At 58.1% G+C, this 56,395-nt stretch carries 58 protein-coding genes and 2 pseudogenes (1 of these 60 cut by a window edge); 14 read left to right on the forward strand and 46 right to left on the reverse strand.

Annotated elements, in window-relative coordinates:
- The 23 genes from cysE to GG681_RS03370 form a co-directional block, all read right to left on the reverse strand.
- A protein-coding gene (cysE, locus tag GG681_RS03260; RefSeq protein ID WP_153544997.1) for a serine O-acetyltransferase crosses the window boundary here: on the reverse strand, positions 1-685 show its 5' portion. Its footprint begins 125 nt before the window's first position; the window shows 685 of its 810 coding nt (coding positions 1-685); the start codon lies at positions 683-685; its stop codon lies beyond the left edge, outside the window.
- Between the two features lie 319 nt (positions 686-1,004).
- On the reverse strand, positions 1,005-1,367 hold the full coding sequence (locus tag GG681_RS03265; RefSeq protein ID WP_153544999.1) for a hypothetical protein: 363 nt from the start codon (positions 1,365-1,367) through the stop codon (positions 1,005-1,007).
- Between the two features lie 249 nt (positions 1,368-1,616).
- Positions 1,617-1,946 carry a DUF7742 family protein gene (locus GG681_RS03270; protein WP_194287128.1) on the reverse strand — a complete coding sequence of 110 codons (330 nt, stop codon included), beginning with the start codon at positions 1,944-1,946 and terminating at the stop codon, positions 1,617-1,619.
- Positions 1,947-1,956: 10 nt separating this feature from the next.
- On the reverse strand, positions 1,957-5,829 hold the full coding sequence (locus GG681_RS03275; RefSeq protein ID WP_153545001.1) for a baseplate multidomain protein megatron: 3,873 nt from the start codon (positions 5,827-5,829) through the stop codon (positions 1,957-1,959).
- Between the two features lie 5 nt (positions 5,830-5,834).
- Complete coding sequence (locus tag GG681_RS03280) at positions 5,835-6,278, reverse strand: NlpC/P60 family protein (RefSeq protein ID WP_153545003.1); 444 nt, start codon at positions 6,276-6,278, stop codon at positions 5,835-5,837.
- Positions 6,275-7,129 (reverse strand): DUF2163 domain-containing protein, encoded by an 855-nt coding sequence (locus GG681_RS03285; RefSeq protein ID WP_153545005.1) that lies wholly within the window; start codon positions 7,127-7,129, stop codon positions 6,275-6,277. Before GG681_RS03285 ends, GG681_RS03280 begins: the two co-directional genes overlap by 4 nt.
- On the reverse strand, positions 7,126-7,758 hold the full coding sequence (locus GG681_RS03290; protein ID WP_153545007.1) for a DUF2460 domain-containing protein: 633 nt from the start codon (positions 7,756-7,758) through the stop codon (positions 7,126-7,128). Before GG681_RS03290 ends, GG681_RS03285 begins: the two co-directional genes overlap by 4 nt.
- Positions 7,759-7,780: 22 nt before the next feature.
- Positions 7,781-8,431 (reverse strand): phage tail tape measure protein, encoded by a 651-nt coding sequence (locus GG681_RS03295; RefSeq protein ID WP_153545009.1) that lies wholly within the window; start codon positions 8,429-8,431, stop codon positions 7,781-7,783.
- Between the two features lie 9 nt (positions 8,432-8,440).
- Positions 8,441-8,623: a rcc01693 family protein gene (locus tag GG681_RS03300; RefSeq protein WP_153545011.1), complete on the reverse strand. Its 183-nt coding sequence runs from the start codon at positions 8,621-8,623 to the stop codon at positions 8,441-8,443.
- Positions 8,620-8,925 (reverse strand): gene transfer agent family protein, encoded by a 306-nt coding sequence (locus GG681_RS03305; protein ID WP_328593243.1) that lies wholly within the window; start codon positions 8,923-8,925, stop codon positions 8,620-8,622. Before GG681_RS03305 ends, GG681_RS03300 begins: the two co-directional genes overlap by 4 nt.
- Before the next feature lie 8 nt (positions 8,926-8,933).
- Positions 8,934-9,347 carry a phage major tail protein, TP901-1 family gene (locus GG681_RS03310; protein WP_153545016.1) on the reverse strand — a complete coding sequence of 138 codons (414 nt, stop codon included), beginning with the start codon at positions 9,345-9,347 and terminating at the stop codon, positions 8,934-8,936.
- Between the two features lie 40 nt (positions 9,348-9,387).
- Complete coding sequence (locus GG681_RS03315; RefSeq protein ID WP_153545018.1) at positions 9,388-9,810, reverse strand: DUF3168 domain-containing protein; 423 nt, start codon at positions 9,808-9,810, stop codon at positions 9,388-9,390.
- A complete protein-coding gene (locus GG681_RS03320; protein WP_153545020.1) occupies positions 9,807-10,145 on the reverse strand; it encodes a head-tail adaptor protein in 339 nt (112 codons plus the stop codon). The genes GG681_RS03315 and GG681_RS03320 overlap by 4 nt, the downstream gene beginning before the upstream one ends.
- The gene (locus tag GG681_RS03325; protein ID WP_153545022.1) at positions 10,142-10,723 is read right to left on the reverse strand and encodes a head-tail connector protein; all 582 of its coding nucleotides are present in this window, start codon (positions 10,721-10,723) and stop codon (positions 10,142-10,144) included. Before GG681_RS03325 ends, GG681_RS03320 begins: the two co-directional genes overlap by 4 nt.
- 133 nt (positions 10,724-10,856) lie before the next feature.
- Entirely contained in the window at positions 10,857-11,987 is a 1,131-nt protein-coding gene (locus GG681_RS03330) for a phage major capsid protein (RefSeq protein ID WP_153545024.1), read from the reverse strand.
- Positions 11,984-12,526 (reverse strand): HK97 family phage prohead protease, encoded by a 543-nt coding sequence (locus GG681_RS03335; protein ID WP_153545026.1) that lies wholly within the window; start codon positions 12,524-12,526, stop codon positions 11,984-11,986. Before GG681_RS03335 ends, GG681_RS03330 begins: the two co-directional genes overlap by 4 nt.
- 23 nt (positions 12,527-12,549) lie before the next feature.
- Entirely contained in the window at positions 12,550-12,756 is a 207-nt protein-coding gene (locus tag GG681_RS03340) for a GTA head formation protein, RCAP_rcc01685 family (protein WP_153545028.1), read from the reverse strand.
- Complete coding sequence (locus GG681_RS03345; RefSeq protein ID WP_153545030.1) at positions 12,749-13,933, reverse strand: phage portal protein; 1,185 nt, start codon at positions 13,931-13,933, stop codon at positions 12,749-12,751. Before GG681_RS03345 ends, GG681_RS03340 begins: the two co-directional genes overlap by 8 nt.
- Before the next feature lie 183 nt (positions 13,934-14,116).
- Positions 14,117-15,481, reverse strand: coding sequence for a DNA-packaging protein (locus GG681_RS03350; protein WP_194287129.1), 1,365 nt, complete (start codon positions 15,479-15,481; stop codon positions 14,117-14,119).
- Complete coding sequence (locus GG681_RS03355; protein WP_235899698.1) at positions 15,396-15,737, reverse strand: hypothetical protein; 342 nt, start codon at positions 15,735-15,737, stop codon at positions 15,396-15,398. The genes GG681_RS03350 and GG681_RS03355 overlap by 86 nt, the downstream gene beginning before the upstream one ends.
- A gap of 511 nt (positions 15,738-16,248) precedes the next feature.
- Complete coding sequence (locus tag GG681_RS03360) at positions 16,249-16,794, reverse strand: VPLPA-CTERM sorting domain-containing protein (RefSeq protein WP_153545033.1); 546 nt, start codon at positions 16,792-16,794, stop codon at positions 16,249-16,251.
- A 94-nt stretch (positions 16,795-16,888) separates the two neighbouring features.
- Positions 16,889-17,287, reverse strand: coding sequence for a rhodanese-like domain-containing protein (locus GG681_RS03365; RefSeq protein WP_153545035.1), 399 nt, complete (start codon positions 17,285-17,287; stop codon positions 16,889-16,891).
- An 83-nt stretch (positions 17,288-17,370) separates the two neighbouring features.
- On the reverse strand, positions 17,371-17,847 hold the full coding sequence (locus GG681_RS03370) for an Lrp/AsnC family transcriptional regulator (protein ID WP_153545037.1): 477 nt from the start codon (positions 17,845-17,847) through the stop codon (positions 17,371-17,373).
- 127 nt (positions 17,848-17,974) lie between these two features.
- Here GG681_RS03370 and GG681_RS03375 point away from each other — a divergent pair, with 127 nt between their 5' ends.
- Entirely contained in the window at positions 17,975-18,433 is a 459-nt protein-coding gene (locus tag GG681_RS03375) for a DUF2000 domain-containing protein (protein ID WP_214645129.1), read from the forward strand.
- Positions 18,434-18,435: 2 nt separating this feature from the next.
- Here the strand turns inward: GG681_RS03375 and GG681_RS03380 are convergent, their stop codons facing one another.
- Entirely contained in the window at positions 18,436-18,624 is a 189-nt protein-coding gene (locus tag GG681_RS03380; protein WP_153545039.1) for a hypothetical protein, read from the reverse strand.
- A gap of 209 nt (positions 18,625-18,833) precedes the next feature.
- Here GG681_RS03380 and GG681_RS03385 point away from each other — a divergent pair, with 209 nt between their 5' ends.
- Together GG681_RS03385 and GG681_RS03390 are read left to right on the forward strand one after the other, a co-directional pair.
- Entirely contained in the window at positions 18,834-19,685 is an 852-nt protein-coding gene (locus tag GG681_RS03385; RefSeq protein WP_194287130.1) for an ankyrin repeat domain-containing protein, read from the forward strand.
- Positions 19,686-19,787: 102 nt separating this feature from the next.
- Positions 19,788-20,516, forward strand: a complete 729-nt coding sequence (locus tag GG681_RS03390; RefSeq protein WP_153545043.1) for an ankyrin repeat domain-containing protein — start codon at positions 19,788-19,790, stop codon at positions 20,514-20,516.
- 76 nt (positions 20,517-20,592) lie between these two features.
- On the opposite strand, the gene rpiB is transcribed toward GG681_RS03390, so the two are convergent.
- On the reverse strand, positions 20,593-21,042 hold the full coding sequence (gene rpiB, locus GG681_RS03395) for a ribose 5-phosphate isomerase B (protein ID WP_153545045.1): 450 nt from the start codon (positions 21,040-21,042) through the stop codon (positions 20,593-20,595).
- A 180-nt stretch (positions 21,043-21,222) separates the two neighbouring features.
- Here rpiB and GG681_RS03400 point away from each other — a divergent pair, with 180 nt between their 5' ends.
- Positions 21,223-22,056, forward strand: a complete 834-nt coding sequence (locus tag GG681_RS03400) for a VPLPA-CTERM sorting domain-containing protein (protein ID WP_235899699.1) — start codon at positions 21,223-21,225, stop codon at positions 22,054-22,056.
- A 224-nt stretch (positions 22,057-22,280) separates the two neighbouring features.
- Here the strand turns inward: GG681_RS03400 and mltG are convergent, their stop codons facing one another.
- The 6 genes from mltG to fabD form a co-directional block, all read right to left on the reverse strand.
- Positions 22,281-23,435 (reverse strand): endolytic transglycosylase MltG, encoded by a 1,155-nt coding sequence (mltG, locus tag GG681_RS03405; protein ID WP_153545047.1) that lies wholly within the window; start codon positions 23,433-23,435, stop codon positions 22,281-22,283.
- Complete coding sequence (gene fabF, locus GG681_RS03410) at positions 23,436-24,701, reverse strand: beta-ketoacyl-ACP synthase II (RefSeq protein ID WP_153545049.1); 1,266 nt, start codon at positions 24,699-24,701, stop codon at positions 23,436-23,438.
- 667 nt (positions 24,702-25,368) lie between these two features.
- Positions 25,369-25,602 carry an acyl carrier protein gene (locus tag GG681_RS03415; protein ID WP_028091986.1) on the reverse strand — a complete coding sequence of 78 codons (234 nt, stop codon included), beginning with the start codon at positions 25,600-25,602 and terminating at the stop codon, positions 25,369-25,371.
- Positions 25,603-25,933: 331 nt separating this feature from the next.
- On the reverse strand, positions 25,934-26,671 hold the full coding sequence (gene fabG / locus GG681_RS03420; protein WP_153545051.1) for a 3-oxoacyl-ACP reductase FabG: 738 nt from the start codon (positions 26,669-26,671) through the stop codon (positions 25,934-25,936).
- 17 nt (positions 26,672-26,688) lie between these two features.
- Entirely contained in the window at positions 26,689-27,282 is a 594-nt protein-coding gene (locus GG681_RS03425) for a COG3904 family protein (protein WP_153545052.1), read from the reverse strand.
- A gap of 3 nt (positions 27,283-27,285) precedes the next feature.
- The gene (fabD, locus tag GG681_RS03430; RefSeq protein WP_153545054.1) at positions 27,286-28,218 is read right to left on the reverse strand and encodes an ACP S-malonyltransferase; all 933 of its coding nucleotides are present in this window, start codon (positions 28,216-28,218) and stop codon (positions 27,286-27,288) included.
- Positions 28,219-28,436: 218 nt separating this feature from the next.
- On the opposite strand from fabD, the gene GG681_RS03435 reads away from it, so the two are divergent.
- Entirely contained in the window at positions 28,437-29,783 is a 1,347-nt protein-coding gene (locus GG681_RS03435; protein WP_328593244.1) for a cytochrome b/b6 domain-containing protein, read from the forward strand.
- Here the strand turns inward: GG681_RS03435 and GG681_RS03440 are convergent.
- From GG681_RS03440 to GG681_RS03450, 3 genes are all read right to left on the reverse strand, one after another.
- Entirely contained in the window at positions 29,768-30,637 is an 870-nt protein-coding gene (locus GG681_RS03440) for a cation diffusion facilitator family transporter (RefSeq protein WP_153545058.1), read from the reverse strand. The two genes, GG681_RS03435 and GG681_RS03440, sit on opposite strands and share 16 nt — an antisense overlap.
- 173 nt (positions 30,638-30,810) lie before the next feature.
- Entirely contained in the window at positions 30,811-31,389 is a 579-nt protein-coding gene (locus GG681_RS03445) for a YceI family protein (RefSeq protein WP_153545060.1), read from the reverse strand.
- Positions 31,390-31,603: 214 nt separating this feature from the next.
- On the reverse strand, positions 31,604-32,089 hold the full coding sequence (locus GG681_RS03450) for a hypothetical protein (protein ID WP_153545062.1): 486 nt from the start codon (positions 32,087-32,089) through the stop codon (positions 31,604-31,606).
- A gap of 327 nt (positions 32,090-32,416) precedes the next feature.
- On the opposite strand from GG681_RS03450, the gene rpsF reads away from it, so the two are divergent.
- The 6 genes from rpsF (at position 32,417) to GG681_RS03480 (ending at position 36,641) form a co-directional block, all read left to right on the forward strand.
- Positions 32,417-32,773, forward strand: coding sequence for a 30S ribosomal protein S6 (gene rpsF / locus GG681_RS03455; protein WP_153545064.1), 357 nt, complete (start codon positions 32,417-32,419; stop codon positions 32,771-32,773).
- A 25-nt stretch (positions 32,774-32,798) separates the two neighbouring features.
- On the forward strand, positions 32,799-33,026 hold the full coding sequence (rpsR, locus tag GG681_RS03460; RefSeq protein ID WP_005608650.1) for a 30S ribosomal protein S18: 228 nt from the start codon (positions 32,799-32,801) through the stop codon (positions 33,024-33,026).
- Between the two features lie 11 nt (positions 33,027-33,037).
- A complete protein-coding gene (gene rplI / locus GG681_RS03465) occupies positions 33,038-33,655 on the forward strand; it encodes a 50S ribosomal protein L9 (RefSeq protein WP_153545066.1) in 618 nt (205 codons plus the stop codon).
- Between the two features lie 223 nt (positions 33,656-33,878).
- On the forward strand, positions 33,879-34,577 hold the full coding sequence (locus GG681_RS03470; RefSeq protein WP_235899700.1) for a VPLPA-CTERM sorting domain-containing protein: 699 nt from the start codon (positions 33,879-33,881) through the stop codon (positions 34,575-34,577).
- A 356-nt stretch (positions 34,578-34,933) separates the two neighbouring features.
- Positions 34,934-35,404, forward strand: coding sequence for a lytic transglycosylase domain-containing protein (locus GG681_RS03475; protein ID WP_153545069.1), 471 nt, complete (start codon positions 34,934-34,936; stop codon positions 35,402-35,404).
- Between the two features lie 151 nt (positions 35,405-35,555).
- Complete coding sequence (locus GG681_RS03480) at positions 35,556-36,641, forward strand: Hint domain-containing protein (protein WP_153545071.1); 1,086 nt, start codon at positions 35,556-35,558, stop codon at positions 36,639-36,641.
- A 103-nt stretch (positions 36,642-36,744) separates the two neighbouring features.
- On the opposite strand, the gene tig is transcribed toward GG681_RS03480, so the two are convergent.
- Positions 36,745-38,076: a trigger factor gene (gene tig, locus GG681_RS03485; RefSeq protein WP_153545073.1), complete on the reverse strand. Its 1,332-nt coding sequence runs from the start codon at positions 38,074-38,076 to the stop codon at positions 36,745-36,747.
- Positions 38,077-38,441: 365 nt separating this feature from the next.
- On the opposite strand from tig, the gene GG681_RS03490 reads away from it, so the two are divergent.
- Positions 38,442-38,648: a peptidyl-tRNA hydrolase gene (locus GG681_RS03490; protein ID WP_153545075.1), complete on the forward strand. Its 207-nt coding sequence runs from the start codon at positions 38,442-38,444 to the stop codon at positions 38,646-38,648.
- 70 nt (positions 38,649-38,718) lie between these two features.
- On the opposite strand, the gene GG681_RS03495 is transcribed toward GG681_RS03490, so the two are convergent.
- From GG681_RS03495 to glpD, 9 genes are all read right to left on the reverse strand, one after another.
- Positions 38,719-42,729, reverse strand: a complete 4,011-nt coding sequence (locus GG681_RS03495) for a non-ribosomal peptide synthetase (protein ID WP_153545077.1) — start codon at positions 42,727-42,729, stop codon at positions 38,719-38,721.
- 200 nt (positions 42,730-42,929) lie between these two features.
- Positions 42,930-44,423 carry a glycerol kinase GlpK gene (gene glpK / locus GG681_RS03500; protein ID WP_153545079.1) on the reverse strand — a complete coding sequence of 498 codons (1,494 nt, stop codon included), beginning with the start codon at positions 44,421-44,423 and terminating at the stop codon, positions 42,930-42,932.
- Between the two features lie 137 nt (positions 44,424-44,560).
- Positions 44,561-46,282, reverse strand: a complete 1,722-nt coding sequence (locus GG681_RS03505) for an ABC transporter substrate-binding protein (protein ID WP_153545081.1) — start codon at positions 46,280-46,282, stop codon at positions 44,561-44,563.
- 65 nt (positions 46,283-46,347) lie between these two features.
- The gene (locus tag GG681_RS03510) at positions 46,348-46,620 is read right to left on the reverse strand and encodes a DUF2160 domain-containing protein (protein WP_153545083.1); all 273 of its coding nucleotides are present in this window, start codon (positions 46,618-46,620) and stop codon (positions 46,348-46,350) included.
- Between the two features lie 11 nt (positions 46,621-46,631).
- Positions 46,632-47,480, reverse strand: coding sequence for a carbohydrate ABC transporter permease (locus GG681_RS03515; protein WP_153545085.1), 849 nt, complete (start codon positions 47,478-47,480; stop codon positions 46,632-46,634).
- A 3-nt stretch (positions 47,481-47,483) separates the two neighbouring features.
- Positions 47,484-48,353: a carbohydrate ABC transporter permease gene (locus GG681_RS03520; protein WP_153545087.1), complete on the reverse strand. Its 870-nt coding sequence runs from the start codon at positions 48,351-48,353 to the stop codon at positions 47,484-47,486.
- The gene (locus GG681_RS03525) at positions 48,353-49,429 is read right to left on the reverse strand and encodes an ABC transporter ATP-binding protein (RefSeq protein WP_153545089.1); all 1,077 of its coding nucleotides are present in this window, start codon (positions 49,427-49,429) and stop codon (positions 48,353-48,355) included. The genes GG681_RS03520 and GG681_RS03525 overlap by 1 nt, the downstream gene beginning before the upstream one ends.
- A gap of 12 nt (positions 49,430-49,441) precedes the next feature.
- On the reverse strand, positions 49,442-50,530 hold the full coding sequence (locus tag GG681_RS03530; protein ID WP_153545091.1) for an ABC transporter ATP-binding protein: 1,089 nt from the start codon (positions 50,528-50,530) through the stop codon (positions 49,442-49,444).
- Positions 50,531-50,550: 20 nt separating this feature from the next.
- On the reverse strand, positions 50,551-52,137 hold the full coding sequence (glpD, locus tag GG681_RS03535; RefSeq protein ID WP_153545094.1) for a glycerol-3-phosphate dehydrogenase: 1,587 nt from the start codon (positions 52,135-52,137) through the stop codon (positions 50,551-50,553).
- Between the two features lie 243 nt (positions 52,138-52,380).
- Between glpD and GG681_RS03540 the strand changes: the two genes are divergently transcribed.
- Positions 52,381-53,148, forward strand: a complete 768-nt coding sequence (locus GG681_RS03540) for a DeoR/GlpR family DNA-binding transcription regulator (protein WP_153545096.1) — start codon at positions 52,381-52,383, stop codon at positions 53,146-53,148.
- A 208-nt stretch (positions 53,149-53,356) separates the two neighbouring features.
- Here GG681_RS03540 and GG681_RS03545 read toward each other — a convergent pair whose 3' ends face one another.
- A complete protein-coding gene (locus GG681_RS03545) occupies positions 53,357-55,501 on the reverse strand; it encodes a methyl-accepting chemotaxis protein (RefSeq protein WP_153545098.1) in 2,145 nt (714 codons plus the stop codon).
- 496 nt (positions 55,502-55,997) lie between these two features.
- Between GG681_RS03545 and GG681_RS03550 the strand changes: the two are divergent.
- A pseudogene (locus GG681_RS03550) lies at positions 55,998-56,183 on the forward strand (integrase core domain-containing protein); the annotation flags it as partial.
- 38 nt (positions 56,184-56,221) lie between these two features.
- On the opposite strand, the pseudogene GG681_RS17665 reads toward GG681_RS03550, so the two are convergent.
- Positions 56,222-56,395: pseudogene (locus GG681_RS17665) on the reverse strand (IS3 family transposase); the annotation flags it as partial.

Raw genomic sequence — 56,395 nt, forward strand, 5'->3', positions numbered from 1 at the left:
AGCCCGCAGCAATGCGCGAACATTGCCCCACTTTGATATTGCCGAGCACTTTGGCCCCGGCCCCAATCAGTACCCCATCGCCAATTTTCGGGTGACGGTCTTCTTCTTCCTTGCCGGTCCCGCCCAGAGTCACCGAATGCAGCATCGACACATTGTCGCCCACCACAGCAGTTTCGCCAATCACGATGGAATGGGCATGGTCGATCATAATGCCACGCCCCAGACGCGCCGCCGGGTGAATATCAACGCCAAAGATTTCCGATATCCGCATCTGGAAGAAATAGGCCAGATCATAATCGCCCCGCGTATAGAGGTGATGCGCCACACGGTAAGCCTGCACCGCCTGATAGCCTTTGAAATAAAGGATCGGCTGCAGCAGACGATGGCAGGCCGGGTCGCGTTCAAACACGGCGCTAAGATCGGCGCGCGCCGCCTCAACCAGCTCTGGATTGTCCTGATAGGCCTGATCAACGATTTCGCGCAGGATCACCATCGACATTTCATTGGAGCAGAGCTTGGCCGACACCCGATAAGACAGCGCTTTGCCCAGGGAGGCATGGTGCAGGATACAGGCATGGATCAGCCCGCCCAGCAGCGGCTGGTTTTGCACGGCAGCTTCTGCTTCCGTGGTGATCTGCGCCCAAACGGGATCAACAGTGGTAAGAGCGGTGCGCGTTTGGGACATTTCGGGTCTCCTGCTTATACGCTGTTCCAGACCTGCGGCCATGTGGTTACTATCGTTTTGATGCCCTCAAGCGGTTGCAATCAGGCGGGTTTTATCTGTCCAACAGCGTCGCAGGCCACAAGAACCTGCTGGCGCCGGACAGAATAGATATCCTAACCATCTAAGCCACAGAGTACCAAACGCAATCCCGTGATGCGACCTATTTCAAAAAATGATCGATTTCGTGATCGGATATTCAACGGAAACATCCCATCGCGCCAACACGTTACAGAAGCGATGACCAGTTACAGCCCCGCTTCAACCAGCGCAAAACGCCAGATCAATCCACAAACGGGGTCGAGCCATCCCAGCCACCCGGCGCAGTCGAATGCGCAGGCGCTACAGATTGCACCGGGGCCACAGAACCGTAGCTGCTAACCGGAGCACCACCACCGCAGCGCCCGTGGAAATCCAGCCCCGAGGCACTGGGGGAGGTCACAAGCGTTGCAGCGCCATTGCCATGACAGGCCTGCGCGCGGATTTCGGCCTCGCTCCAGGCCGGGCCTGCGCTGCCGCTGAACGTGCCATCCGCATGTTGGTTAAACCGCAATTCATTCACCTGGGTCGCGCCGCCACCACAGGCCGACAGACCCGCTGCCAAACAGCCAACCAAAGGCAGCACCACTGCAAATCTCTTGCTCATAAATCTCTCCAATATCTTTTGGGGACGTCCTTTAGCCCCTGCGCATCTGTTCCCAGGCCTCACAATCACCAGCCCGTCGCGCAAATATCTACACACTCAAAACGATAGTCACCTTGCCGCCACACCGCCAGCCCCAATGCGCCACCGCTTTGTTTCAAAATGACAAACACCCGCAGTGCCATGCAACGATACCGCAGGCCCGGCGTTTCGGATCGCGTTTCGCTATGTCTATGAACGCGGCTGCTTCAGCTATTGCGACGCGCCAAGCAACTCTTTTGACTGCTGCATACCTTGGGTGGCGTGATCATCCCCCCGGCCCATGGCCTGCAACACCAGCTGCTGACAGATGATATAGCTTGGATCATCCAACTGAGGCTCCGGTGCCAATGGGTAGCGCCGCGCTGCCGCATTCAAACTGCCATCGCCCCATTGCGGATGCAGATGGTTAAACCGCGCCGCATAGGTTTCAGCCATACGCGCCGCCTGAAAGATCGCCGCGCAAAGTGGTTCTCGCTCTGACGGGGCCGCCAGCAACAAGGCCCGTGCCACCGCGTTCATGTCGCCCGGTAAGATCCTCATGGCAGCACCCTCATGCCAGCACCAGACGCGTCACAGCCCCCGCCCCCCAAAGCGCCGATATCTGTGCAACCTCAACGACATCACCGGCCATCGCACCATCCGCAACCTGCGCCGCCTGATCATACTGCCAGTTGGGCGTGCTGACCTCCTCTTCGCGCAGCAGGGTTTCACCGCGCAAAATCCGCAGCCGATAAGCTTCGCGTTCTTCACCCAATGGAACCTCAGGCAGATCCCAATCATCACCGCCAATCCGTGTGCGCCGGATCCAGCTCAGCGTCAGATCCGCACCTATGGCCGCATCCGCGCGCAGATGCACCACCGACAATGGCCTGAGCCCGCGGCCTTCAAACGCCTCAACCACATGCACATATGAGGGATCATCATAAGACCGGCGCGCAGCCCCGATGCGGTAGTGGCGCGCCACCCGGCGTTGATCAAGCGTCAGATCCAGCTGCTGCGGCACCCCATTGAGCAAGACCACCTGCGACCCCACGGGCCATTCCGGCAACATTTCCGCTTCACTGCCCGCCTGCCCGCGCAGACGGCGACGAATAAGATAGGTATTTGGCGCGATGAGTTCGGCGCTGGCAAATTGCAGCACCTCCCAGTTGCGGCCATCGCCAATCGCCAGCACATTGCCGCCATTCAGCACCGCCTGATCATTGATGCTTTCTAGGCTGCCGCCATAAAGCCGCACCTCAAGTGCCGCGCCCATATCCCAGCGACCGGGGCGCGCCGCGTGCAGAACGCTTTGGCTTTCGCCGACAATCGATGCCTCAGCGATGACCTCGTCGAGGCGATAATCGCTGTCCTGCGCTGCGCTGTAGATCGCCACCGAACCGGGCCAGGGCCGCGCCGAAAGCGCCACATGCGGCGCATGGGGCACCTCATCGCCGCGCAACAAGGGCAGATCCAGAAACAGCGGCAGCACCGGCACCGGCGGGGCAAAGCGGTTGATCCCCGGCAGTTCTTCGGCCACCTGCGCCGGGGTGTATATTTCGGGCGCGATGCGCACGGCTTCGACCTCTTGTGCGGTGCCGATCGACACCCGATCAATGCGGTAACGCGCGCCGTCCAGTTCAACCACATCACCCGCGCCCAGATGCAACATCGAGGGCGGCAAGGTCATCGTCACACTGTCGCGCGCCACCCGCGCCTCTGCCAGCCAGCGTTCAACCGTGGTGCGGGCCTCAGCGCGGGTTAAGGCAATCGGCAGCTCATTCTGGCTGACGGCATGGGTGACCTCATCGGGCAGTACGGCTTCTTCGGAAAGGACCGCATGATCACCGCCCCATTCGGCAAAACGCAGGCGCACGCGCCCGGTCATCTCGGCCTCGCTGTCGCGGCTTTCGGCCTTTACTGCGCCCTCACCCGCCACAAGACGCGCAGGATCAATCACTTCAGGCCGCAACCCATCGCGTTTTTTGAACCGCAAAACCCCGTCGCGTTCTATGGCATCAAAGCCGTGCTGCAACATCAGCGGCTGTAACGCCGCCCGCGCCGCGCCCACATCACGCACGCCGTAGCCGCGCACCAGCCCGTATAGATCGCTTGTGTCCAGATCGACCACATCAGCGCCTGCGCAGATCTCAGCCACCACCTCGGCCAGGGGGCGCTGGCCCACGCGCCCATTCAACCAATGGCCACGGGCGTAATTGTCGCCATCGCTCCAGACATCAACCGCATTGGGAAAGGTGGGAAACGGGCGCGCATCCCAGGCCCAGACAAAGGCGCGGCTCATGTCGAGCATCGGCGCCTCATAGATTGCGGACACCGGGTTATGATCGCGCCAATAGCCCACCAGCGCACGCAGGTATTGCAGCTGAATGAGATCATCACGTTGCCCGGTGGAATATTTCGGCAGGCGCGATTCCGAGCTTTTGGGATCAAGGAATTTATTGGGCTGATTGGTGCCTTTATCAATCGCAGCGCAGCCAAGTTCGGTAAACCAAATCGGTTTTGATTGCGCCACCCAAGGGGTAGCATTTTCCTGACGCACACCCCCGATGCGTTCGTGATGGGGGTTTTGCCACCAGGCGCGAATATCCTTGTAACGCCAGATCCACGGTTCATCATGGGCACCATCGGTAATCGGCGTGCGGATCTGCGCGGCCTCGGCCTCGGGCGAATGGTAGAACCAGTCGTAACCTTCACCGCCTTCTACGTTGCTGCGCAGATAGTCGAGATCATAAATCGCGCCCGCTTCCGCGTCGCGATGATCCTCACCTTCGCGCCAATCCGACAGCGGCATGTAGTTGTCGATGCCGATAAAATCCACCTCGGCCCACAAGGGATCCAGATGGAAATAGCGATCCCCTTCGGGGCTTTGATAGCCCCAATATTCGCTCCAATCGGCGGCGTAGCCCAGTTTGACGTCTTCGCCCAACAGGATACGCACCTGGCTGAGCAGCCCCCGCAACCCCTGCACAAACGGAAACCCATCCGCGCCGCGGATCTGGGTCAATGCGCGCAGTTCTGATCCGATACAAAAACTATCAACACCCCCCGCCGCCGCACATAGCGCCGCGTAATGCAGGATAAAGCGGCTAAAGCTCCACTCCTCCGGGCCGCTATAGCTGACCGTGCCATCCGCGACGCTGAAATCACTGGCCGTCACCGTGCCCAGAAACGCGGCAACCTCGCTGTCGGCCAGCGCGGTTTGATCCGGGCTGCCTGCACGCCCCGGTGCCTCTGATAGCGTAATGCGCCCGCGCCAGGGCAAGGCAGGCTGATGGTCCGCGCCGCTCCAGGGATCCGGCAAGCCATTCTCAGCCTGCTGATCCATCAGGATGAACGGGTAAAACATCACCGCCTTGCCCTGTGTGTTCAGATGCTGAATCGCCTGAATGACCGAGCGATCCGCGGGCGTGCCGCCATAAATCGGCCGACCCTCATCTTGCGCAATCACTGGTGCATCGGCGCGTGCAAGCCCCGACACTGCCCAGGGCATTGATCCATCCGCCTCACCCTGCTCCACCTTCGGTTCAACCCGGCAGTGGCCACAGCGCAGATCGCCGCCAAACCAGCTGACCACCAATGACACCGCGCCGCAATTTGGCAGCTCTTGGCCCAATGTGGCGATGGAGGTCACCAGATCGGTCTCACCGCTGTGGGAATGGCTGTTCACCGCGTCTTTTTCACCCTTGGACCGTTCCAGCCACACCGGATCTGTCGCCAACGCATATTCACCGGTGCCGGGCACCAGCGCGACGCCTTCAATCAACTGCGGCAGATCCAGATCATAGGTATCACTGCCGGGCTGCGCCGCGCGCACGACTTCAAATGAGAACTGCGGCACCCGGTTGCCAAAGCGTTCAAGCTGCAGATCTTCCAGCACCACATAGGCAGTGCCGCGATAGGCGGGCACCTCATCGGCGCCTTCCACCGCTTCGATCAGCGCATCCGGCAATTGATCCACGCTGCCCGGATACCAGCGCATATTCAGATCCTTGGGCGCAACCTCTTCGCCATCGGCCCAGACACGCGCCACGTCCAGCACTTCGCCTTCACACAGGGCAATCGCCAGCGACACGCTGTAACTGTACTGCGTGACTTTGGGCTGTTTGGGCCGCCCCTTGCCACCCCCGCCCGAGGTCGAGGCGGTTTCCAGAAAATCCGAGGCCCAGATCACCTGTCCACCCACCCGCATACGGCCGTAAACCTGCGCCACCGTGGCCCCTTCGCTGGCTTCGCTGATGCGAAAACGGTCGACGCGCCCGGTTTCGATTGCATCAGACCCGCGCCCCATAATGCGTTCGTCAATGGCGCGCCCCAGCGTGGCACCAATCGCGCGGCCAATCACCACCGATGACAGCCCCAAAGCGGTGCCACCCACCGCGCCACCAATCGCGGCCCCTGCCGCCGAAAGAAGGATCGTCGCCATCGTTGTTACTCCTGTTCTGGAAAGGCAAAGCGCGCCACAATCCGGCGCTGCCACGGCAGGCTCAGCGCGTTTTCAACAACGCCATGCCCCTGATAGGAATGAATAAACCGCGCGCTCGCGCCGCAGCGGATTTGCAGGCCCAGGTGTTTTGCCACCGCACCCTCGCGCATGCGAAACAAGATCACATCACCCGCGCGCGCCTGTTCAATGGGTTTCGCCGCCAGATGGCGCAGCGCCGCCTGCCACAGGCGTTCATCCCCCTGCGGTTCGCTCCAATCGCGGCTATAGGCGGGCGGCAGCTCAGGCTCATGCCCATAGAGCGCGCGATAAATGCCGCGAATAAGCCCCAGACAATCACAGCCCGCACCGCGCTGGGACGCCTGATGCACATAGGGCGTGCCAAGCCAGAGGCGAGCCTCGGACACAATCGAAGTTTGCGGGATACTCATCTGCGGCTGCCTCCGCTGTTTTGATTGTCACGACGCGGCACCGCCACCAGCCAATCTTCGCGGGGAATGTCAGGAAAGCCCTGATAATTCAGCAGGTTGTTGAACTTGAGCTTGCAGGTCTTGAACCGTTTGTCACAGCCCGCTTCAAGCCGGATCAGCGCCCCCGGTTCAATATCTGCGCCCAAAGGCTCCCATAGGGTGATTTCGCGCTGCATAGGCGTTGTGAGATCGCGTTTTATTGCCCCCCACAGACCATCAGATGTGCGCAGCACCCCGCGCGAAAACCATTCCGGTTCAAAGCCAGGTAATAGTGGCAGAATGAATGTCTGGCGCTCGCGCACCTCAACCAGCTGGGCCTCGGCCCAATAGCCCGGCGTGTTCACATCAAAGCCACAGCTGCGATCCCCCAGCACCGCGGTACAAGGCGTCTGATAAATCCGCCCCTGTGGCCGGTTTAGCCGATCCGTCAGCCCGCGTAATTCTGCGCGAAACTGGCCATCTTCGCGGCTGATTTCACCGATATAGCCGCGAAACTGCAGCTGGCGTTCATCGGGGTTTTGCCAGTTTACCAGCCAGCTCAGCACCTCGGCCTCATCGTAATAGCCGGCCGCAATATCACGCTCACGCACCGCAGCTGCACTGAGCGCGCCAAGCGCTTCGCTGTTGTCAACCGACAGCCCGGTGCCCTGCTCCAGCTGGCGCGCGCTGAGGCCGGTATCGGCGCAAAATTTCAGCCCGTCGAAATTCAGATCACAATCATGATCGGTGAACCCCAGCTGCACCCCATCGCGGCGCGTGATCGCCCAGGCACGGCACAGGGTGGTGGTGGCGGCTTCAAGATGCGCTCTCATACGCGTACCTCGACGACGGGCACATTGGGCGCTTCTCCGGCCTGAAATGAGGCCACGCTGGTCTGAATGCGGTCAGTGTCAAACCGCACCGGCACGTCAAATTCAAACCCTGCCACGATTTCAACCCCAACCTCGGGCGCAAGACTAAAGGTAATCTCGCCCGTGTTGATATTCAGCGTGTAATCAATGCTTTCCGCCTGCTCATCCTCATGGATGCCCACCCGCACCGTGCCCGGAACCGGTTTCACAATCGGGCGCGCATAGCTTTGCTCGCCAGAACGGTAGTGTTTCACCAGCTGAAACTGCCGCGTCACCCCATCACCGGTGCCAATCACCTGATCGCGGTAATGCACATCGCGATCCACGGGCGCGGATTTGAAATCAGACCAGTCTTTCCAGCGAAAGCCATAAACCTGGCCCTGGCGGGCTTCAAAAAACGCAATCAGCGATTCAATATCCGTCAGCGACCTTAGCCCCAGCCCCGCATCATAACGCCTGCGCGAATGGGCCCAGGGGGTGTTGCGCTCTTCAAACCCATTGGCAAGCGTGACCACATCGACCCGCCGCTCTGGCCCACCAACTGAACCAAAGCTGAGCGAGGCAGGAAAACGAATATCGTGGAAATTCATAGCATTACCCTCCTGTTTGAAATTATCTGTTGCGCGATCCGCGCGACAGCGCCCGGCTCAGCTGCGCGGCGATCTGGCCCTGGCTGCGCTGAAACCCCTGCACGTCGGGCGTCTGGATGTTCATCACAACCGTGGGCGCCGCGCCGCTCGCGCTGCGCACCCCCAGCGCACCATCGGCACCGCGCGCCAAGGGCAAGATCGCCTCGGGGCCTGCTTCGCCCATCAGACCTACACCGCCGCGCATGGGAAAATGCGTGGGGCCATTGACCACGCCGCCGCGGGCAAAGGGTGTCACCCGGCCCTGACTGAACGCCGCGCCATCGGCAAAAGGCAGGATGTTTCCAATCAGCCCCGTCAGCCCATCCGTGAGCAAGCTGCCCGCCCGGTTTGTCACCGGGCGCACGGCGGCGTTATAGGTGGTACGGATCACGGATTTCGCAACAGTTTCAAGCGCATCCGACAAAGACTTACCATCAAAAACCAGCCCTTCAAACGCACGTTTCAACCCCTTTGACAGCCCCCGTTCCAGGGTGCGCGCATCATCACCGGTGGCCGCAAGTGCTGCCCGCACGCGGGTGAGTTCGCTGTCAAATGTGGCGGCCATATCCGCCGCTCCGCCAAGGGATTTTTCCAAAGCCTCAGCGCTCAATTCTAATGCGGTGATCTCTTCCATATCGCTCTCCTATGTTTTGGGATCCGGGAAGGCTGTCATCAGCTCCATGAGCCGGGCGCGATCCATTGGCGCGGCGGGTGGCGGACCCAGCATCAGCTGCAATTCCGCAGGCGTCAGCGCCCAGAATTGATCTGGGGTCAGCCGCAATTGTGCCAATCCCAGATGCAGCAAAGCAGGCCAGTTGAAACTCATGACGTGAACGCCCGCGCCAGCAATTCAGCCGCGGCACGGGTTGCAGCCATTGGCCCGCCCTGAATGTCAGCACCCGCAAGGGTCGCGGCGCTGATATCAGCACCGCCGCCTTGCAGACCTGCGCGCAAAAGCGCCATCAGATCATGGGCGGAAAAAGCATTGTTTTCAAACCTCTGCACCAGGTTGATCAGACTGTCTTCGCCCAGATCATGTTCCAGCGCCGCCAAGGCCCCCAGCGTCAGCCGCATCACATGTTCGCGCCCATCGAGCACCAGCGACACCTCACCGCGATGGGGGTTCACCGGGCCGCTCATGACGCTACAAAGCTCAGCGCGCCGGCGCTTGCGAGGCTGAGTTCATAGGTGGCTTCGCCGTTGTGGCTGCCCGCATATTCCAGCGCGGTCACCTGAAACGGGCCTGCGACAGTGCCAAAGTCCGGGATCACCACCTGAAAATCGGGCACTTCGCCATCAAAAAACAACTGGCGCGCGCGCGCGTCGGTATCCGCATCGCGAAACACGCCTGACCCCGATATCGACGCCGAGCGCACGCCAGCCCCGGCCAGCAGCTCGCGCCAGCCGCCCTGGCTTTCGAGGCTGGTGATATCAACGCTTTCGGCGTTGAAACTGATCCGGGTGGCGCGCAGCCCCGCGATGGTTTCAAAACTGCCATCACCTGTCATATCCACCTTAAGCAAAAGATCCTTGCCGTTCTGGGCCGCCATTTTGCATCTCCTTATGGTTAATTTGCGTTAACTCTTACGACTAAACCGTTGTTATTGCGCGATCATCCACATGAAACCGGAAGCGCAGCGATACCTCGCGGCCGCCGGATTTCAGGCTGCGGGCATAGGCGCGATCAAACCAGCAGCCGCTGATTGCGCCGCGTGTCATCACCATGTTGCTGCCAAGAATGGCGTCGCAGATCGCGCCAGCCGCCTGTTTTGCACCCACAAATCCCGCGCTTTCGCTGATGACGCGGATGGTGACCAGATAGAGCGTGGCGCTGTGGGTTTTGTCAGACCTGTCGCGCGCCTCTTCAGTACCGATCAGCGCGTAAATCGCCGGTAGGCTGCCGCTGGGGAGCGCGTCATAGATATGGCCAGACAGCACTGAGGACACCGCGCTATCCGATTGTAATGCATCATAAATTGCCATTTGCAGCGCAGCTGATGTTGCATAGCTCATAGCGCGACCTCCTCAACCGCGAAACAGGTGAGATAGCGCCCGGCGCTGTCGGCATCGGCGACGGCCTGGATCAGAAACCGGCGCGTGCCCTCGATCAGATATTGATCGGCGCGCGGGCGTTCCGCGCTGCCCATGGGCGCGGCGCGCACGGTGATGCGGTAGCGCTGCAACGACAGTGCTGCGCCGTTTTGGGCAGCGTTGCGCCCGGTCAGCGCATGCAGGCTGCACCAAAGCTCACCCAGGGTGACTTCCTGTTCCACAAACCCGCCCGCCCCATCGGGGGTGCGATTGTTGCTGACCAGCTGCATCAGCCGGTTGAGATTGACCTGTTTCATGTCTGAGCCCCCAGTCGCAGCACCCGGTGACGGGCAATCAGCGCTTCAACGCCATAGGGAAAACGCGGGTGAAAACTAGCGTCGCGGTGTTCATAGAAATAGGCCGCAAGCTGCAGCACCGCCTGGCTAAGATCACCGGGGAGCGCGTCAAATTCTGCCGCCAGGCCAGCACTCAGATCGATGCGCACAAGCCCGTTGCGCGGCACCGATGGCAGGCAGGCACCATGGGCGATCAACATCGGTTTTTGCGCATCCTGTTGCAGATGGAACCGGGTCGCGGTGGTTTCGCGCCCTTCATCATCAATCAGCGTCAGCGCGGTGATTTCAGTGACCGGTGTCAGCGGCAAAGGTTCGCGCGCCCCATCGCGCCAGGCGCTGAGGGTAATGGAAAAATCACGTTGCAGCAGTACCTTGCTGATCTTGGCTTCAATCGCGGCGAGGCTTGCGCGCAGAAAACCAATCAGCAGCGCGTCCTGCAGGCTATTGGCAGCGAACCCACGCCCCAGCCGCAAATGGGCCTTAAAGGCATCAACAGGCAGGGCCGCATCGGGGATTTGGGTGCGTTCGGTCACGATCATGGCGTCTGGTCTCCGTTTCGGGGATAGGCGGCGCGCATCAACATTGGTCTGGACGGTTTGGGTGCAGCGGGACCAATGACAGCAATGCGCGCCGACCGACGGGAACGGGCTGCCGCCCCCGTCATTCAGCACCTTAGGAGGTGCCGAATTTCAGCAGTTTGATGGCGGCAAAATCGCTGACGTCGCCGCCGACGCGTTTGGTGGCATAAAACAGTACATGGGGTTTCGCGCTAAAGGGATCGCGCAGCACCCGCAGGTCTGGGCGTTCGGCGATGGTGTAGCCTTTGGTGAAATCGCCAAAAGCAATCGAATAGCTGTTGGTCTCCACGTCCTGCATGTCTTCGGCGATCAGCACGGGATAGCCCATCAGCCGCGCCGGTTCACCCGCCGCCAGCCCATCAGACCAGAGAAAGCGGCCATCGCCGTCTTTCAGTTTGCGCACCATGCCAGCGGTTTTGGAATTCATCACAAAGGTGCCATTGGCGCGGTATTCCGCCCCCAGCGCATAGACCAGATCAACAATTGGGTCGCCGCTGGGCAATGCGCCATCTGCGCCGGTCACCACATAGCCGATATTGCCCCAGCTCCAGCTGTCGTCTGCCACTACCGGGTGCTGCAGCAGGCCGGTGGGTTTGTCATCGCCATCACCGTTGATAAAGGCGGCAGCTTCGGCACGGGAAAACGTGTCGGCAATGCGACCTGCAAGCCAGCCATCAATGTCAAAGGCGCTGTCATCCAACAGGCGCTGCGACACCTTTGGCAGCGCGGAAAGTTCGTGAATGGGGATGGCGATGCGTTCGATATTGCCGGTTGAGGTCTCGGCAAAGCTGCCGGTTTCTGAGGCCCAGCCTGAACCCATTTCGGCGTGATCCACCAGCACATCATATGAGCTGGCTTCGACCTGAACCACCGCCGCAATAGAGCGCAGCGAAGCCGAGGAAGACAGCACCGCGTTGACGGTTTCCGAAGTCACCGGATCCACCAGATAGCCGCCATCGGTGTTGACGGCGGTCGACAGCGCCTTGCCTTCAAATTCAAGACCACGCAGCGGTGTGTCGTCGCCGGTGCGCAGATAGGTGTCAAAGGCCTTTTGATGCGGGGCCTCAGCAGTGATCGCAAGCTGTGGGCGGTTCAGGTGACGATTGGTTTGATCCAGCATGGTCATACGCTCATGTGTTTGTTGCAGTTGGGATTTCACGTCGCGCTGCAGGGTGTTGATTTGGTTCACAAATCCATCCAGCGCCTGGTCAAGGTCTTGGCTCATGCTGTGGTCTCCTCATGCTTGAGCTTTTGGGTGGCCCGACGCAGCGCCTGCGCCAGGGTTTGGCTGGTTTTGGTGGCACCCACCCGAGCTGTGGGCAGCATTGGGAAAGTGACCAGCGACACCTCCCAGAGGTCGAGTTCTTGAAGCTGGCGTGCGCCATCCGGGCCACGGGATGATTTCACCGTGCGATAACCGATCGAGAGGCCATCAAGGGCGCCCGCAGTGATCAGCGCCGCTGCCTCAGCGCCCTGTCGGGTTTCCGTGAGGATGCGGCCCGAGACGTATAATCCGGTGTCGTCTTCATGGATCTGATCCCAGACGCCGATGGGCTGGGCCGGGTCATGCTGCCAGAGCATTTTGACCTGCCGCCCCTCGGATTTCAGCCGGGCAAGTGCTGCGCTATATGCGCCTTTCATCACCTGATCGCCGCCCTGATCGACCTCATCAAAACGCGAGGCGTAGCCTGCAATGGTGCTGTCATCGGTGATGGCCAGGGGCGCTGAGGCGTATTTCAGCTCAAGCTGGGGTGAAAATTGCATGAGATACTCCGTGTAATGCGTTGTTAAGGTGTGATAATGAAGGATTGAAACGCCTGCGCGAGGATGACTGCGGCGACGCCGTAAACCGTGAGCCAGAGGCGTTTTTCCAGCCGCTCCATCATCTGTTCAATCCGGTCCAGACGGCGGCTCAGCATGTCGTGTTGCAGCTGGTAGATCCGTTCATGGGCAGCAAGGCGCAGGTCGGTTTCAAAGGGGGCAAAATCATCCATCACCCTGCTCCTCCATCATCTGTGCAGGCAGGCCCAAGAGGTGGCGTTTTTCTGCATCTGTCAGAAATTCCGCATCAGAAATGCGCCGCCACTGGGCCTCACGTTCGGCGGCCAATGCAGGCACCTGATCGAGATCGGGCATCAACTGCAGCGGGCTGCCCTGATGGCGCGACAGCCAGTCCGCAAGGGCGGCGGTGACGCGGGTGGCCAGTGGCAGCACCGTGAGGCGGTAAAAGGCGCGATTGGCCTCTTGGTAGTTGGCGTAGGTGGCATCGCCCTTGATCCCCATCAGCATCGGCGGCACCCCAAAGGCGAGCGCGATTTCGCGGGCGGCGGCGTCTTTGGTGGCCTGAAACTCCATGTCAGAGGGCGAAAACCCCATCGGTTTCCAATCCAGCCCACCCTCAAGCACCATGGGCCGGCCTGCGTTGCGCGCGCCCTGGAAGCTTTCGGAAATCTCATCCGAGAGGCGGCGGAATTGTTCGTCGCTGAGGCTGGCATCACCATCGCGCCACACCAATGCGCCAGAGGGGCGCGCCGCATTGTCCAACAGCGCCTTGGACCAGCGCGAGGCGGCATTGTGCACATCCACCGCCACTGCTGCCGATTGCAGCGGCGAAAACCCGTAGTGATCATCGAGCGGATGGAAATTGCGGATGTGGCAGATCGGACTGTGGGCGCCGGCGTCAAAGCGGTGTTTGCGGCCCGCAACGGTGTAGTCATAGCCCGTGGGCCAGCCATCGGCACCGGGCACCACCCGCAAGCGATCAGAGCGCAGCACATGTAGTTCAGCGGGGAGTTCTGGCGGCAATTCGGGGGGATTTCTGTCGCTGATCGCGGCCTCAACAAAGGCGTCACCTGACAGCAGGAGCTGGCCATAGAGCGTTTCCAGAAATTCCGCTCGCCCCTGCGCCGGGTTGGGCCGTGTGATCAGCATGAGCATCGGGTGGTTTTCATAGCGGCGCAGGCTGTCTTGCAGCACGAGCGGCAATGCGGCGGCGGCCTCGGCGATCAGTTTTACAGCGCGAAACCCCACCGGGTTGGCCACAAACCCGGAGCGCACCAAAGACGTGGTATCACGGGCGCTGAACCCCGGCGTGAGGCCCGCATTGATCAGCCGCGCCGTAGCGCTGGCCTTGGTTTCGCGAAGGGGGTCTGCGGGTCGTTTGAACAGCATGGGCCTTGTCTCCCGAGGCTTTGAATGAAGCGTGGGATCAGCCTGAGCCATGGGTTCTAACAAGATCCTGACGGGGCGTGCGCTGGGGTGGCAACACCTTGTTAACCACGACAGGTAATGCGTTGTTTTAAATGCGAAACGGCCCGCGAAAGCAGGCCATTTCAGGTGTTGCATTGGGGTGTTTTACAGGCTGCGCGCGCGGGGTCGCGAGATGTTTTGCGAGGGCTCTACCATCAGTTCCGTGAGCGCCCAGACCAGCGCATCCAGCCGGTCAGGCGATCCCTGCCCCTGATAGCCCTGTGGCGTCATCTGGCACATCTGATCCTCAAGGCTTTGCAACCCCGGCAGATGGCGCACCTTGCCCTGCTCATAAAGCATCGCCACCGGTTCGGCGCGGGCTGATTTGCCTTTGCTGGCGTGGCGCGCCTTGAACGGCGCAAGCGGCGCCACCTGGCGGATCACCGTTTCCACCAATGCGCCGCCCTGATTGACCTCGGCGATGATGCGATCGGCGTTGTGCTCTTCGGCGGCAGTCACCGCTGCCTGCGCCCATTCCAGCGGGCTGGCACCCGTGACAGTGTGATCGGCCAGCACATAGGCGCGCCAGTCTTTTACCAGCCCGCGCGTGTCGGCCCCCACCACCAGAATGCCACAGGCGTCAGAGCGCGCGTGATGCGACACCGCCGGATCCACCGCCACCACCACACGGCTGAGTTTGGGACGGCGTTTAACCTGCAGCGCCATCAGCTGTGCGGTGGACCAGAGCGCGCCTTCGACATCGCCCAAAAGCATCCCCTCCAGCTCTTGTTGGCCCAGACGGGTGCCGCCATACCGCGCCTGAACCTCAGTGAGGAACGAGGGCGCGAGATTGGCGGCGTTCACGTCGGTTGCGGCGCGGGTCTGAACCGTTGAGGGGCTTTCAAGCAGCGCGCGCAGCACAGAGACATTGCGCGGTGTGGTGGTGACGCAGACCTGCGGCTGATCGCCAAGCCTGAGGGCAAATTGCAGCATGTCCCAGCTGTCTAAGCCCTTTTTCCATTTGGCCAGCTCATCCGCCCAGGCGGCATCAAATTGGGGGCCGCGCAGCGCCTCGGGATCATGGGCGGAGAACGCCTGCGCCTCGGCCCCATTGGGCCAGATCAGGCGACGCTCGGACGCTTTCCACTGGGGGCGGCGATCTGGCGGCGAACAGGCGAGAATGCCGCTGTCGCCAAAGATCATCACATCGCGCACCTGATCATAGGTTTCCCCAATCAAGGCCACCCGACGCGCGCGCCCCGGTGCCAGCGCGGTGGATCCTTCGACCTGGGCACGCAGCCATTCGGCCCCGGCGCGGGTTTTACCGGCCCCGCGCCCGCCCAGAATGACCCAGGCGCGCCAATCGCCCGGTGGCGGCAATTGATGCGGCATCGCCCAGAAGGAAAATTCATAGGGCAGCGCGGCATAGGTTGCGCCTGTGAGTTCATTCAGGAAGCGCGCTGCCTGGATCCGTGGCGCGCAGGCGAGCCAGTCGGCTGTGGATCTCGGCGCGCACGGATTCAAAATCATAGGCGGCTGTTGGGGCATCTGTGCGGATGAGGTTGTTTTGGTCGACAAGGGTTTTCTCCACCTTCTGGCAATCACGGATCAGGGTTTCGAGCTTGTTGATCTGGGGTTTGACCCCGGCGGTTTCGGGGTTGATGTCATGCTGGGCTGCAAGTTCAGCGCGCAGGGTTTCGGCCTCATTGCGCAGCGCCAGAATACTGTCATGGAGCGAGCGCAACAGATCGGCGGTTTTGCCGACAAGGGTTTCGGGGGTTTTCATGAACAAGGGATCCAGTTGGAGCCGTAATTGGCCCGGATGTCCCGTCCCGGACCATGGGGTTCATGGTGCGGTCTGCCCGATGAGATTAGCACGAAGCAGTTGAAAAAGCGATATTTTCCGAGTTTCAGGCGCGCGGTGGGTTAAGGAAATTCACCCAAGGGTGCGCAGGGATGGCAACAGCGTGCCAAAAGCGGCGAAACCAGCGCGTCCTAATGGCGCGCGCACTGCAACGGGCGTGCCCACAAAGGTCATGATACGCGCGGCCCTGGCTTGGGCCGCAACTGTGGTGCTGGTCAGATCAACCGTGGGCTCAAATCGGATTTTCGCGAAATTCACCTTTGCGCGGGCGCGCGTGGACCGCCAGTCCACCCCGCCCGTTGAGACAGGCGATGGTGGCACGTCGCAAAACGCTTGGAGAGCGCGAACGAGGCAGTGTGGCCGTTTTACGCAAGACAAAACGGCCCCCGAAACACCGCTGCGGCGTTTCGAGGGCCGTTTCAAAGCGCAGCCGTTAGCTGCGCTGTTTGCGGCGGCGCAGTGCGCCAAGCCCAAAGACCCCCAGGCCCAGCAAACCCGCAGAGGCCGGCAGCGGCACAGCTGCTACAGAAGCCGTATCAAAAGTGATCGTGCCGGAGATATGGCTGATATAATCCACGGCGTCGTTAGGATTGAACAGCAGGTAGAGCTGGCCATCGCTGATCATGTTGGCAAAACTTGCATTTGCAATGGTTGCGCTGCCGGTCTGAGACTGCGAATTGTCCGAATGGGCGTGATCATTTGAAAAATTAAATGAGTCATTTGCCTCAATGCCATCAAAGATCCGACCAAGGCCGAGCCCATCAACCGTGATGTCGAGGTATTCGTGGAACCCGTTGAAATCACCCCTTACCGTCAGGGATAAAACAGCGTCACTGGTGGTTGTTGTGGGCGGGACTGAGATGTTAAAGTCGATACCGCGGCCCAGGACATCTGTGCTTCCTGGGCCAAAATTGAGGGTGGCAGCCTGCGCCGCGCTTGCAGCTGCAAACAAGAACGCTGCGGTTGCGATCGTTTTCATGAAAAATCCTTACACTTAAAATGGTAACAAGATCGTGAAGATCAATCTTAAGTTAACATTAGGTGGCAGGCATATCAATTTTTAAGGATCGTGCTTAGGCTACTTTTTCGACCGGGCCACCGGCTTTTTCCCAGGCGGTGAAGCCGCCTTCGATATGGGCGACGGGGCCAAGGCCCATGTCTTGGGCGGCCTTCGTCGCCAGTGCCGAACGCCAGGCGCTGGCGCAGTAAAACAGATAGGTCTTGTCCTGATTAAAGACCTCTTTGTGGTATGGGCTGTCGGGATCGATCCAGAATTCAAGCATGCCGCGCGGGCAGGAAAATGCGCCGGGGATCTTGCCGGAACGTTTCAGTTCACGCGGATCGCGCAGATCCACCAGCACGTGATCGGCGCTGTCGACAAGTTTCAACGCCTCAGCAAGCGGCATGGTGGTGATCTGGGCATTGGCCTCGGCAACAAGGGTTTTGATGCCTTTGGTGATGGTCTGGGACATGGGGGCTCCTGTGTGTGTGTTGCAATAGATCAGAACCCGGGGGCAAAGGTTCAAATCACAAGATGCTGATCGAAGGGAATTGTCTACAGCATGGGCCAGCCTTCAAAGGGTTTGATTTCTTTTAGGGAGAAATTGCTGGTCATCGCCTTGATACCGGGCATGCGGCGCAGGTGGGTCATGGAGAAATCCGCGTAGTCATCCAGGTCACGACACACCACATGCAACAGGAAATCAGCCCCACCGCCAATGGAATGGCACATGACGATTTGCGGATACTGCGCCACCGCCTGTTCAAAGGCTGTGGCCTCTTCGTCGGAGTGGGTGTCGATCTGGATCGACACAAACACCAGCACCCCTAGCCCCAGCCGTTTGCGATCCAGAACCGCGCGGTAGCCCTGCACATAGCCCTCCTCTTCGAGGCGGCGGGTGCGGCGCCAGCAGGGAGATGTGGACATGCCGGTGGCCTCGGCGAGATCTGCATTGCTGAGCCGCCCATCGGCCTGCAACGTTGTAAGGATGCGCCGATCCGCATCATCAAGCCTGTCGCGATCCTGTGTCATCCGGAGACGTTCTACCTGTTTTAACCTTATGTGCGGTAGGTTCTGCCGGATTTTGGCAAATCGCAAGGAAATTCGATAAAGAATGTGCGCACTGCCTGTGTTTGTCTCACGCCAAAAGGAGTGCGTGATGACGATTACACAAGAGATTGCAATGGCTGCACCGCTGCGCGGCACCGGGGATCTGAGACTGGCGATTGTGCTGTGGCCGGGGCTGTCGACGGGGTTTTTGGCCAATACTGCCGCCACCATTGGTGCAGGGCTTGGCGCGGCACATCCGGGGGTTGGTTCGGTCAGGCTGCGCGACAAAGTGGGGGTAGAGACGATGAATTCTGCCGATCGCCCGATCCCGATCCTGCAGGCGGACCCGGATCAGCTGCGCAAGCTTCTGGCAAAGGTACAGCAGGACCCTGAAGGGCTGAGCGTGGTGGTGTTTCCGGAATTTGCCCGCAGGCTGCATACATTTGCCGAATATGAGGCAGAGCTGCAAAACCGCGCCCTCGATGAGGTCATGCTGGATGGGATCGGCCTGTGCGGCCCGGCAAAGCGGGTGAAATCGCTGACCGGCGCGCTAAAGCTGTTGCGGTAAATCTACTGCGCCTTGAGACACGTGCGCAGATCCGCGTTGTAGCGTTTGAGCGCGTTCCATTTGTAGCCTTTGGCGGGGAAATACACCTCTTTGAGCGCCAGCGCCGGATCAATCGTTGTGATGAAGTTTTGCAGTTTCACAAACTCTGCCTCAGCAACGCTGAGCAATGCGGTTTTATCTGTTGCTGGCATCGGCTGCCCTCCTGCAATCAGCATAGTTATGCCTGCAGGTTTGGGGATTGTGCCAGATCAAATGACCTATGAACATCAACCCAGCACTTTTTCCGAGCACATCACAAGGATCAACACATCGGCTTGGAGCCTTACTTTTGTCAGGTTTAGAAGAAAGTATCCAACACACCACCATCAGTGAGGCACAAGCCCTCCGAAGGTTGAAACGGATGCGCATTGAAACCGAAATTATTAAAACACTGCTGAGGTTTTCAGACCTTAATGGCCAGAGTTCCGCGCTTCAACAGCAGCTGACGCAGCTCTTGCGGCGTTATTCAGATGGAATGAGCCGCGATCAGTATCAACGCTATTCCCACCTTGCAGGTCTTTATGTGGAGCTGCATCACACACGATGCCAATTGGCAGTGACTTCAGACATAGATGACCCAAACCAGCGTAACGCACTGCTGTCGAAGATCGCTCAGTTACAAAAGCAGCTTGATGAGGCCATCGAGTTTCGAAACACCTGTTTGGCGGCTCAAGAACTCTGTCAGGCAAACTCATTTGAAGATTTTTGCAGGCTGCTGCCCCAGGTGCGTCTTGATCGGCTCCAGGGGCGAGCCCCGGGAAAACACTCCTGCTTCCCATTGATTTGGGCAATCTCTGCGCGTGAAAAACCACTGGAGCGGGTTCAGATGATGGTTGCTGCTGGTGCGCGCCTTGATTTGACAGATCGCCTTGGGGCAACTGTGCTGCATGAGATGGCCGCAATGAAGCGCAAAGCCGCGGTGCGATTGCCAATCCTGCGGTTTCTGAGGTTACAGGGCGCTGACCTTGAAGCGCGTGACCTAAAAGGGCGCACTCCGCTGCACATCGCGCTGGACCGCGGCAGCATAGAGGATGTGTCCTTTTTTCTGGATGCGGGGGCCCGTGTACATGAGGGGGACCTTAATACAGCCGTCCGTGAACCGGCCAAATTGCAACTGCTGCTGCGCCATATCGACCATGATGACGCCATGGTGAGCACAGCCCATGGGCTGACTGGCTGGCTGGAGGGGGAACTCTATGAGGCGCGCCAATAAGCGCAGGAGGCTATCAGAAAAGGCTACAAGGGCGCGTTTCATCAACACATTGTACGCAACCTCGAAGAAAGCCACCGGTTAATCACGGCCCTGCCGGGGCCGGTGTCACAGGAAACAAAACTGACCTGGGGGCAAGCGCCGGCAGCGTTTCACGCACTCAAAGCCGCTGATACGCTGCAGGCGTTTCGCGCCGCGCTCAAGCGTGTTGACATCACCAGCTATGATCCCGCGGGGGACCACCCGCTTCATTGGGCCATAAGGGCTGATAGTGACCGGCTGCAGCGCCTGTGGCTGATGCTATTGGCGGGGGCCTCTGCACGGGAGTGCGGAGCACAGGACGCGCCACTGCATGTGTTTGCAACAACGAAACGGCGCGATGAAAACGAACAATTCTCACTGGCACAAATGTTGGTGCAGGCGGGCGCGGACCTTGAGGGGCTGCAGCATGACGGCCTGACGCCCCTGGCCTGTGCGATACGGCAACGGGGCGTGTTTGAGGCACGGGCGTTATTGCGGCTTGGAGCAGACCCGAATGCGACATCACCCTGCTGGATCGCTGCAAGCGATCAACAGGTCAGCGCCCCGCTGTTATTTGGCGCATCCGAAGATGTAAGGATCTTCAAAGATATGCTTGATCATGGGGCGGATCCAACCCTGTGCAGTCATCAAGGACAGTCTTTGGCTGACTATCTAGATGCGGAAATCCATCACCTGCAAGATGAGTTGAATGATATGGGCATCTCCCAAAACCTGCGTCGTCGCCTCAAACGCAGTGCATCAGCCCTGACCAAATCGCGTGATCTGCTGCAGACAAGGTTGGGTGGTGATTGATTGAAACGAATGTGATTTTGCGGCTGGTGGCGAGGCGTCACACAATAAGGTACGCCCCGCAGGTAAGGTGAAGGGTTTAGCCTTCGATCTCGGTGATCATGTCAACGCGCTGGCCGTGGCGGCCGCCTTCGAATTCGGCGTCGAGGAAGGCGTCGACGATTTCAACCGCGAGGCTTTCGCCCACAACACGCGCGCCGATGGACAGCATATTGGCGTTGTTGTGTTCGCGGGTCATTCGGGCGGAGAACGGTTCAGAGCAGACACCGCAACGGATGCCTTTGACCTTATTGGCGGCCATCATGATGCCTTGGCCGGTGCCACACAGAATAATGCCAAGATCCGCCTCACCGGCTGCAACCGCACGTGCCGCTGCTTCGCCGTGTTTGGGGTAATGGGTGCTTTCGGGCGTTTGGGGGCCGATGTCGGACACCTCATAGCCTTTGTCAGCGATATGTTTGGCAAGGGTCTGGCGCAGATCAATGGCGGCGTGATCGCTGGAGAGAACGATACGTTTGGCGGTGCTCATAAGGGACTGTCCCGTGTTTGAGTGAAGATCTCTGCGCCTTAATACATCAACGCGCATGCGTCCAGTGTTTCGCGCCCGCGGCCCTCACAGCTTCGTTAATATCCAGAATTTCAAAACCTGCTATGAGACACATATTCACAATATCCTATTTGATTGAAATCTCTAAGGTTAGGGAAGCTTATGACTCCTTCTTTGAAATGGGCGGTTGCGCTTTGGCTTGGGGCGGCATCAATGTCGCAGGCGGCAACCGTTGTCGCGGGCAACAGCACCGCAATCGCGCCAAATTCATCCAGCTGGGCATGGGACGGCACTGAACACGCAGAACTGCGCGCCGCGCTGGAAGACGGTGCAAATTTTGGTCCAGCCGGACGCGACACCAGTGATACCATCACAACCGTTGATCTTGTCAGCGCGGATGCTGCCAGCCTCGCGGGTGTTGATATCTTTGTCAGCTCCTGGTGGCGTGATGTTCAATCTGCTCCGTTTGAGGCAGATATTGTTGAGTGGTTCCTGGCGGGTGGTGATCTTTTGTTGTTGCAGGACGGCACAGACCGGGATGGGATTTCAACCCGGTTGGGGTTTGAAACCATCGGCGGGGGCGCGGGGCAAAATACCGTATCGGGCGTATTGGCCAACGGCCCACATGGCGTGGTGACCGAGGTGAGCCAGGCCGGTTCATTCGGCCGTTTTGACAATGATGTAATCACCGGGCTTGGCGGTGAGATCTTTGCCCAGAATTCAAATGGGCAAGCCACAATTGTCGGATTTGCGGAAGGTGCGTTTGGTGCCACCTCGGGTCGCCTTTTGGCCTTTGCGGATGTGGATCTGATTTCGGGCAACTTTGGTGGTGCGGATTTTGACCCATTGAATGCAAAAGGCACTTTGGCGCTCAACGCGTTTTCCTTCTTGCAAGCGGATGCGGCCATTGCGCCGGTGCCCCTGCCCGCGGGTCTGCCGCTGATGGTCGCGGGGCTTGGTGGGCTCGCGTTCATTCGGCGTCGTCGCCGGCGCTAAAGACAGATACGGCCCCGATTGTCTCGGGGCCGCCATTTATTATTGCACGCTATGCCATCAGGCCCGTCAGGCGGGCGTGATCCAGTAGATCAGCGCAATCACAATCGGCAGCAGTAAAACAACAAAAGCCGCCACCAAGAGGATGAGAAACTTTCGGTTCATGGATCGTTTCTCTCCCTGCTGGTGGCGGCTTTTTTAGTCATGGCCAGATCTGTTGTTCTGGCTCAGTTGTTTTGACGCTGCGCCTCGATTGCGCGCCATTTGGCGACATTGGCGTTATGTTCAGCCAAGGTCTCCGCAAAAGCATGCCCACCGGTGCCATCGGCCACAAAGAAGATGTAGGGCGTTGTGTCCGGGTTTACCGCCGCTTCCAGCGAAGCCAGACCGGGGTTGGCGATGGGCGTTGGGGGCAGCGCGTCGATCACATAGGTGTTCCAGGGCGTCGCCCGGCGCAGCTCGCTTTGACGCAGGCCACGGCCCAACACGCCTTCGCCCTTGGTGATGCCATAGATCACCGTGGGGTCGGTTTGCAGACGCATGCCGCGGTTCAGACGGTTGGTAAAGACAGACGCCACCTGACGGCGTTCAGCCGCGACACCGGTTTCTTTTTCGATGATGGACGCAAGGATCAGCATTTCCTCGGGCGTGGTCACGGCCGCATCCGGCGCACGGGCGGACCATGCCGCAATGATGCGTTCCTGTTGGCGCTGCACCATGTCATTCAGCACGCTGGCGCGTGTGGTGCCTGGACGCACCTCATAGCTGTCGGGCGCAAGCGTGCCTTCGGCCGGGCGTTCGCCGGTTTCGCCATCCAGCACCTCAAGCGATTTCAGCGCTTCGACCACCTGCCAGCTGGTCACACCCTCAGCAAGGGCAATGCGGTAGCGAGTGTCAGATTGGGCGCGCACACGGGTGTATTCCGCAGGCGTGTCTTCAACACCGGGCTGGAACTCGGCCTTTTCCACAAAACGGTTGGTGGCCGGATCCAGTTCGCGCACTTCAGCGATCACGCGGGTGACACCCACGCGGTAAACCACCTCGGTGCCGCAGGTTGAGGCACCGCCACGGGTGATCTGATCGGTGATGCCCGCCATGGTGGCACCGGGTTCAACCAGATAGCTGCCCGCCTTCAGCAGGTGGGTTTTCTCGTTGTATTTGGCCCCGATGCGAAAGATGGGCGCAGAGCTGACCGCGCCCTCGTCTGCGAGTTTTTCGCTGACGCGGGTCAGGTTGGTGCCCCGTTCCACCCGCAGGCAGATGGCAGCCTCCAGCGGGCCGTCAGAGGTGTATTGCGACTTACCCCAAAGAATGACGCCGCCCACAAGGAACAGCGCCACAACCAGTAAGGTAACCATATTGGAGGCCAGGCTACGCCACATTTATTTGGTCTTCCCAAAGATCACAGAGGCATTGGTGCCACCAAAACCAAAGGAGTTGGACAGCGCCACCTCAATCTTGCGTTCGCGTTTCGCGTTGGGGGCAAGATCAACCGGGGTTTCCACCGCCGGGTTGTCGAGGTTGATGGTGGGCGGGGCCACCTGATCACGGATCGCCAGGATCGAGAAGATCGCCTCAATCGCGCCCGCTGCACCCAGAAGGTGACCGGTTGCGGATTTGGTCGACGACATGGTGACGTTTGGCGCGTGATCGCCCAGCAGCCGTTCCACCGCACCCAGTTCAATGGTGTCAGCCATTGTGGAGGTGCCGTGCGCGTTGATGTAATCAATCGCTGTCGCGTCAAGGCCAGCACTGCGCAGGGCTGCGGTCATCGAACGCTCTGCGCCATCGCCATCCTCAGATGGGGCGGTGATGTGGTAGGCGTCGCCAGACATGCCGTAACCCAGCACCTCGGCGTAGATCTTGGCACCACGGGCAACCGCGTGGTCATAGTCTTCGAGCACAACAACACCTGCGCCCTCACCCATGACAAAACCATCACGATCCGCATCATAGGGGCGCGAGGCTTTCTTGGGATCATCGGCGTATTTGGTCGACAGCGCCTTACAGGCGTTAAAGCCCGCAATGCCGATTTCGCAGATCGCCGCCTCAGCGCCACCTGCAACCATAACCTCGGCTTCGCCTGCACGGATGATACGGGCCGCATCACCAATGGCGTGGGCACCGGTGGAACAGGCGGTCACAACCGAGTGGTTCGGGCCTTTGAAACCATGACGGATCGACACCTGACCAGAGATCAGGTTGATCAGCGCGCCGGGGATAAAGAACGGCGACACACGGCGCGGGCCTTTTTCCTGGATCATCACCGCAGTGTCGGCAATCGAGCTGAGGCCACCAATGCCAGAGCCGATCATCACACCGGTGCGCAGACGGCTTTCTTCGTCTTCTGGGGTCCAATCCGCATCCTTGACGGCCATTTCCGCTGCGGCGATGCCATAGAGGATGAAATCATCGATCTTCTTCTGATCTTTCTTGATCACCCAGTCATCGGGGTTGAAGGTGGCATCCGATCCATCACCACGGGTCACTTCGCAGGCGTAGGTGGTGGTAACGCCGCTTTTTTCCGTATCAAACAATGTAATCGGGCCAGCACCGGACTGCCCGTCCAACAGGCGGGACCATGTCTCTTCGACGCCGCTTGCAAGCGGTGTCACCAAGCCCAATCCGGTCACAACTACTCGACGCATTCTTTGCTCTCCTTCGCCTCGGCAAATACCGAACTCAAATAGCTTGGAACAGGGCGCGAACGCAAGTGGGGGGCTTAACCAATTGGCAAAACCTGCCACCTTTGAAATTTTATCGATAGTTTTCTGTTTTAATTCATATTTTGAGAGACATTCCCGCAAGGGTTGTGCATAGTAACGATATAACTACCTCACATACTGCCCATATTGGTTCCACGGGCAGAATTCGCAGGTTGGTGTTCCCCTACTCCAACCTGCACTCTCCCGGAAATTATAGATTAGCCTATTGATTCCCTTCGCAGTTATGGGCTGTGCAGATCTGCGTTTCCCCCTTGGGTGATGGTCTAGCGTGCGCTGTGCCAGCATGTCGGCTGGTACGGTGGCTGATACATTGTCTGGCACGGTGGCTGGGCGACGGGCCTATCTTCGGGCGGTCGAACGGGGCGATCATACAGGCCACGGCTGGCAGTGATATCCGGACAAGGTCAGGTCGCAGCAACCTGAGCCTGCGAATTGGCAGAGGCTGATCTGACAGGCTGCACCGAACAAAACTCTACAAGGGTCTGCGATTCTTCCGGCTCTGGTGCAATCGCTGGTTGGCGCGCGCATAAAAAAAGGCGCTGCCCTATGAGGACAGCGCCAATGACGTGGATCTGATGATCCGCGAAACTTAGGAAGCTTCGGTGATGAACTTCACTGCGTCGCCAAAGGTCTGAATGGTTTCAGCCGCGTCGTCAGGGATTTCGATGCCGAACTCTTCTTCGAACGCCATAACCAGCTCAACGGTGTCCAGGCTGTCTGCGCCCAGATCATCGATAAAGGACGCGTTTTCGGTCACTTTATCTTCTTCAACACCCAGGTGCTCTACAACGATCTTTTTTACGCGGTCTGCGACGTCGCTCATGTCTATTCCTCGTTTGTCAGGGCTATTGCCCGGTTTTTGCCGTCGCCCGATCGGGATGGCTTAGGTTTGCCCGATCCGGGCAGGTGGCCCCCCGGTTGGGGGATGTCCCATATGCCATTTTCATGGATATGGTCACGAATATGCGCCGCCCTATAACATAGTCTTTGGCAGACGCAAATGTTTTCACTCGGTTAATCACTCTATTCCGCTACGGTGCGAAACATCGCCTGCTGGGCAAGATGGCTATGGCACCTGGTAAACACAAGCCCCGATCTGCGTTTTGACAGCTGTCAAACATCGGGACCCGTGCAAATTCAGACGCCTGCAGCCATCACAGCATCGCCATGCCACCGTTTACGTGCAGCGTGGTGCCGGTGATATAGCCTGCTTCCTGTGAGGCCAGATAAAGCACAGCCGAGGCGATTTCTTCAGAACCACCCATGCGACCTGCGGGGATCTGGGTGAGGATGGCCTCTTTTTGCTTATCATTGAGCTTCTCGGTCATTGCGGTGGCAATGAAACCCGGCGCAACGGCGTTGACGGTAATGCCACGGTTTGCCACCTCATAGGCGAGCGATTTGGACATGCCCACCATGCCAGCCTTGGCCGCCGCATAGTTGGCCTGCCCCGGATTGCCGGTTGCACCCACAACAGATGAGATATTCACGATGCGGCCCCAGCGCGCTTTCATCATGCCGCGCAATACGCCACGGCACAGGCGCATGGTTGAGGTCAGGTTCACGTCCAGAACGCTTTGCCATTCCTCATCTTTCATCCGCATGAACAGGTTGTCGCGGGTGATGCCTGCGTTGTTCACCAGAATATCAACCGAGCCCATCGCCTCAGCTGCCTGTTTTGGCAGCGCCTCAACCGCATCAGAATCGGACAGGTTGCAGGTCACAACATGGGCCCGCTCGCCAAGCTCAGCTGCCAGTGCCTGCAGCGGGGCTTCGCGGGTGCCTGAGAGCGCAACGGTCGCCCCCGCTGCGTGGAGCGCGCGTGCGATGTCACCACCGATGCCGCCGGACGCGCCGGTCACCAGCGCATTTTTCCCAGTAAGATCAAACATGTTTCTGCCCTTTTGGCTTAGTTCTCTAGGATGGGCTGTGTCAGAAGCCCAAAACGTTTTATTTCGCGTTCACTCAGCTCGTGGCTGTCATCGATTGAAGCAGCCTCAAGGGTGAACCAGTAAAAATCTGCCGCGCCGAGCATACGGCTTGTGTAGTCGACATAGCTGTCATGCACCGGGTCTTCGCGGGGGAAATCCACCCCTTCGTGCCGGCCTGCCGCCCAGGTGTGCACCCCGATGATGGCGCCGCGCTCCATCGTGCGTTCAACGCCTGCCAGAAACAGATCGGTGCCGCCTGAGTGCACTTCGCTGTCGGCTGTCAGATAGGTCGCAAGCCCAAGATCACGCACGAGATGGCCAAACTGCAGATTGGTCTCATCATCAACAGAGCCCGGCACATCAAGCAGCACCAGGCGCTCAGTCTCGGGGTGGTCGGCCATGAACTCCTGAAACTGTTCAAGCGTATGCGCATTCAGCGTGCCCTCGACCAGCACATCACTGCCGTCGGCGGTGAACTGGGTGGTGGGAAACGCATTGTCGATAAACGAACAGGCCGTAAGCCCCGCAATAAGCAGGGCTCCGGCTGTTGATATCAGGAAGCGGCGACGCATGAATTAGCCTTCGGCGACCGCTTTTGCGCCTTCGGGCGTGCCTACCTGTTTGGAAGCCAGGCTGCGGTCGATCTTACGGATCATCCCCGAGAGCGCCTTGCCCGCGCCGATTTCCCAGAATTCGGTCACACCTTTGGCGGCCATCGCCTGCACGCTTTCGCGCCAGCGCACCGAACCTGTCACCTGCTCCACCAGGAGTGCGCGGATTTCTGCCGGGTCGGTCACAACATCTGCGCGCACATTGGCGATGAGCGGCACGGCGGGGGTTTTGATTTCCACCGCAGACAGCGCTTCGGCCATCACATCAGCGGCGGGCTGCATCAGCGCGCAGTGAAATGGTGCGGATACGGGCAGCATCACCGCGCGTTTTGCACCTTTTTCCTTGGCGATTTCTGCGGCGCGTTCGACGGCAGCCTTATGGCCAGAGACCACGATCTGGGTCGGGTCATTGTCGTTTGCAGCCTGGCAGACTTCGCCCTGGGCTGCTTCTTCGGCCACGGCGCGCACGGCCTCGAGATCGAGACCGAGGATTGCCGCCATTGCGCCCTCACCCACGGGCACGGCGCTTTGCATTGCCTGGCCACGGGTGCGCAGCAGGCGTGCGGTATCCGCGACCGAGATTGCCCCAGCCGCCGCCAGCGCGGAATATTCACCCAGCGAGTGACCGGCCACAAAGGATGCCTTGTCGATTGTGATGCCTTCGGCCTCAAGCGCGCGCAGTGCGGCGAGCGAGGTTGCCATCAGCGCGGGCTGCGCGTTCTGGGTCAGCGTCAGGGTTTCAATGTCGCCGTCCCAGATCAGCGCGCTCAGGCTTTCGCCAAGTGCTGCATCCACTTCATCAAAGACCGCCTGGGCCGCCGGGTAGGCCTCGGCCAGTGCTTTGCCCATGCCGATGGTCTGGGCACCCTGTCCCGGAAACACAAATGCGATTGTCATCGTGACCTCGTCTTTATTTTGCCATTTTGCTTGATTTACCCGTGCTTTTGCCCCGGCACAAGCAAAGCCCGCCTTTGCGCAGAGGATATGTGCATATTTAGGTAATACACTTCACTGTCGGACTGTGGATTGATGGATTATGGATAACTCTCAATCGTTGCAGATTGCGTCGTATACTTCCCCGCAGCCAGGACTGCAGACAGCCAAGGATCCGTCACGTGTCACTCAGCAATACCCCTTCTCGCTATGGAAGCCTCGCCAAGAGTTTTCACTGGGCCACTGTAGTGCTTATCTTTACCGCTTTTCCGGTGGGTTATTTTGCCAATGAACTGGCGCATCAGATCAACAGCGCTGGCTTTGATGGTGATGCAGGGATAATCCGGCGGGCCACGTTTTTGTTTTCGCTGCATAAGACCCTTGGGGTGACAGCACTGTTTACGGCTATTTTGCGCATTCTCTGGGCAATAACGCAGCAAAAGCCGGGGCTTTTGCACCCTGACAACAAACCAGAGGCGCTGGCCGCAGAAGTGGTGCATTGGCTTTTGTATGCGCTGATGGTGCTGGTGCCGCTGTCGGGCTGGGTGATGCATGCAGCAGAGGTGGGCTATGCGCCGATCTGGTGGCCCTTTGGCCAGGGGCTGCCGTTTGTGCCGAAATCTAACACCCTGGCCGGTTTGGCGGGGGGCTTTCACTGGTTGATGGTGTGGTCGCTGTTCACCGTGGTGGGGCTGCATGTGGCGGGCGCGCTGAAACACCATGTGGTCGATCGCGATATGACATTGCGCCGGATGCTGCCCTTTGGTGGCACCGCACCGCAGCCGCCAGAGCAAAAACATATGAAACTGCCCGCGCCGGTGGCGGCGCTGGTTTTGGGCGCGGTGGTTCTGGGTGCAGCGCAGCTTGGTGTGTTGCAGGGCCATGATCACAGCAGTCACGATCACACGGGCCATGACCACGCCAAACAGGCTGAGCAGGAAAACGCCGCGCACGACCATAGCGCGCATGACCACGGTGCACATGATCACGGCAGCCATGACCATGGCGCTGAAGAGGCGGCCGAAACATCCGCGACCGTAGCCAACGCCTGGGTTGTTGATACCGGCAGCCTTGGCATTGAGGCGGTGCAGATGGGCAGTGCTGTTCAGGGCAGCTTTGCCAATTGGGATGCGGCGATTTCCTTCACCAATCCAGACGCCCCCGGCCCGGCCGGATCGGTTGTGGTCGATGTGGAAATTGCATCGCTTAGCCTTGGGTCAGTGACCACACAGGCGCTGGGCACGGATTTTTTCAACGTCTCTCAATTCCCCTCTGCCCGGTTCGAAGCGGATCTGATCAAGCTGGAGGATGGCTATGAAGCACGTGGCACATTGACCATTCGCGATCAAACCCAGCCCTTTACCCTGCCCTTCGCACTAGAGATCGACGGCAACACCGCCAAGATGGTTGGCACCAGCAGTGTGCAGCGGCTCGATTATAACGTTGGGCTGTCGCAGCCCGATGAAAGCACCGTGGGTTTTGGCGTGGGCATCACCGTAGAGCTGACCGCCCATCAGCTGGGATCGTGAAGCTCGGTATCGGGTTCAAGATGGATGGTAAACGAGGAACCGGGGAAGCGCGCTTTTAGCGCTTCTTCGATCCGGTCGCAGATATCATGGGCCGCCCCCACCGCCATGGTGCGATCGACCACCAGGTGAAATTCACAAAACAGCACCGCGCCTGAGCTGCGTGCGCGTAGATCATGGTATTGCAGCGCGCCCTGCATTTCGCGTTTGAGAATTGTTTCAATCGTTGCGCGGGTCTCGGCATCCACCGCGCCATCCATCAAACCATCAACGCTGCTGGAAACCACGCGCCAGCCTTCGCGCAGGATGTGCAGCGCCACCAGAATGGCGAGGATCGGATCAAGAATGTGCCAGCCGGTGGCCAGCGCCAGCGCAATGCCAACAACCACCCCGAATGAGGTCATCACATCCGACAGGATATGGCGCGCACTGGCCGAAAGCGCAGGCGAACGGGTTTTGCGCCCAACCCGCAACAGCACTGTCGCCCAGACCCCGTTCAGCGCGGCAGCAACCAGGCTGATGGCGATCCCCAGCATCGGCGTGTCATTGAGCTGTGGATGGGGCAAAACGGCGATGGCTTCGCGGATGACAAACAGGGCCGCGATCACGATCATTGTGCCTTCGGCCACGGCAGAAAGATATTCAGCCTTATTGTGACCAAAGGGGTGGCCTGCATCGGCGGGTTTATCGGCCACGCGCACCGCGTAATAGGCCAGCGCCGCCGCAATCACATTAACCGTGGTTTCCAGCGCGTCCGACAGAAAGGCAACCGATCCGGTCAACCGCCAAGCCAGGAGTTTCAGCCCAAAGACCACCAGCGCCACCAGGATCGACCAGAAAGCAAAACGACGCGACATGAACACCCCTCAGCAAGACGCCTTTGTGCTAACGCCAAATAGAGCGGGCAGCAATTTCAATATGTTTAAAGCCAGCCCAAAGCGCGGGGTGGAAGATAAAGAACATAAAAAAACCGCCGGCCTCCTTAGGGAGAAGCCGGCGGCCCTGTCTCAGCTCGACGCGGGATGTGCGTTTATTCGGCCTTACCGGCCTCAATCGAGATAATGACAGGGATCTCGTCGCTGACAAAAGGTGCAAAATTGCCAACGTTATAATCCGAGCGCACCAGAGTGGTGGTGGCGTCAAAACCGGCCCATTGTTTCTTGTTCAGCGGGTGTTCTTCAACGGCACTGTTGAGTTTTGCGTCGAGAACAACGGATTTGGTTACCCCGTTCAGGGTCAAATCGCCGGTAATCAGGGCGGTGGTATCGCCGGTCACTTCGATGCTTGTTGACACAAAGGTTACCATTTCTTCGTCGGTCGCGTCAAAGAAATCAGCAGACATGAAGTGCTCAAAGCGTTTTTCCCAGCCGGTCAGCATGGTTTTGATCGGGAATTCAACCTTGACCGAAGAATTGGCGGGGTTTTCCTGATCGAACATGATTTCACCGTCAAAGCCGGAGAACATGCCGTAGATATTGGAAAAACCCAGGTGATTGAAGGAGAACAGCACATTGCTGTGACCCGGATCCAGGTTATATTTTTCAGGCGCTGCAAAAGCAGAGGTAGCAACGGCTGTTGCAAGGGCGGCTGCAATCAAAGTGCGTTTCATTTGGAGAGCTCCAATCCAAGTGACATTTGTTGATGGAGCCAAACTGCCCGATCTTCGCGAGAAATAAAGCCTATTTTTCCCAACAGCTTCTGTGTCCTAGCACACACAACTGTGGGATTTTCGTGTCTTGACGTTAAAAGTCCGACAATTTTGCACGGTCATGCAGCTAATTCGCTAGATTTTTTGCGCATTTTTGCAAAGCGCTGGCGCTCAATCACGCCAGCATCGGCAGATGTCCGGCCAAGGCATCACGCAATTGTGAGCGCATCATCGGATCCCTCAGTGCAAGCTGCAGCAAGACCGAGCCATCGTAATCTAAAATATACACGTCTTTTGCCGAGAGGCGTACTCCGCCAAGGCTGTCAAAAGAGCGCCGCAACACCACCCTTGAGGGGCCGTGATAGCGGCGTTCGCTTACCCGCAGCTCCTGGCGTTTGCGATCAAAGCAGAACTCTGGCTGCTGCTGACGCACAGTGAACAGGATAAAAAACGCACCAAGACCGCCAAACCCGATGGCTGCAAAACTGTGCATCAATCCCGCGCTGCCTGCCGGAGAGACCAGAACCAGTGAAAGCGCCAGTGCAAGGCAGCACAGCCCTATCAATCGCAGACCCCAGTTCACATATGCTGCCTGCAGGCGCAGACCTGCGGGCGTTGCCAGCGGTTTGTGTTTGCCTGGACCGGTTGCAAACCTATTCATCTGCGTCCCTTCCGCTTCTGAGAGGGTGGTTGGATATTTGCATTTTCTTAACTATGGCTCCACAAAAATTGGGGCTGAAATGCGGCAGATTGATGGTGCGGATTTGAAATCATATGATCCGCTTCTGTTTGGCCCCATCCTACTGGCAGCCGTATCGGCATCTATTTCAGCCCACAGCCACAGCAGGCTTGCGATTTTTGCCCCAGCCTGTATATGGGGCCAGCCTTCCGCATCTTTTATCGATCCGCGCAGACTCTCGTGGTGGGGCCGCGGAAGGTTTAAACAGCCCTGCCTTTGAAATGCGCCTTGAAAGAAACAGGAGTTCGCATGCCCCTTTATGAGCATGTAATGATTGCGCGTCAGGACCTGTCCAACTCGCAAGCTGAAGGCCTCATTGAACACTTCGGTGCTGTTCTGTCCGACAACGGTGGTTCCATCGTGGACAGCGAGTACTGGGGCGTTAAAACAATGGCCTATAAAATTAACAAAAACCGCAAGGGCCACTACGCCTTTCTGAAAACCGACGCACCTTCTGTCGCGATTCAGGAAATGGAACGCCTGATGCGCCTGCACGACGACGTTATGCGCGTTCTGACCATCAAGGTCGACGAGCACGCCGAAGGTCCGTCGGTTCAGATGCAAAAACGTGACGAGCGTGGCGATCGCCGCGAGCGCCGCGGTTAATTGCTTGAGAAAAGGACGCTAAACCATGGCAGCTAAACCATTTTTCCGCCGTCGCAAAGTGTGCCCATTCTCTGGCGAGAACGCACCTAAAATCGACTATAAAGACACCCGTCTGCTTCAGCGCTACATCTCTGAGCGTGGCAAGATCGTGCCGTCCCGCATCACCGCCGTTTCTGCAAAGAAACAACGTGAGCTGGCCCGTGCTATCAAACGTGCCCGCTTCCTGGCGCTGCTGCCCTACGCCGTTAAGTAAGGAGTACTGATATGCAAGTTATCCTTCTAGAACGTGTGGCCAAGCTTGGCCAAATGGGTGAAGTCGTCGACGTCAAGCCTGGCTTCGCCCGTAACTTCCTGCTGCCGCAAGGCAAGGCCAAAACTGCTTCTGAAGCAAACCTGGCTGCATTCGAGGACCAGAAAGCGCAGCTGGAAGCGCGCAACCTGGAAACCAAGAAAGAAGCAGAAGCACTGGGTGAAAAGCTGGACGGTCAGCAGTTCATCGTGATTCGCTCCGCTTCCGACGCTGGCGCGCTGTATGGCTCCGTTACCCCGCGTGACGCAGCCGAAGCCGCAACCGCAGCTGGTTTCACTGTCGACAAAAAGCAGATCGCTCTGATCCACCCGATCAAAGAGCTGGGCCTGCACGCTGTTGCTGTGAACCTGCACCCGGAAGTTCAGGTTGAAATCCAAATGAACGTTGCGCGTTCTGAGGAAGAAGCCGAACTGCAAGCTTCTGGTAAGTCGATCCAAGAGCTGGCCGCCGAAGAGGAAGCCGCTGCGGAATTCGAGATCCAGGAACTGTTCGACGACATCGGCGCGGCCGCATCTGATGATGATGACGCACCGGTTGCCGAAGCGGCACCTGCAGAAGAAACCGAAAACTAAGGCACCGCCTTTTGTTTCGAAACTGGCAAAGGCCGTCCCTTGTGGGTGGCCTTTGTTTTTGCTTGGGATACAGTTCAAACACTTGAATTACCTTCATTTTTCAGCTCAACTTGACGCAATCTAACAGGCGTTCACGTCTTGTTGTCATCCACATTCAAACTCTTGCAGCTGTAATGAACAGGCGGCAGACCCAAATCACTGAACCTGAATTTGGAGTCACCAAATGTCTTTTCGAAACATGATTATTGCGGGCGTGTTTGCCGCCCTTAGCGCCACAGCGGCCCAGGCTGTGACCATTGTCAGCTATGATATTCGCAATGCAGATCCGTCTAGCACCGGCGGCTGGACTAACACCTATAGCGGCACCATTACCCCCTCAGCCGACGGCGTTCCTGGCCTGGTTGACCTGACTGGTGGCAGCGGCACGCTGAACGATGGGGTTTTGCCCAACAGCACCGTAAACAACCAGTTGTTCTTCACGCCTTTAGCAATTCAAAACGCCTCGATCACGCTGCGTTTCGACCGTGCTATTCGTCTTGGCACGATCGAATTCCTGAACAGCCCCGACTATTTAGGGAACAGCATCGTGGGTGGTGTCCGTGAAGTCGTGGCCATCGGCGGCGGTGGCGATTTCTTTGCCACTGCCGAGAGTGCGGGCTTTGGCCCTGTTGGCGCGTCCGGTTTCCCAGTGAGCGACCGGTTTGATTTTTCTAATACAAGCTTTGCCGAATTTGAGCTCGACTCGATTACCCTGAGCAACTTCTTTGTGGATGGGCCGAATTTCATTAACCCGTTTAGCATCGGTGAAATCGTTGTGACCGAGGCACAGGTTGCCCCAGTACCGCTGCCCGCCTCTGGTGTGCTGATGGTGGCCGGGATTGGTGGCCTGATCGCGGCGCGCCGTCGTAAAAAAGCCAGTTAAACTGGCTGCTGCAGCCTTGTCTGGGTCGCAGTAACGGTAAGGCACGCAAAGGGGGCCGGAGAACTGAGGGAAACAGATCCGGCCCCCGATGCCACGTTCTGGTCGATCAAAGAGGCGATCAGATCGACCGGGCCTTGGGGGGAAGTGCCTCTGACTTCTCCCACAAAATGCCCGAGTTAAACTGTGTTAACAAATCCTGAGTGTCTAAAATTTATTGCGTTTTGAACCGAGCTGTGGAGGCTGGGCTTGAGCGTCGATCTGAGCCGCTGATTTGTGGTGCCGCGCTCGGTGGAAATACCCTCCGCTTTGGGGCTGGGAAACCCGCCTACGGGTGGGGAATTTGAAAGGATTTGACCATGTTTCGTCGTGATGTGATTACTGGGGTGTTCTGGCTGGCGCTTGTGGCCGGGTGTGGCGCGGCGGAAACCGAGGCCCCTGCCCGCCCAGCTGAGCCACCGCTTTACCCCAATGAAACCCCTGAGCTGCGCCAGAAGATCAATTTCTGGGCCGATCACTATGAGGTGCCGCGCAGCCTGGTGCATCGCCTGGCCATCCGCGAAAGCACCCATCGCCCCTGGGCGGTGAACCGACCTTACTACGGGCTGCTACAGATTCTGCCTGCCACCGCGCGCTCTATGGGGTTTAAGGGCCAGCCACAGGATCTGCTGGATGCGGACACCAATCTGGAATTTGCAGTGAAGTACCTGCGTGGTGCCTGGCTGATTTCAGACGGCAGTCAGGATATGGCAGTGAAGCATTATTCGCGCGGCTACTACCATGAGGCCAAGCGCCGGGGCATGTTGAAAGAGACCGGGTTGCGCCCGTAAAATCGGCACTTTCTGCAACTGCGACATTACGCCCATCAAACTTCGCGTTTGACGGTTACTTATCGTATTTTGTTCAGATTTAACTTACTTTTTCCGATACATACATGGTGGCATCAAGAACTTTGCAGCTGCAGAAACGGCAGCAAGAGATATGCCAACAACATTTCAAGTTTTGTATCTGGGAAACCTGGCTGACATCGACAGCCAGGAGGGTAATCGGGGCGCGGAAAACGCCGAAGATCTGGTGGGGTTAGAGTTTGGCGATGCCAATCAGCCACTGATCGACAGCGCCGCAACCTGGAGCCAGTTGGGCGGGCCGGACAACGGCTTTGACATGAACAATACGCTCGACACTGATCAGTTCTCGATCAATGGCGGCGCAGCGCAAACCTTTGATGGGCTGTCAGTATATAACGCAACGCTGACCTATGGTGATGGCAGCACTGCCCAGATCACTGCAGTGATCGCGCAGGATGTGAACGGTGAAACCTATCTGGTGCCCGAAAATTCCGACAACGCGGACCACGCTGCATTCGAGGCCGGGGTCATCGAATCGGTATCATTGGATCGGCTTGCCACAAATGTGGTAGATCAGCTGGTGGCTGACCGGCAGGATATGGAGCTGGTCGCCTGCTTTACTGAAGGCACTCGTATTCGGGCTGAGCACGGCGAAATACCGATCGAGGCGCTTGCAGCAGGGGATCGCGTCGCAACACTTGATCACGGGCTGCAACCCATCCGCTGGATCGGCTCTGGCGAGGTGGCTGCCGCTGGCTCCCTGGCCCCAATCCGATTTGCGCCGGGGGTGCTGGGCAATCGCCGCGCGCTCATGGTGTCACCGCAGCATCGGATCTATGTGCGCAACGCCGCGCTGGAGCTCATTTCCGACAGCGCTGATGCGCTGGTGCCCGCCTGCCATATGGTCAATGGCGCAACGATCTGCGCGCAGCCCGGCGGGCGGGTGCGCTATTACCACCTGATGTTTGACCATCATGAACTGATCTGGGGCGAAGGGGTGCTGAGCGAGAGCTTTTATCCCGGCAACACCGGGCTGCGTGCACTAACACCAGAGGCGCGCGCCGAGATCGAAGCGCTGTTCCCCCAGCGGCTGCCAGCGCGTCGCTATGGCCCAACCGCGCGCGCAACGCTCAGCGCGGCGGAGTGGCGCGTCGCTCGCCTTTATACGCCGCCTGCAGCGCAGCTGCGCGGCCCAACCGGACCAGATCATCTCCGATGATCGCAGCGCCGGGCGGGAGCCCCCGCCTGCTGTAGATACACGCCCGCCTCAAAGAAAAAGGCCGCCCCAAGGGACGGCCTTTTGAAAGTCTTGCGGGGGAAGATTACTCTTCTTCCAGCGCTTCAACCGCTTTTTGCAGATCGTCTTTGGACACTTCTTTTTCAGTGACCTCAGCCTGCTCCAGCACGTGATCAACCACTTTGTCTTCAATCAGCGGCGCGCGCAGCTGTTGCTGCATCTGCGGGTTTTGCTGGATGAATTCAAAGAACTGGCGCTCTTGACCCGGATACTGACGCGCCTGCGCCATGATCGCTTGGGTCATTTCTGCTTCAGACACTTCTACCTCGGCGCGCTGACCCATTTCGGCAAGCAACAGACCCAGGCGAACGCGACGCTCGGCCAGAGTGTTGTGCTCATCGGTGGTCTCGATTTCCGGGTGGTCGTGGCCCTGAACGTCAGGGTTTTCTTCGTGCCACAGCTGATGTGCGATCTGCTTGGCTTCTGCCTCAACCAGCGACGGCGGCAGGTCAAAGGAGACCAGCTCGTCCAGTTGATCCAGCAGGCCACGCTTGACAACAGCGCGCGATGCGCCAACGTATTCTGCTTCCAGACGCTCAGCGATCTGTGCTTTCAGCGCTGCGAGATCTTCGGCGCCGAATTTCTTCGCCAGCTCGTCGTTGATTTCAGCAGCCTTAGGCGCTTTTACTTCTTTCACGGTGCAGGTGAAGACAGCGTCTTTGCCTGCGAGGTGCTCGGCGCCATACTCGGCTGGGAAGGTGACGTTTACGTCTTTTTCTTCACCAGCTTTGGTGCCAACCAGCTGCTCTTCGAAACCCGGAATAAAGGAGTTCGAACCCAGAACCAGCGGGTAGTCGTCGCCTGCGCCGCCGTCAAAGGCTTCGCCGTCTACTTTACCCAGGAAGTCGATCACAACCTGATCTTGATCTTCCGCTGCAGCACCCTCTTCGCGCGCTTCATAATCGGTCGCGGTCTCGGCCAGGTTGCCCAGTGCTTCTTCGATTGCTGCGTCATCTGCTTTGACAACCAGCTTTTCGAGCTTCACGCCAGACAGATCCACATCAGGGATGACCGGCAGTGCTTCGTAAGACATTTCAACCTGAACGTCGTCGCCCGGTTTCCAGTCTTCGTTCGTCATTTTTACATCAGGCTGCATCGCCGGGCGGTCACCGCTGTCTTCGAAGTGCTTGTTCATCGCACCATCAACGGATTCCTGCATGGCTTCGCCCATCAGACGATCGCCAAACTGCTTTTTCAGCAGCGCCATCGGCACTTTGCCTTTACGGAAGCCTTTCATTTCGACTTCGGGCTGTGCCTCAACCAGCTTTTCGTTCACCTTTGCTTCCAGATCAGCTGCTGGAATGGTGATCGCATAGCCGCGTTTCAAACCTTCGTTCAGAGTCTCGGTTACCTGCATCATGCTCCCCATAAGAGATTCGGGGCATGCGCGCAGACGCAGCCCACAGACAATTTGAGGCCTTCTATGTGCCCACGTCGCCCGGTGCAAGAGCGATTGCCACTTTCCGCGCCTCCATCGGGAGAAAACCGGCCAAAATCGACAATTTCCCGGTTCAAATTAAATTGCCTCCCCTGCGGACAGGGCTGTGCAGGCAGGTTTCAGCCACCGCGCCGAACCCACAGGCAGCTGCGGCGACGGCCTGGGCAGCTGTTGATTTTGTTAAAATCCGGCTCTCGGGCCAAATCAGCGCCCTGCAATGTGCCAGATTTTGCCCAGATCTGATCTTAGGCTGGTTGCTGGGATCGCAGAGAGGGGTACAGAACATGCAATTGGGAATGAGCCGCGCGCGTCATGGGATGACACAGACCACGCTTGAAGCGGCGCTGGATATTCAAGAGCTGACCCTGCGGCGTAGGATGCTGTTTCGCCTGCTGCGCGGCTATGATTTTGACGCGCCAGTTGCGCGCAATGAGGCGATTTCCGAGACGGTTCCAGCCTGGATGATGACGCCGGAATTTGCCCCGGTTTGAACAGGCAACACAACCACCACCAAAAAATGCGCGCCACCCAACCGGGAGCGCGCTTTTTTGTTGAACGCCATTAGCCGCCCTGCTGCGCCATCGCAATTGCGGGTTCGCGCACCAGATCATCGCGGCTGCGTTCAAGCAGGTTGCGCTGTTGCTGCTCAAGCAGTTCAGAAAACCGCAGCGCCAGCGTCGCGGCATGGGGATCTTCCAGCATGGTAAGATGGCCGCCGGGGACGTCGATCACTTTATGCCCTGCGGCAGCAACCGGTTCCCAGCCAAGCCCTGCTGCAATGCCTGCGTCTGTGTCAAAGAAATGACTTTCGGCGCGGAAAATGGTGATCGGCACCTCAATCGGGCTGGCGGTATAGGCCTGCACCGCCAATTCATTGGAGGCGATGAATTCAAACACCGTCATTGGGGCCTGAGTGGCGGTCTGCCCCTCAGCTTCGGTTTCGGCCTTTTGGATCTGGGCGCGCGCAATTGTGTTGCGCAGATTGTGGACACGGTTGCGAATGATCTGCGCGGGATAGGCCCAGCCCAGATACCGCGCCCGGCGCAGATGACACCAGAGACGGCGCAGGCCCTGATGTTCCTGCCGCCCACCCGGCCCGGCCGCGTCAAACAGCGCCAAAAGCGCCACCTCACGCCCGGCGGCGCGCAGCTGGCGCGCCAGTTCAAACGCCATATAGGCCCCAAGCGACACCGCCATCAGATTGATCGGCCCCTCCGGGTAGTATTCCATAATATCAAGACAGTAACGGCGCGCGGTGAATTCGATCCCCGTTGGGGTGTTTTCATCCAGTGAACCGACCGAGACCCCCATAATGGGCTGATCCGGGCCAAGATAGCGCGCCATGGGTTCAAAATAGCTTTCGCGTGCGCCAAGGATATGGATGGCAAACAGCGGCGGGCGGCTGCCATTGGGCTGGATCGGAATGATATGTTTCGGCGCATTGCTGCCGGTTTCCAGAATACGCGCCAGTTCACGGCAGGTGGGATGGTTTTTCAGATCCATGATGCCCAGCTGGCCACCGGTTGCGCTTTCGAGTTTGCCGATCAGTTCCACCGCCAATAGGGAATGGCCGCCCAGATCATAAAAGCTGTCGTTCACCCCCACCGATTTGCGCCCCAGCACTTTGGCCATGATGTCCTGCACCTGCTGCTCGATACGGGTTTCACCGCCGCTGAGCCCGGCAGATGTAGTTTCCTCAACCGGATCTGGCAGGGATTTCATATCGATCTTGCCACCTGCGGTGGTGGGGAAATCCTCGACCATCACCAAGGTCGGGCGCATATGCGCGGGCAACAGCGCCTCGGTGCGGGATTTGATCTGGCTCAGCTCCAGCCCGTTTTGGGCTTTGACCCAGGATACCAGCTGCGCTGCGGGAGAGCCCGCGTTGCGAATGGCGGTCACGACTTCGGCGCCCAGCGTGGCCTCTTCGACGGCGCGTTCGACCTGGCGCAGATCGATGCGGAAGCCGCGCAGTTTTACCTGACGGTCACGTCGGCCAAGGAAACGCAGCTGACCATCGCTGCCCCATTGGGCCCGGTCGCCGCTGCGGTAGATACGGCCCAGTTTTGTGCACTGGATAAAGACATCATCGCTTTTGTCCGGCAGGCCCAGATAGCCCTGCGTCACGGCGGCACCGCCGATGCTCAGCTCTCCGACGGCACCATTGGGAGCGAGACTTCCGTCTGCGGCCAACACATAGGCGCGGGCGTGGCCGGTTGGGCGGCCAATGGGCACTTCTTCGCTGGGGTTTTGCAGGCTCTGCGCCTCATAGAGGGTGCAGGTGATGGTGGTTTCTGTCGGGCCATAGCCATTTAGCCAGCGCACATTGGGGGCCAGGGTCTGCCATTTGCGCAGCGCCTTGGGTTTGACCAGCTCGCCGCCCACAACCATCATGCGAAGTTCTGGGTGAATGCCGTGACCGCTGCTGGCGAGATAGTCGGTAAACACCGTCCAAAACGCTGTTGGAATATTGGCAAGCGTGATGCGTTCTTCGGCCAGTACTTCGCGGAAATGCGCAGGCGATTGCGCCATCTCATCAGAGCGCAGCAAAAGCGTGGCCCCGGCCATCAGGGTTGGGAAAATCTCTTCCAGCGCCACATCAAACGACAGGCTGGCAAATTGCAGCACGCGATCGTCGCGCGTCAATGCAAGCGTTGGGGTGATGGCCGCGATATGCGCGGTGAGATTGCCACGGCTGACCTGAACCCCTTTGGGCGTGCCAGTTGAGCCTGAGGTATAGATGATATAGGCCCCGTCGCCCTGCACCCCATTGGGGGCAATATCAGCGGGCGATGCATCGGGGCGCAGCACTGGGGTGTCAGCCTCAGTCAGCACGTCATATGACAGGATCACCTTGGCACCACTGTCTTGGATCATATGCAGCTGATTGGCGGCAGGATATGTGGGATCAACCGGCACAAAGCGCGCGCCAGCCTTAAGCGTGGCAAAAATCGCAACGATGAAATCAATCGAGCGCGGCAGCGAAATCGCCACCACATCATCTGCGCCCACGCCCGCATCGCGCAGCACATGGGCCAGACCGTTGGCTCGTCGCGCAAGATCGCCGTAGGTGAGGTTGTCATCACTGCCAAGCATTTTAAGCGCACAGCTATCAGCGCGCGCAGCCACGGTTTTTTCAAACGCCGCCAGCAGATCAAACGGCGCATCCGCAACCGCGTTTTCCGGCGCGGCCAGGGTTTTCAGCGTGGCCCGTTCATCAGGGCGCATCATCTCAAGCGCCGCAAGCGGTGCATCCGCATGGGCCTGAGCTATCGAGGGCAGCAGGGTTTCAAAATGTTGGAGCAGCTGTTGCGCAAGATCCGCAGGCACATGTACCGGATCATACTCCAGCATGATTTTGGCACCGCCATCATTACCTGCATAAACCGCAAGGGTCAGCGGCAACCCGCCCTCTTCGAGCAGGGTGACGGTGGGGCGCAGCCGGTCTGGTGCCAGCGCATGAACAAGCTGCTGCATGGTGCCGCGTTCAAACATCACCAGCGTGCTGAACAGCGGGCTTTGCCCCGCGATACCGCCCCATTGGCGCAGCTCACCGGGGGTGACCTGTTCATGGCCATGCAGCGCCAGCGTATCGCGGCGCAAACCCTGGGTGATGTCTTTGAGCGTTGATTTGCGCGTGGCCTTAAGGCGCAGCGGCAGTGTGTTGATCAGACAGCCGACCGTGTCTTGCGAGTGCGCGGTTGCATGGCGACCGCTGCGCACGGTGCCGATCGACATCTCTTCGCGGCCCTGCCAGCGCAGCAGCACCAACCCCCAGGCGGCCTGCACCAGATTGGCAACGGTCACATCCAGACGGGTGCTTTGATCACGCAGATCCTGCATCAATTCAGCGGCGCAATGCAGCACAAGCGCGTTTTTGCGATCGGCCCCTTCGGCGGGGGCAACCGGCAGGCTTAGCGCGCCGATGCTGTCAAAATCCTGCAGATAGTCGGAGAAATAGGTTTCGGCAGCAGCGTCGCCCGACAGCGTGCTGATTTCAGTGGCGACCTCAGCAAAGCTGCGCTCTGGCGCGGATCCCGGCAATGCGCCACTGTCGAGATACCACAAAAGATCGCTGATCACGCGGGCAATACTGCGCCCGTCCAGCAGGGCGTGATGCACGGTAAACAGCAGATAGCCACTGTCGACACCGGTGCGAATATAGGTGAGCCGCCAGCCCGGCGCGCGCTGCGGATCCATGCCCGCATTGCGATCTTCGCTGAGGTAGTCGCGCAGCTGCGCTTCTTGCTCCATCGAGGCGATGGAGGACCAATCCAGCTGTGTCAGGCTGAATTCATCAATCGAGGTCAACAGCTGATGCGGGGTTTCCACCTTTTGCCACATCAGACGCAGGCGCAGCGCATCGTGGCGGTTGCAGACCTGCTTCCAGCCCTGTTCAACCGCATCGGGCAATGGGAAATCGTGATCAAACCCCAGCAGGATCTGTTCGAGGTTGACCCAGGGCTGACCAGAGCCGAGGCTTTCGTAGATCATGCCCAGCTGGGTTGCAGTAAGCGGCGCTGTCACTTGTTGCTGTGTTGCTGTCTGCTGCACCCCAAAACCCTCGAGCATTGAAAATATCTACCGCGGGCCGAACCTGTGCCAGACCTGCGTTTGAGGGCTGTAGATTTAACCGATTTTTAGAAACTCAGGTAGCATTTTACGCGTTGGCTTTGGTTTCGTCACCCATTCGCGTGGACTTCGATACAATCCACAAGCCTCTGCGGGCATTAAGCAACCTGCGGAAACAACGCCCCGCAGGTTTACGTGTTTTAGTAGGTGAGCGTACTTTGCACCGCTTGCTGCCAGCGGCCATATTTTGCGGCACGTTCTTCGGCCTGCATCTCTGGGGCGAAACGACGCTCCAGCGCCCAGTTTTTGGCAAATTCCGCCTGATCGGGCAGCGCGCCCATCTTCATGCCCGCAAGCCAGGCGACCCCCAATGCGGTGGTTTCCAGAACGCGAGGGCGATCCACCGGCGCGTTGGTGATGTCAGCCAGAAACTGCATGGTCCAGTCTGAGGCGCTCATGCCGCCATCCACCCGCAAAACCGCCTCGCCGCCGCTGCCGGTTGCGTGTTGCTGCCAGTCAGCGCGCATGGCATCAATCAGATCGCGGGTCTGATAGCCCACGCTTTCGAGTGCGGCTTTGGCAAATTCAGCCGGGCCGGAATTGCGGGTCAGCCCAAAGATCGCGCCCCGGCTATCCGGGCTCCAATATGGCGCGCCAAGGCCGGTAAACGCGGGCACCATCACCACAGATTGCGTGGGATCGGCGTTTTCGGCGAGGTTCTGGGTTTCGCCGGCCGATTGGATGATTTTGAGCCCGTCGCGCAGCCATTGCACCACAGCGCCGGCCACAAAGATCGAGCCTTCCAGCGCATATGTGGGTTTGCCATCAAGCTGATAGGCGATGGTGGTCAGCAGACGGTTTTTTGACGCAACAGGCACATCGCCCGTGTTGAGCAGCGCAAAACACCCCGTTCCATAGGTGGATTTCAGCATACCCGGCTCAAAACAGGCCTGTCCCACTGTGGCCGCCTGCTGATCACCCGCAACGCCGCGAATGGGCAGATCTGCGCCCAAAAGCGAGGTGCTGCCAAAATCATCAGCGCTGTCTTTGACCGTGGGCAGCATATTCATCGGGATTTCAAGCAGGTCGCAGATGGTCTGGCTCCAGCGGCCCTTGCGAATGTCATACAGCATGGTGCGCGCGGCATTGGTGGCATCGGTTGCATGCACGCGGCCTTCAGTCAGCTGCCAGATCAGGAAACTGTCAACAGTGCCAAACAACAGCTCACCGCGCTGGGCACGGGCGCGCGCGCCTTCGACATTGTCGAGCACCCATTTCAATTTGGTGGCCGAGAAATAGGGATCCACCAGCAGCCCCGTGCGATCCTGAAACATCTCCGCATGGCCCGCACCGGTTAGCGTGCGACACAGATCCGAGGTGCGCCGATCCTGCCAGACAATGGCGTTATAGATCGCCTCGCCTGTTTTGGCGTCCCACACCACGGTGGTTTCGCGCTGATTGGTGATGCCGATGGAAATAATGTCAGCCGCAGATCCACCTGCCTGTTCAATCACTTGACGGCAGGTGCGCAGGGTGGTCTGCCACAGATCATCCGCCTTATGTTCGACCCAGCCCGAGTGTGGGAAGATCTGCTGAAACTCTTCCTGTGCGGTGAAAACGGGGGTGAGATTGGTGTCAAACAGGATGGCACGGGTGGAGGTGGTACCTTGATCAATGGCAAGAACATATTTCATGGATTTGTCTCTTTGTCTTTGAGGCCGCAGGTGGATGTTGCGAAAAACCGGGCCACGTGACCAGTAAAAACCGCACCCTAAACAAGGTGCAAAAACGGGGGCGCATATGACGCCCCCGCCGTGTTTAATTCAAAGCATTACTGCCAGGATTTGATCAGCTCATCGTAGGACACGGTCTTTGGCTCTTCGTCCTCATTGGCGAGCTTGGCATAGGGGGCGCCGGGCTGGTTGAACCAATAATCGGCGTCCTGCTCATCGTTGAGTTTCGGGCCAAGATCACCCTGAACGCCTGCGCGTTCCAGACGTTTCAGAACACGTTCCTGATCGGCACAGAGTGCATCAAGCGCCTCTTGCGGCGACTTTGCACCAGACATGGCGTCACCGATGTTTTGCCACCACAGCTGCGCGAGCTTGGGGTAGTCAGGCACGTTGGTGCCGGTGGGCGACCACTGAACGCGCGCGGGCGAGCGGTAGAATTCCACCAAACCACCAAGTTTGTCGGCACGATCGGTGAAGTGCTGGCTGTCGATGGTGCTTTCACGGATAAACGTCAGACCAACATCAGACTTTTTCAGGTCAACGGTTTTGGACACAACAAACTGGGCATAAAGCCAGGCCGCTTTGGCGCGATCCACCGGGGTGGATTGCATCAATGTCCAGGAACCCGCATCCTGATAGCCGATCTTCTGGCCGTCTTTCCAATATGCGCCATGCGGGCTGGGTGCCATGCGCCATTTGGGGGTGCCGTCTTCGTTCATGACCGGCAAGCCAGGCTCAACGGTGGCGGCGGTGAAGGCGGTGTACCAGAACATCTGCTGGGCCACATTGCCCTGCGCCGGGATCGGACCCGCCTCAGAGAAGGTCATGCCCGCGGCCGCTGGTGGGGAGTATTTCTCCAGCCATTCAATCGCCTTGGTCACCGCATAAACAGCCGCTGGCGCGTTGGTTGCACCACCACGTGCCACACAGGAACCGGTTGGCTGAGAGTTCTCGTTTACACGAATGCCCCATTCATCCACCGGCAGACCGTTTGGTTCACCCGCATCGCCCATACCAGCCATCGACATCCACGCGTCAGTGTAGCGCCAGCCAAGGGAGGGGTCTTTTTTGCCGTAGTCCATATTGCCAAAGACGTCACCGTCGACGCCCATGTGGCTCAGATTGCGGCCGGTGAAAAACTCAGCGATGTCTTCATAGGCGGACCAGTTCACCGGCACGCCAAGATCATAGCCAAATTGCGCTTTGAAGTCGGCTTTGTTCTTTTCGTCGTTGAACCAATCGTAGCGGAACCAATAGAGGTTCGCGAACTGCTGGGTTGGCAATTGATACAGCTTACCATCCGGGCCGGTGGTGAAGCTTGTGCCGATGAAATCCGCCACATCCAGTGTTGGCAGGGTGACATCTGCGCCCTCGCCCGCCATCCAGTCGGTCAGGTTGCGCACCTGTTTGTAGCGCCAGTGGGTTCCGATCAGGTCACTGTCGTTGATATAGGCGTCATAGATGTTTTCGCCGGACTGCATCTGGGTTTGCAGTTTTTCCACCACGTCGCCTTCGCCGATCAGGTCATGGGTGACCTTGATGCCGGTGATGGCTTCAAACGCGGGTGCAAGCACTTCGCTTTCGTATTGGTGGGTGGTGATGGTTTCCGACACCACCTTGATTTCCATGCCTTCAAACGGCTTGGCCGCATCAACAAAGAATTGCATCTCTGCTTCTTGATCTGCGCGTGGCAGAACAGAGAGATCGCCAATTTCCTTGTCCAGGAATGCTTTGGCAGCCTCCATATCAGCCCAGGCCGGGGCGCTCATCAGGCCAAACGTCAGCGCCAATGCTGAGCTTGTGTGTAACATGAATTTCATGACTTCCTCCCGTGTCAAAACGTAAATTCAAGTGCCGCCGTGGCTCTTTGTGGCAGGCGGTTTGGTTACACCCAGCGGAATACCGCTGCGGCGTAGATCAGGCAGACCACCAGCGCCAAAGGCTGGTTCGCGCCTACAAGTCCCAGCCAGGCCAGATTGATAAAGGCCGAGCCGAGAAGTGAGATGAAGAGGCGATCGCCCCGTGTGGTTTCCATTCCCAGCACCCCACGGCGTGGGGTTTCGGGGAATTTGATCGCCAGCACCGTAAAGGTGATCAACATGCTGGCGATAAAGATAAAAAACAGCGCCGTGGGCCAGGTCCAAGCCATCCAATCCATGATCGGTCTCCTTATACGCGGCCCAGGGCAAAGCCCTTGGCGATGTAGTTGCGGACGAAGTAGATCACCAATGCACCGGGCACGAGGGTCAGCACACCCGCGGCGGCAAGCACGCCCCAGTCGATGCCAGCGGCACCTTGCGTGCGGGTCATGATCGCAGCGATAGGTTTGGCGTCTACCGTTGTGAGCGTGCGGCTCAGCAGCAGCTCCACCCATGAGAACATAAAGCAGAAGAACGCCGCGACCCCGATGCCCGATGAAATCAGTGGCATGAAGATTTTCACAAAGAAGCGGCTGAAGCTGTAGCCATCGATATAGGCGGTCTCGTCGATCTCTTTGGGAACGCCGCGCATAAACCCTTCGAGGATCCACACCGCCAGCGGCACATTAAACAGACAATGTGCCAGCGCCACCGCGATGTGCGTGTCAAACAGACCCACGGATGAGTAGAGCTGGAAGAACGGCAGCGCAAAAACAGCAGGCGGTGCCATACGGTTGGTCAGCAGCCAGAAGAACAGGTGCTTGTCGCCCATAAAGCTGTAGCGACTAAACGCATAGGCCGCAGGCAGCGCCACCGCGAGGCTGATCACCGTGTTCATCACCACATAGATCAGCGAATTCACATAGCCCATGTACCATGCCGGATCCGACAGGATGGTGACATAGTTGGCAAAGGTCAGATCGCGCGGCCACAGCGTAAAGCTGTTGAGAATTTCCGTGTTGGTCTTCAGGCTCATATTGAGGAGCCAGTAGATCGGCAACAACAGGAAGATCAGATAGGCCGCCATCACCAGCGCCGAGCCTTTGATGGCAATGCGTGGCTTGGCGCGGGTGGACAGGTTCAGGGTTGCGTCGCTCATCGATCAGCCCTCCCGTTTTTCAAGATTGGTCATGATGGTGTAAAACACATAGGCGAGCGTCAGGATCACCAGGTTGTACATGATCGAGAATGCGGCTGCGGGGCCAAGGTCAAACTGGCCAAGGGCCATTTTCACCAGGTCAATGGACAGCAGCGTGGTGGCATTGCCCGGACCACCGCCGGTGACCACAAACGGCTCGGTGTAGATCATGAAGCTGTCCATAAAACGCAAGAGGATCGCGATCATCAACACGCCCATCATCTTGGGCAGTTCAATAAAGCGGAAGATCTTCCAGCGCGACGCCTGATCGATTTTGGCGGCCTGATAATAGGCCTGCGGGATCGATTTCAGACCAGCAAATGCCAACAGCGCCACCAGCGAAGTCCAGTGCCAGACATCCATCACAATGATGGTGGCCCAGGCGGCAATCACATCCTGCGTATAGTTGTAATTGATCCCCAGCGCATCCAGCGTATAGCCCAGCAGGCCAATATCAACACGGCCAAAGATCTGCCAGATGGTGCCCACAACGTTCCACGGGATCAGCAGCGGCAGCGACATCAGCACGAGGCAGAAGCTCGACCAAAAGCCGGATTTGGGCATATTCAGCGCCACAAACACCCCAAGCGGGATTTCAATGGCAAGGATAATGCCGGAAAACATCAGCTGACGCCCCAGCGCATCCCACATGCGTTCCGAGGCCAGCATCTCCTGGAACCATTCAAGCCCGGCCCAGTAGAATTCATTGTTACCAAAGGTGTCCTGCACCGAATAATTGACCACCGTCATCAGCGGGATCACCGCTGAAAAAGCGACCAACACCAGAACCGGCAGCACCAGGAACCAGGCCTTTTGGTTGACTGTTTTTTCCATCAGGCGGCCTCCCCGTTTTGCAGCCAGTCGTTGTGATAAACATTCACGCGATCGGGCGCGAAGGTGACGCGGTTCATATCCGCAGAGATCTCAGCGCCTTCGGGCGCAACAATGTTCATGTCATTGCCAAAAAGATCTGCGCGGATGATTTTGTGACGGCCCACATCTTCGACCCGGCGCACGTTGACCGGCAGGCCTTCGCCCTCGGTCAGGGTGACAAATTCGGGCCGCACGCCAATTTCAACTTTGCCGTCCAAGCCATTGAACGCGCGCTTAAGTTTCAGCTCAGCGCCATGCACGGTTGCGATCTGTCCCTGCACGCTTGCCGGGATCACATTCATGCCGGGTGAGCCGATGAAATAGCCTACAAAGGTGTGTTCAGGACGGTTGAACAGCTCCTCTGGGGTGCCGATCTGCACCACGCGGCCGTCATACATAACCACCACTTTATCCGCAAAAGTCAGCGCTTCGGTCTGATCGTGGGTCACATAGATCATGGTGTGACCAAATTCATGGTGCAGCGATTTCAGCTGGGTGCGCAGCTCCCATTTCATATGGGGGTCGATCACGGTAAGCGGCTCATCAAACAGCAGCGCGTTCACGTCTTCGCGCACCATGCCTCGCCCAAGCGAGATCTTCTGTTTTGCATCCGCGCCAAGACCACGGGCGCGGCGGTCAAGCTCGGCCTCCATGCCGATCATCTCGGCGATCTGCTGCACGCGCTGGGCCACATAAGCGGGATCAGCACCGCGGTTTTTCAGCGGAAACGCGAGGTTTTCGCGCACGCTCATGGTGTCATAGACCACCGGGAACTGAAACACCTGCGCAATATTGCGATCCGCCGTTGAGGCGTGGGTGACGTCGCGATCGCCAAACAGGATGCGACCTTGGCTTGGCTGCAACAGGCCCGAAATGATGTTGAGCAGCGTGGATTTCCCGCAGCCCGATGATCCCAAAAGCGCATAGGCTTCACCGTCGTTCCAGACGTGGTTAAGTTCTTTCAGCGCGAAATCATCTTCCGATTTCGGATTGGGCAGATAGGAATGCGCCAGATTATCCAGGGTTATTTTTGCCATCTCTCCCCCTCCTTATGCGGCCAAAGCGTAGGAGGCAGGAGCGACCAGCGCGCCCTCCTCATCAAAGATGTAGACATGCGCCGGATCGAGATAGACATTCAGCGCCGCGCCCAGTTCAAGCTTGTGAACCCCATGCACGAGCCCCACCCAGGTTTCCCCGTGGTGATCTAGATGGATAAAGGTCTCTGAACCGGTAAGCTCGGTCACCTTGAGCCGGGTTTCAAATGTCATCGCCCCCTCATGCGGCGCGCTGATTTCCACGTGATTGGGGCGGAACCCCGCAAGATATCGACCATCGGCAAGATCGGCCATTGGCCCCACGGCTGGCGCGCTTTGACCATCACCAAACATGATTTTCTTGCCGATTTTTGATACCTTAAGAAAATTCATCGGCGGGTCGCTGAACACCCGTGCGGTGGTTGCATCTACCGGTTGACGATAGACATCCGGGGTTGGCCCGAACTGGGTGACGCGCCCTTCCCACAAGGTAGCCGTATTGCCGCCCAGCAAGAGCGCCTCTTCCGGCTCGGTGGTGGCGTAAACAAAGATTGATCCCGCTTCGGCAAAAATCTTGGGGATTTCCTGGCGCAGCTCTTCGCGCAGTTTGTAATCAAGATTTGCCAGCGGCTCATCCAGTAGAACAAGCCCCGCGTCCTTGACCAGCGCGCGCGCCAGGGCACAGCGTTGCTGCTGACCACCAGACAGCTCCAGTGGTTTGCGATCCAACATGGGGGTCAATTGCATCAGATCCGCGGTTTTTTTCACCGCCGCATCAATTTCTGCGCTGGTTTTCCCCAAAAGACGCATGGGCGATGCGATATTGTCATAGACGCTCATCGACGGGTAGTTGATGAACTGCTGATAGACCATCGCCACCTGGCGATCCTGTACCTTTTGGCCGGTCACATCCTGACCCTGCCACTCAATCTTACCCGTGCTGGGTTTATCCAGCCCCGCCATCAGGCGCATGAGCGATGTCTTTCCCGCCGAAGTGGGGCCAAGCAGCACATTCATCGTGCCCTTGGTCAACGTCAAATCAGTAGGGTGAATATGGATATGCCCATTCACCCGTTTTGACACGGCTTGTAGCTCCAGTGTCATGTCTCCCCCTTCTTTTTTCCCTATCGCGCTGCGGCGGTTGCGCCTTTGGAGCGGCGCGTTTTCATCCATCGTTCCAGATGGCTGATCTGTTCTTTTGTCAGGCGCAGGCCAAGCTTGCTGCGCCGCCAGATCACATCCGCACTCACACGCGCGTATTCTTTATCCATGAGCCAGATCACTTCTTTGGCGTGTAGGCTGGCTCCAAAATCTTCACCCAGATCGTCAGGTGATGTGGCATCGCCAAGAAGGCGTTTGGCATCGGTGCCATAGGCGCGCACCAGACGTTTGGCCCAGCGATCATCCAGAAACGGATAGCTCTGGCGCAAATCAGCGATCAGATCGGCAACGCCATCAACCGGGAAATCCCCCCCCGGCAAGGCCACGCCCGCAGTCCAGGGTTTGCCCGGATCCTCAAGCACGGTTGCAATCTCTTCCAGCGCGCTTTCGGCGAGGCGGCGATAGGTGGTGATCTTGCCACCAAAGACATTCAACGCCGGAGCGCCGCGGCTGTGATCCAACTTTAGCACATAATCGCGCGTTGCAGCGGTCGCGCTGCTGGCCCCATCATCATAAAGCGGACGCACACCGGAATAAGACCAGATGACATCATCGGTCGAAATTGGATTGGCCAGATAGGTGTTGATAAAGCGAATGAGATAGTCGCGCTCTTGCGGTGTGCAATCGGGTTTGATGCTGGCGTCTGAGTGCTCTGCATCTGTGGTGCCGATCAGGGTGAAATCCGTCTCATAAGGGATAGCGAAAATAATGCGCCCGTCCGTGCCCTGTAGGAAATAGCATTTATCGTGATCAAACAAACGCTTGGTGACGATATGTGATCCACGCACCAAACGCACGCCACTGCTGTTGTTGGAGCGCAACGTGCCCCGCAGCACATCCCCAACCCAGGGACCAGCCGCATTGATCACCATTTTGGCGGTGACGCTGTGGTCCTGCCCGGTTTCCATATTGCGCAATGTGACAGTCCAGATGCCATCTTGGGCCTCGGCTGAAACCACCTTGTGGCCCACCATGATCTCTGCGCCGCGGGCTTCGGCGTCGCGGGCGTTCAGCACCACCAGCCGGGAATCCTCCACCCAGCAATCCGAGTATTCAAACGCTTTGGCAAACCGGTCCTGCAGCCCACGCCCCTCGGGGCTAGATTTCAGATCAAGCTTTGACGTGGCTGGCAGGATCTCACGGCCGCCGAGATGGTCATACAGGAACAAACCCAGACGAATGAGCCAGGCCGGTCGCCGCCCTTTGAGCCAGGGCATGAACAGACCCAACAGTTTTGAGGTGGGCGTGTCGGCGTCAAAACGCATGCTGGCATGATAGGGCAGCACAAAACGCATCGGCCATGAAATATGCGGCATCGCCTTTAACAGGGTTTCGCGCTCAACCAGCGCTTCGCGCACCAGTCGGAATTCGAAATATTCGAGATAGCGCAGACCGCCATGAAACAGCTTGGTCGAGGCTGCCGAAGTGGCAGAGCCGATGTCATTCATTTCCGCAAGCCCCACGCGCAATCCGCGCCCAGCTGCATCGCGGGCAATGCCGCATCCATTGATACCACCGCCGATTACCAGCAGGTCAAATGTGGTTGTCATCAGATCTTCTCCCCGCCGTTACATTCGGCGCCTGAGAGATTGGTGACAAAAAACGAGCGCAATTGGAAGCTAAAAATGTTCGTTTGCGCGCGCTTTTTACTAAGGGCGCAAAAAAACACACAAAAATCCGCAGCGCTGGAGCCGTGATGCGACCAAAAGCAAACAAAAACGAACCCTCGAATTTGTATTCCGCGTATAAACCCCATAGAATCGAACACTGACTTTCCAGATTTGAGGCACGTAATGGTCCAGACCCTACGCAAACCCGAAATCCTCACCATCGCCCGTCGTGAGGGCAAGGTGACCGTTGAAGGGCTGGTGGAACATTTTGGCGTCACACCTCAAACCATTCGCCGCGATCTGAGCGAACTTGCAGATGCCGGCGAATTGGAACGGGTCCACGGTGGGGCGATCCTGCCCTCAACCACCACCAATATCGGCTATACCGAACGGCGTGATCTCAATCTTGCAGCCAAAGTGGATATTGCCCGCGAAGTGGTGAAACATATCCCCAATGACTGCTCGCTGTTTCTCAATATCGGCACCACCACCGAGGCGGTGGCGACAGAGCTGCAAAACCACATGGGGCTGTTGGTGGTGACCAACAATATGAACATTGCCACCATTCTTTCGGGCAACCCCAACATTGAGGTGGTGGTCACCGGCGGCAATCTGCGCCGCTCTGACGGTGGTCTGGTTGGTGAACTTGCGCGCGACACCATTTCGCAGTTTCGCTTTGATTATGCGGTGATTGGCTGCTCAGCCCTGCATGAAAACGGCGATATTCTGGATTTCGACATTCAGGAAGTTGGCGTCAGCAAGGCCATTATCAACCGCAGCGATCAGGTATTTCTGGTGGCGGATCTGTCGAAATTTGACCGCAAGGCCCCTGCCCGCATTGGTGCGCTTTCCGATATGGATGTGTTTTTCACCGATGGATCCCCTCCACTGGCCGCGCAGCAATATTGCCATTCAGTTGCAACCAAAGTGATCGAAGCCGAGCAAAGTTAAGATACTGTGCCCAGCCTTGTTACGCCACGACCCCAGTGCGAAACAGCATTGCAGAGCGCCTGAAAATATAAAACAGACGGCCGCTATTAGGCCACATCTGTATTCCGTCCCAAGGTTCGCAGGCTGCGCAATCCCAGACTCATGCCGCCGTAAAACAGAAACGGCCCGCGCGTTGGCGCAGGCCGTTCTATAGCTATTCTAGAGCAGGTTAGAAATCTTCCCAGCCACCATTGGCAACTTTGGCCGGTGGTGGTGGCGCTGCAACGCTTTGCGGCTGTGCAGGTGCAGCTGCGCGGGCGTTTGACGATGCATCACGCGCATCCCCAATTTTGAACTGCGCCATCAACTCAGCCAGCTTGCTTGCATCCGCATGCAGCAAATGCCCCGCTGCGGTGGCCTCTTCAACCATGGCAGCATTTTGCTGGGTCACCTGATCAAGCTGGCTGACGCCGGTGTTGATCTCGCTGAGGCCGGTGGATTGTTCAGACGCCCCTTCAGCAATGTTGGAAACCAGATCAGAAATCGTATTGACCCGATCCACAATCCGCCCCAGCGCTTCACCTGCTTGACCAACAAGATCGACACCCTGGCTGACCTGTTTGGAACTGTCGCCAATCAGTGTCTTGATCTCAGTCGCCGCATCCGCAGATCGTTGCGCAAGGCCGCGCACTTCGCTTGCCACAACAGCAAACCCTCGGCCTGCCTCTCCGGCGCGTGCGGCCTCAACTCCCGCATTCAGCGCCAGCAGGTTGGTCTGAAACGCAATATCGTCAATCACCGAGATAATCTGCGCAATCTTATTGGAGGACTGCTCAATTTCATTCATGGCTGAGACAGCGTTTTTCACCACATTGCCGCTTGCTTCGGCTTCTTCACGCGCGGATTGCATTGTCTGCTCCACATTGCGTGCGCCATCAGCCGCAGATTTCACCGATACCGTCAATTCTTCCAGGGCTGCTGCGGTCTGCTCAAGCGTTGCAGCCTGGCTTTCGGTTCGGTTGGACAGATCATCAGACGCAGTGCTGATTTCCGACGCACCATTATTGATACTGCTGGTGGCCTCGATGACATTTTCAATCGTGTCTTTCAGCGTCGCAACCGTGCCGTTGAAGCTATTGCGCAATGCTTCATACTCCTCGGGGAAGCTTTCATCGATGGAGCATTCCAGATCACGTCGGGACAACCGGGCGAGATGCTCATCCAGTTTACCAACAACCGCACCACGGTCGGCAATGCGATTCGCCTCAATTGCATTCAGCTTGTCGTCAGCCTCTGCAAGTGCGGCGCGGGTTTTTTCCATCGCTTGGCTCAACTTACCCACTTCGGTCTGCGACTCCAGATTTGCGGGTTTGAAATCGAACTCCTTACGAGACAGCCGATCAAGATCGGCCTGCAACGCGCCAAACTGCCGTGTGAAAGCGGTAATCAAACGCAAACCGATCAGCCCGCTGATCAGCAAAGAAATGGCAACGGCAGCCAAGGTCACAATAAGAGCCTGACGGGCCTCTGCCGCTTTTTGCGCAGCCAGATCCATCATGGCACCAGTCACGGTATTTTCGACATCAAATAGAGAGCTAACCCAGCGGGTTGCGCGCTCAAACCAGTCGCGCGCGTCATAGTTGGGCGCCGGAGTATTTGGGCCTGCGTCAAGCACCTGTGTACGAATGCCCGGCAATCCGGTGGGTGCGAGACCTTTGCGCGTCTCCAAATTTGGCAACATCTGACCAAAAGCCAGATCTGCAATATCCAGCAGCTGCTTTTCAATGGCGCCAGTGCGGTTGAACCAGCGATAAAGTGTGAGGTTGAAACGGTCCAAACCAAAGCCGCCTGCACCAGCCGCACGTTGCTGCCCCGCTGCTTCCTTGGCATAGGCCAGATTGACCAACCCCGAGCTCAACCGCAACATATCCGCGTCTTTTTGCTGAAACAGATGAGAGCTAACGTCATCCAAAATACGCGCAATGGTGCCAGAATACTTCGCGCCCATCTGTCCAGGATTCAGTTCAAGCGCAGTTACCGATTTGCGAAAACTTTCAAGCTCATTCAAATGCTTGAGCGTCTTTGCTGCAGAAGCTGGAACAGCCTGAATTGCCTGATCAACCTGCCCACGCGTGGTAGACAAATCGGATGCTGCGGACGCCCCCTTTGAAGAGATGTAAACCGCTGACAAACCTCGTTCAACCTGCAGGAAATGAACCACTTCCAACAGGGCAACTGAGGCCTGCGTATCAGTTTGGGTCGTTTGAGCATTGTTAAAATACTCCCAATCTGAATAGGCTTTAAAACCACCAATACCCGCAAGTGCCAGAAACGGGACGACGATAAGCGCAATGATCTGCGATCTAAGTGACATTTAACTTCCCCTACGAACAACAGCGCGAGAAAAATTTTCGCTGGGTCGTAGAGCTATCAGAGAAAAAATAACACATCCCTAAAGACGAAAGCAGAAAACGGAATAAAATGTAAAACACAGCTGAGCAAAGAAAAAACACTTCGCTTCATCCATCAAATGGCACGGTCAAAGACCGCATTGTTAACATACTGCGACTGCATCCGTGCTGAACATAGCACTTCTGACGGTCAAATTCAGACACCCACCAGCCAAAACACCATGCAGTTGGATCTTGGAGCTCGCGAAAAGAGCCAGCCACAAACAGCTATCTAAAGCCGCACAAGTGCGCGGTGTCAGAACGTCACCAAAATCTGGAACCAAACGGGTGAGTTTTGCGAGCACCCTTCTCAGGAAACGCATGCTCGAACCTCGGGCAACACTAACGACTGCGCATCGTTGGGCCGCCGCAGAATAACCCATAGAAAGCGCCATTGTGTCGCGCGGCTCCAGTTGCGTCTCCGTTGGTCTGGCTGAATGGTTGCAGGGCAAAGGTATGGAGCATTCTCGCGGTGCACCGTATTCCCCTCAGAAGCAGGGCAAGATTGAGCGATGGCACCAACCCCTCAAGAGCCGCATTCTGCTGGAAAACTACTTCCTGCCCGGCGGCCTCAAAGCTCAGATCGAAGCCTTCGTCGCACACTACTGGACCTGTCACGCTTTTGTGCCGCTCCAAGTGCTCGTTTAAGCCACCTTCCGTTCAAAAGCGACCGGGCTTTTCCAGCCTAATGCTGAGTGTCGGCGGAGCGGATTCTAGAACCCGTTAATGCATTCAAAGATCGCCACCTCTGCCTTCCGCCGTGTTTCCCATGAATGCCGCCAGATCAGTTCTGACTTGATGGTTTTGAAGAAGGTTTC

It is taken from the genome of Tritonibacter aquimaris, from assembly GCF_009617595.1.
Lineage (GTDB): Bacteria > Pseudomonadota > Alphaproteobacteria > Rhodobacterales > Rhodobacteraceae > Epibacterium > Epibacterium aquimaris.

Coding starts and splice junctions, on each gene's coding strand:
- GG681_RS03265 (WP_153544999.1), bottom strand. CDS start 1,367: ATGAGCAAGAGATTTGCAGTGGTGCTGCCTTTGGTTGGCTGTTTGGCA.
- GG681_RS03270 (WP_194287128.1), bottom strand. CDS start 1,946: ATGAGGATCTTACCGGGCGACATGAACGCGGTGGCACGGGCCTTGTTG.
- GG681_RS03275 (WP_153545001.1), bottom strand. CDS start 5,829: ATGGCGACGATCCTTCTTTCGGCGGCAGGGGCCGCGATTGGTGGCGCG.
- GG681_RS03280 (WP_153545003.1), bottom strand. CDS start 6,278: ATGAGTATCCCGCAAACTTCGATTGTGTCCGAGGCTCGCCTCTGGCTT.
- GG681_RS03285 (WP_153545005.1), bottom strand. CDS start 7,129: ATGAGAGCGCATCTTGAAGCCGCCACCACCACCCTGTGCCGTGCCTGG.
- GG681_RS03290 (WP_153545007.1), bottom strand. CDS start 7,758: ATGAATTTCCACGATATTCGTTTTCCTGCCTCGCTCAGCTTTGGTTCA.
- GG681_RS03295 (WP_153545009.1), bottom strand. CDS start 8,431: ATGGAAGAGATCACCGCATTAGAATTGAGCGCTGAGGCTTTGGAAAAA.
- GG681_RS03300 (WP_153545011.1), bottom strand. CDS start 8,623: ATGAGTTTCAACTGGCCTGCTTTGCTGCATCTGGGATTGGCACAATTG.
- GG681_RS03310 (WP_153545016.1), bottom strand. CDS start 9,347: ATGGCGGCCCAGAACGGCAAGGATCTTTTGCTTAAGGTGGATATGACA.
- GG681_RS03315 (WP_153545018.1), bottom strand. CDS start 9,810: ATGAGCTATGCAACATCAGCTGCGCTGCAAATGGCAATTTATGATGCA.
- GG681_RS03320 (WP_153545020.1), bottom strand. CDS start 10,145: ATGAAACAGGTCAATCTCAACCGGCTGATGCAGCTGGTCAGCAACAAT.
- GG681_RS03325 (WP_153545022.1), bottom strand. CDS start 10,723: ATGATCGTGACCGAACGCACCCAAATCCCCGATGCGGCCCTGCCTGTT.
- GG681_RS03330 (WP_153545024.1), bottom strand. CDS start 11,987: ATGAGCCAAGACCTTGACCAGGCGCTGGATGGATTTGTGAACCAAATC.
- GG681_RS03335 (WP_153545026.1), bottom strand. CDS start 12,526: ATGCAATTTTCACCCCAGCTTGAGCTGAAATACGCCTCAGCGCCCCTG.
- GG681_RS03340 (WP_153545028.1), bottom strand. CDS start 12,756: ATGGATGATTTTGCCCCCTTTGAAACCGACCTGCGCCTTGCTGCCCAT.
- GG681_RS03345 (WP_153545030.1), bottom strand. CDS start 13,933: ATGCTGTTCAAACGACCCGCAGACCCCCTTCGCGAAACCAAGGCCAGC.
- GG681_RS03350 (WP_194287129.1), bottom strand. CDS start 15,481: ATGATTTTGAATCCGTGCGCGCCGAGATCCACAGCCGACTGGCTCGCC.
- GG681_RS03355 (WP_235899698.1), bottom strand. CDS start 15,737: ATGAAAACCCCCGAAACCCTTGTCGGCAAAACCGCCGATCTGTTGCGC.
- GG681_RS03360 (WP_153545033.1), bottom strand. CDS start 16,794: ATGAAAACGATCGCAACCGCAGCGTTCTTGTTTGCAGCTGCAAGCGCG.
- GG681_RS03365 (WP_153545035.1), bottom strand. CDS start 17,287: ATGTCCCAGACCATCACCAAAGGCATCAAAACCCTTGTTGCCGAGGCC.
- GG681_RS03370 (WP_153545037.1), bottom strand. CDS start 17,847: ATGACACAGGATCGCGACAGGCTTGATGATGCGGATCGGCGCATCCTT.
- GG681_RS03375 (WP_214645129.1), top strand. CDS start 17,975: ATGACGATTACACAAGAGATTGCAATGGCTGCACCGCTGCGCGGCACC.
- GG681_RS03380 (WP_153545039.1), bottom strand. CDS start 18,624: ATGCCAGCAACAGATAAAACCGCATTGCTCAGCGTTGCTGAGGCAGAG.
- GG681_RS03385 (WP_194287130.1), top strand. CDS start 18,834: ATGCGCATTGAAACCGAAATTATTAAAACACTGCTGAGGTTTTCAGAC.
- rpiB (WP_153545045.1), bottom strand. CDS start 21,042: ATGAGCACCGCCAAACGTATCGTTCTCTCCAGCGATCACGCCGCCATT.
- GG681_RS03400 (WP_235899699.1), top strand. CDS start 21,223: ATGACTCCTTCTTTGAAATGGGCGGTTGCGCTTTGGCTTGGGGCGGCA.
- mltG (WP_153545047.1), bottom strand. CDS start 23,435: ATGTGGCGTAGCCTGGCCTCCAATATGGTTACCTTACTGGTTGTGGCG.
- fabF (WP_153545049.1), bottom strand. CDS start 24,701: ATGCGTCGAGTAGTTGTGACCGGATTGGGCTTGGTGACACCGCTTGCA.
- GG681_RS03415 (WP_028091986.1), bottom strand. CDS start 25,602: ATGAGCGACGTCGCAGACCGCGTAAAAAAGATCGTTGTAGAGCACCTG.
- fabG (WP_153545051.1), bottom strand. CDS start 26,671: ATGTTTGATCTTACTGGGAAAAATGCGCTGGTGACCGGCGCGTCCGGC.
- GG681_RS03425 (WP_153545052.1), bottom strand. CDS start 27,282: ATGCGTCGCCGCTTCCTGATATCAACAGCCGGAGCCCTGCTTATTGCG.
- fabD (WP_153545054.1), bottom strand. CDS start 28,218: ATGACAATCGCATTTGTGTTTCCGGGACAGGGTGCCCAGACCATCGGC.
- GG681_RS03440 (WP_153545058.1), bottom strand. CDS start 30,637: ATGTCGCGTCGTTTTGCTTTCTGGTCGATCCTGGTGGCGCTGGTGGTC.
- GG681_RS03445 (WP_153545060.1), bottom strand. CDS start 31,389: ATGAAACGCACTTTGATTGCAGCCGCCCTTGCAACAGCCGTTGCTACC.
- GG681_RS03450 (WP_153545062.1), bottom strand. CDS start 32,089: ATGAATAGGTTTGCAACCGGTCCAGGCAAACACAAACCGCTGGCAACG.
- rpsF (WP_153545064.1), top strand. CDS start 32,417: ATGCCCCTTTATGAGCATGTAATGATTGCGCGTCAGGACCTGTCCAAC.
- rpsR (WP_005608650.1), top strand. CDS start 32,799: ATGGCAGCTAAACCATTTTTCCGCCGTCGCAAAGTGTGCCCATTCTCT.
- rplI (WP_153545066.1), top strand. CDS start 33,038: ATGCAAGTTATCCTTCTAGAACGTGTGGCCAAGCTTGGCCAAATGGGT.
- GG681_RS03470 (WP_235899700.1), top strand. CDS start 33,879: ATGTCTTTTCGAAACATGATTATTGCGGGCGTGTTTGCCGCCCTTAGC.
- GG681_RS03475 (WP_153545069.1), top strand. CDS start 34,934: ATGTTTCGTCGTGATGTGATTACTGGGGTGTTCTGGCTGGCGCTTGTG.
- GG681_RS03480 (WP_153545071.1), top strand. CDS start 35,556: ATGCCAACAACATTTCAAGTTTTGTATCTGGGAAACCTGGCTGACATC.
- tig (WP_153545073.1), bottom strand. CDS start 38,076: ATGCAGGTAACCGAGACTCTGAACGAAGGTTTGAAACGCGGCTATGCG.
- GG681_RS03490 (WP_153545075.1), top strand. CDS start 38,442: ATGCAATTGGGAATGAGCCGCGCGCGTCATGGGATGACACAGACCACG.
- GG681_RS03495 (WP_153545077.1), bottom strand. CDS start 42,729: ATGCTCGAGGGTTTTGGGGTGCAGCAGACAGCAACACAGCAACAAGTG.
- glpK (WP_153545079.1), bottom strand. CDS start 44,423: ATGAAATATGTTCTTGCCATTGATCAAGGTACCACCTCCACCCGTGCC.
- GG681_RS03505 (WP_153545081.1), bottom strand. CDS start 46,282: ATGAAATTCATGTTACACACAAGCTCAGCATTGGCGCTGACGTTTGGC.
- GG681_RS03510 (WP_153545083.1), bottom strand. CDS start 46,620: ATGGATTGGATGGCTTGGACCTGGCCCACGGCGCTGTTTTTTATCTTT.
- GG681_RS03515 (WP_153545085.1), bottom strand. CDS start 47,480: ATGAGCGACGCAACCCTGAACCTGTCCACCCGCGCCAAGCCACGCATT.
- GG681_RS03520 (WP_153545087.1), bottom strand. CDS start 48,353: ATGGAAAAAACAGTCAACCAAAAGGCCTGGTTCCTGGTGCTGCCGGTT.
- GG681_RS03525 (WP_153545089.1), bottom strand. CDS start 49,429: ATGGCAAAAATAACCCTGGATAATCTGGCGCATTCCTATCTGCCCAAT.
- GG681_RS03530 (WP_153545091.1), bottom strand. CDS start 50,530: ATGACACTGGAGCTACAAGCCGTGTCAAAACGGGTGAATGGGCATATC.
- glpD (WP_153545094.1), bottom strand. CDS start 52,137: ATGACAACCACATTTGACCTGCTGGTAATCGGCGGTGGTATCAATGGA.
- GG681_RS03540 (WP_153545096.1), top strand. CDS start 52,381: ATGGTCCAGACCCTACGCAAACCCGAAATCCTCACCATCGCCCGTCGT.
- GG681_RS03545 (WP_153545098.1), bottom strand. CDS start 55,501: ATGTCACTTAGATCGCAGATCATTGCGCTTATCGTCGTCCCGTTTCTG.